53 protein-coding genes, 3 pseudogenes and 1 other annotated feature (1 of these 57 running past the window's edge) are annotated in these 57671 nt (G+C 51.8%); of the genes and pseudogenes, 19 read left to right on the plus strand and 37 right to left on the minus strand.

Annotated features, from left to right (window positions below; translation table 11 throughout):
* The 5 genes from BEA93_RS25795 to caiE form a co-directional block, all read left to right on the plus strand.
* Positions 1-304: hypothetical protein (locus tag BEA93_RS25795; protein WP_236942896.1), on the plus strand; the 304-nt coding region annotated here is incomplete at its 5' end.
* 143 nt (positions 305-447) lie between these two features.
* Positions 448-1665 carry an L-carnitine CoA-transferase gene (caiB, locus tag BEA93_RS18775; RefSeq protein WP_000349948.1) on the plus strand — a complete coding sequence of 406 codons (1218 nt, stop codon included), beginning with the start codon at positions 448-450 and terminating at the stop codon, positions 1663-1665.
* A 72-nt stretch (positions 1666-1737) separates the two neighbouring features.
* Complete coding sequence (gene caiC, locus BEA93_RS18780; RefSeq protein ID WP_001517723.1) at positions 1738-3291, plus strand: crotonobetaine/carnitine-CoA ligase; 1554 nt, start codon at positions 1738-1740, stop codon at positions 3289-3291.
* A 106-nt stretch (positions 3292-3397) separates the two neighbouring features.
* On the plus strand, positions 3398-4183 hold the full coding sequence (caiD, locus tag BEA93_RS18785) for a crotonobetainyl-CoA hydratase (protein WP_016249597.1): 786 nt from the start codon (positions 3398-3400) through the stop codon (positions 4181-4183).
* 5 nt (positions 4184-4188) lie between these two features.
* Entirely contained in the window at positions 4189-4779 is a 591-nt protein-coding gene (gene caiE / locus BEA93_RS18790; RefSeq protein ID WP_105224914.1) for a carnitine operon protein CaiE, read from the plus strand.
* Between the two features lie 118 nt (positions 4780-4897).
* Here the strand turns inward: caiE and caiF are convergent, their stop codons facing one another.
* From caiF to BEA93_RS18850, 11 genes and pseudogenes are all read right to left on the minus strand, one after another.
* Complete coding sequence (gene caiF, locus BEA93_RS18795; protein WP_000333133.1) at positions 4898-5293, minus strand: carnitine metabolism transcriptional regulator CaiF; 396 nt, start codon at positions 5291-5293, stop codon at positions 4898-4900.
* Between the two features lie 259 nt (positions 5294-5552).
* Entirely contained in the window at positions 5553-8771 is a 3219-nt protein-coding gene (carB, locus tag BEA93_RS18805) for a carbamoyl-phosphate synthase large subunit (RefSeq protein ID WP_001126327.1), read from the minus strand.
* Between the two features lie 17 nt (positions 8772-8788).
* The gene (carA, locus tag BEA93_RS18810; RefSeq protein ID WP_001517722.1) at positions 8789-9937 is read right to left on the minus strand and encodes a glutamine-hydrolyzing carbamoyl-phosphate synthase small subunit; all 1149 of its coding nucleotides are present in this window, start codon (positions 9935-9937) and stop codon (positions 8789-8791) included.
* A gap of 456 nt (positions 9938-10393) precedes the next feature.
* The gene (gene dapB, locus BEA93_RS18815; protein ID WP_016249595.1) at positions 10394-11215 is read right to left on the minus strand and encodes a 4-hydroxy-tetrahydrodipicolinate reductase; all 822 of its coding nucleotides are present in this window, start codon (positions 11213-11215) and stop codon (positions 10394-10396) included.
* Between the two features lie 166 nt (positions 11216-11381).
* The gene (gene rihC / locus BEA93_RS18820; RefSeq protein WP_001517721.1) at positions 11382-12296 is read right to left on the minus strand and encodes a ribonucleoside hydrolase RihC; all 915 of its coding nucleotides are present in this window, start codon (positions 12294-12296) and stop codon (positions 11382-11384) included.
* A 65-nt stretch (positions 12297-12361) separates the two neighbouring features.
* On the minus strand, positions 12362-13312 hold the full coding sequence (gene ispH / locus BEA93_RS18825) for a 4-hydroxy-3-methylbut-2-enyl diphosphate reductase (protein ID WP_105224913.1): 951 nt from the start codon (positions 13310-13312) through the stop codon (positions 12362-12364).
* A 1-nt stretch (position 13313) separates the two neighbouring features.
* Positions 13314-13763, minus strand: coding sequence for an FKBP-type peptidyl-prolyl cis-trans isomerase (gene fkpB, locus BEA93_RS18830; RefSeq protein ID WP_000004655.1), 450 nt, complete (start codon positions 13761-13763; stop codon positions 13314-13316).
* 107 nt (positions 13764-13870) lie between these two features.
* Complete coding sequence (lspA, locus tag BEA93_RS18835; protein ID WP_000083379.1) at positions 13871-14365, minus strand: signal peptidase II; 495 nt, start codon at positions 14363-14365, stop codon at positions 13871-13873.
* The gene (gene ileS / locus BEA93_RS18840) at positions 14365-17181 is read right to left on the minus strand and encodes an isoleucine--tRNA ligase (RefSeq protein ID WP_001286811.1); all 2817 of its coding nucleotides are present in this window, start codon (positions 17179-17181) and stop codon (positions 14365-14367) included. The genes lspA and ileS overlap by 1 nt, the downstream gene beginning before the upstream one ends.
* Before the next feature lie 42 nt (positions 17182-17223).
* Positions 17224-18165 carry a bifunctional riboflavin kinase/FAD synthetase gene (gene ribF / locus BEA93_RS18845; protein WP_105224912.1) on the minus strand — a complete coding sequence of 314 codons (942 nt, stop codon included), beginning with the start codon at positions 18163-18165 and terminating at the stop codon, positions 17224-17226.
* Positions 18166-18172: 7 nt separating this feature from the next.
* Positions 18173-18391, minus strand: a pseudogene (locus BEA93_RS18850) (DUF2575 domain-containing protein).
* A gap of 102 nt (positions 18392-18493) precedes the next feature.
* On the opposite strand from BEA93_RS18850, the gene rpsT reads away from it, so the two are divergent.
* Positions 18494-18757 carry a 30S ribosomal protein S20 gene (rpsT, locus tag BEA93_RS18855; RefSeq protein ID WP_001274018.1) on the plus strand — a complete coding sequence of 88 codons (264 nt, stop codon included), beginning with the start codon at positions 18494-18496 and terminating at the stop codon, positions 18755-18757.
* Between the two features lie 102 nt (positions 18758-18859).
* Here rpsT and nhaR read toward each other — a convergent pair whose 3' ends face one another.
* Both nhaR and nhaA read right to left on the minus strand, forming a co-directional pair.
* The gene (nhaR, locus tag BEA93_RS18860; RefSeq protein WP_000062876.1) at positions 18860-19765 is read right to left on the minus strand and encodes a transcriptional activator NhaR; all 906 of its coding nucleotides are present in this window, start codon (positions 19763-19765) and stop codon (positions 18860-18862) included.
* A 59-nt stretch (positions 19766-19824) separates the two neighbouring features.
* Complete coding sequence (nhaA, locus tag BEA93_RS18865; RefSeq protein WP_000681378.1) at positions 19825-20991, minus strand: Na+/H+ antiporter NhaA; 1167 nt, start codon at positions 20989-20991, stop codon at positions 19825-19827.
* Between the two features lie 583 nt (positions 20992-21574).
* On the opposite strand from nhaA, the gene mokC reads away from it, so the two are divergent.
* Entirely contained in the window at positions 21575-21727 is a 153-nt protein-coding gene (mokC, locus tag BEA93_RS18875) for a type I toxin-antitoxin system toxin MokC (RefSeq protein WP_000809168.1), read from the plus strand.
* Between the two features lie 104 nt (positions 21728-21831).
* Here the strand turns inward: mokC and dnaJ are convergent, their stop codons facing one another.
* Both dnaJ and dnaK read right to left on the minus strand, forming a co-directional pair.
* On the minus strand, positions 21832-22962 hold the full coding sequence (dnaJ, locus tag BEA93_RS18880; RefSeq protein ID WP_001118463.1) for a molecular chaperone DnaJ: 1131 nt from the start codon (positions 22960-22962) through the stop codon (positions 21832-21834).
* Between the two features lie 88 nt (positions 22963-23050).
* Complete coding sequence (dnaK, locus tag BEA93_RS18885; RefSeq protein ID WP_000516135.1) at positions 23051-24967, minus strand: molecular chaperone DnaK; 1917 nt, start codon at positions 24965-24967, stop codon at positions 23051-23053.
* A 376-nt stretch (positions 24968-25343) separates the two neighbouring features.
* Between dnaK and BEA93_RS18890 the strand changes: the two are divergent.
* From BEA93_RS18890 to satP, 3 genes and pseudogenes are all read left to right on the plus strand, one after another.
* A pseudogene (locus BEA93_RS18890) lies at positions 25344-25544 on the plus strand (DUF2541 family protein); the annotation flags it as partial.
* A gap of 29 nt (positions 25545-25573) precedes the next feature.
* Positions 25574-25687, plus strand: a pseudogene (locus BEA93_RS25800) (hypothetical protein); the annotation flags it as partial.
* A 148-nt stretch (positions 25688-25835) separates the two neighbouring features.
* A complete protein-coding gene (satP, locus tag BEA93_RS18895) occupies positions 25836-26402 on the plus strand; it encodes an acetate uptake transporter (protein ID WP_000528538.1) in 567 nt (188 codons plus the stop codon).
* A gap of 194 nt (positions 26403-26596) precedes the next feature.
* Here the strand turns inward: satP and mog are convergent, their stop codons facing one another.
* Positions 26597-27184 carry a molybdopterin adenylyltransferase gene (gene mog, locus BEA93_RS18900; protein ID WP_001517716.1) on the minus strand — a complete coding sequence of 196 codons (588 nt, stop codon included), beginning with the start codon at positions 27182-27184 and terminating at the stop codon, positions 26597-26599.
* Between the two features lie 114 nt (positions 27185-27298).
* Positions 27299-28252 carry a transaldolase gene (gene tal, locus BEA93_RS18905; RefSeq protein ID WP_000130186.1) on the minus strand — a complete coding sequence of 318 codons (954 nt, stop codon included), beginning with the start codon at positions 28250-28252 and terminating at the stop codon, positions 27299-27301.
* A gap of 279 nt (positions 28253-28531) precedes the next feature.
* On the opposite strand from tal, the gene BEA93_RS18910 reads away from it, so the two are divergent.
* Positions 28532-29962 (plus strand): alanine/glycine:cation symporter family protein, encoded by a 1431-nt coding sequence (locus BEA93_RS18910; RefSeq protein WP_016249591.1) that lies wholly within the window; start codon positions 28532-28534, stop codon positions 29960-29962.
* A 69-nt stretch (positions 29963-30031) separates the two neighbouring features.
* Complete coding sequence (gene yaaA / locus BEA93_RS18915) at positions 30032-30808, plus strand: peroxide stress protein YaaA (protein WP_000906159.1); 777 nt, start codon at positions 30032-30034, stop codon at positions 30806-30808.
* Between the two features lie 164 nt (positions 30809-30972).
* Here the strand turns inward: yaaA and BEA93_RS18920 are convergent, their stop codons facing one another.
* From BEA93_RS18920 to yjjY, 7 genes are all read right to left on the minus strand, one after another.
* A complete protein-coding gene (locus tag BEA93_RS18920) occupies positions 30973-31299 on the minus strand; it encodes a DUF2502 domain-containing protein (protein ID WP_105224911.1) in 327 nt (108 codons plus the stop codon).
* Positions 31300-31512: 213 nt separating this feature from the next.
* On the minus strand, positions 31513-32799 hold the full coding sequence (thrC, locus tag BEA93_RS18925) for a threonine synthase (protein ID WP_016262848.1): 1287 nt from the start codon (positions 32797-32799) through the stop codon (positions 31513-31515).
* Positions 32800-33732 (minus strand): homoserine kinase, encoded by a 933-nt coding sequence (gene thrB / locus BEA93_RS18930; protein WP_016249590.1) that lies wholly within the window; start codon positions 33730-33732, stop codon positions 32800-32802.
* 1 nt (position 33733) lies between these two features.
* A complete protein-coding gene (gene thrA, locus BEA93_RS18935; RefSeq protein WP_010378218.1) occupies positions 33734-36196 on the minus strand; it encodes a bifunctional aspartate kinase/homoserine dehydrogenase I in 2463 nt (820 codons plus the stop codon).
* 25 nt (positions 36197-36221) lie between these two features.
* Positions 36222-36341, minus strand: a sequence feature (Thr leader region).
* Positions 36277-36342 (minus strand): thr operon leader peptide, encoded by a 66-nt coding sequence (thrL, locus tag BEA93_RS18940; protein WP_001386572.1) that lies wholly within the window; start codon positions 36340-36342, stop codon positions 36277-36279. (Overlaps the previous feature by 65 nt.)
* Positions 36343-36555: 213 nt before the next feature.
* On the minus strand, positions 36556-37242 hold the full coding sequence (locus tag BEA93_RS18945; protein WP_001223170.1) for a tRNA/rRNA methyltransferase: 687 nt from the start codon (positions 37240-37242) through the stop codon (positions 36556-36558).
* A gap of 399 nt (positions 37243-37641) precedes the next feature.
* A complete protein-coding gene (gene yjjY, locus BEA93_RS18950) occupies positions 37642-37782 on the minus strand; it encodes a protein YjjY (RefSeq protein WP_001303782.1) in 141 nt (46 codons plus the stop codon).
* A 95-nt stretch (positions 37783-37877) separates the two neighbouring features.
* Between yjjY and arcA the strand changes: the two genes are divergently transcribed.
* Positions 37878-38594, plus strand: coding sequence for a two-component system response regulator ArcA (arcA, locus tag BEA93_RS18955; RefSeq protein WP_001194358.1), 717 nt, complete (start codon positions 37878-37880; stop codon positions 38592-38594).
* Between the two features lie 58 nt (positions 38595-38652).
* On the opposite strand, the gene creD is transcribed toward arcA, so the two are convergent.
* The 4 genes from creD to creA are packed head-to-tail and all read right to left on the minus strand — an operon-like array spanning position 38653 to position 42662.
* Positions 38653-40005, minus strand: coding sequence for a cell envelope integrity protein CreD (gene creD / locus BEA93_RS18960; protein ID WP_016249589.1), 1353 nt, complete (start codon positions 40003-40005; stop codon positions 38653-38655).
* A 57-nt stretch (positions 40006-40062) separates the two neighbouring features.
* Positions 40063-41487, minus strand: a complete 1425-nt coding sequence (gene creC, locus BEA93_RS18965) for a two-component system sensor histidine kinase CreC (RefSeq protein ID WP_016249588.1) — start codon at positions 41485-41487, stop codon at positions 40063-40065.
* Entirely contained in the window at positions 41487-42176 is a 690-nt protein-coding gene (creB, locus tag BEA93_RS18970) for a two-component system response regulator CreB (RefSeq protein WP_001188652.1), read from the minus strand. Before creB ends, creC begins: the two co-directional genes overlap by 1 nt.
* Before the next feature lie 12 nt (positions 42177-42188).
* The gene (gene creA, locus BEA93_RS18975; protein WP_000875488.1) at positions 42189-42662 is read right to left on the minus strand and encodes a protein CreA; all 474 of its coding nucleotides are present in this window, start codon (positions 42660-42662) and stop codon (positions 42189-42191) included.
* Between the two features lie 211 nt (positions 42663-42873).
* Here creA and robA point away from each other — a divergent pair, with 211 nt between their 5' ends.
* Entirely contained in the window at positions 42874-43743 is an 870-nt protein-coding gene (gene robA, locus BEA93_RS18980; RefSeq protein ID WP_000371670.1) for an MDR efflux pump AcrAB transcriptional activator RobA, read from the plus strand.
* Here the strand turns inward: robA and gpmB are convergent.
* On the minus strand, positions 43740-44387 hold the full coding sequence (gene gpmB, locus BEA93_RS18985) for a 2,3-diphosphoglycerate-dependent phosphoglycerate mutase GpmB (RefSeq protein ID WP_016249587.1): 648 nt from the start codon (positions 44385-44387) through the stop codon (positions 43740-43742). The two genes, robA and gpmB, sit on opposite strands and share 4 nt — an antisense overlap.
* Positions 44388-44438: 51 nt before the next feature.
* On the opposite strand from gpmB, the gene yjjX reads away from it, so the two are divergent.
* Positions 44439-44969: an inosine/xanthosine triphosphatase gene (gene yjjX, locus BEA93_RS18990; protein WP_000546619.1), complete on the plus strand. Its 531-nt coding sequence runs from the start codon at positions 44439-44441 to the stop codon at positions 44967-44969.
* A 75-nt stretch (positions 44970-45044) separates the two neighbouring features.
* Here yjjX and trpR read toward each other — a convergent pair whose 3' ends face one another.
* Both trpR and sltY read right to left on the minus strand, forming a co-directional pair.
* Positions 45045-45371, minus strand: a complete 327-nt coding sequence (trpR, locus tag BEA93_RS18995; RefSeq protein WP_000068671.1) for a trp operon repressor — start codon at positions 45369-45371, stop codon at positions 45045-45047.
* Between the two features lie 94 nt (positions 45372-45465).
* Positions 45466-47403 carry a murein transglycosylase gene (gene sltY, locus BEA93_RS19000; RefSeq protein ID WP_000409422.1) on the minus strand — a complete coding sequence of 646 codons (1938 nt, stop codon included), beginning with the start codon at positions 47401-47403 and terminating at the stop codon, positions 45466-45468.
* 210 nt (positions 47404-47613) lie between these two features.
* On the opposite strand from sltY, the gene ettA reads away from it, so the two are divergent.
* Complete coding sequence (gene ettA, locus BEA93_RS19010) at positions 47614-49281, plus strand: energy-dependent translational throttle protein EttA (RefSeq protein ID WP_000046765.1); 1668 nt, start codon at positions 47614-47616, stop codon at positions 49279-49281.
* 120 nt (positions 49282-49401) lie between these two features.
* Here ettA and nadR read toward each other — a convergent pair whose 3' ends face one another.
* The 3 genes from nadR to serB are packed head-to-tail and all read right to left on the minus strand — an operon-like array spanning position 49402 to position 53054.
* Positions 49402-50634 carry a multifunctional transcriptional regulator/nicotinamide-nucleotide adenylyltransferase/ribosylnicotinamide kinase NadR gene (nadR, locus tag BEA93_RS19015; RefSeq protein WP_000093824.1) on the minus strand — a complete coding sequence of 411 codons (1233 nt, stop codon included), beginning with the start codon at positions 50632-50634 and terminating at the stop codon, positions 49402-49404.
* Between the two features lie 20 nt (positions 50635-50654).
* Positions 50655-52037 carry a DNA repair protein RadA gene (gene radA, locus BEA93_RS19020; RefSeq protein WP_001029699.1) on the minus strand — a complete coding sequence of 461 codons (1383 nt, stop codon included), beginning with the start codon at positions 52035-52037 and terminating at the stop codon, positions 50655-50657.
* A gap of 48 nt (positions 52038-52085) precedes the next feature.
* On the minus strand, positions 52086-53054 hold the full coding sequence (gene serB, locus BEA93_RS19025; RefSeq protein WP_001132950.1) for a phosphoserine phosphatase: 969 nt from the start codon (positions 53052-53054) through the stop codon (positions 52086-52088).
* A gap of 105 nt (positions 53055-53159) precedes the next feature.
* Between serB and BEA93_RS19030 the strand changes: the two genes are divergently transcribed.
* From BEA93_RS19030 to BEA93_RS19040, 3 genes are read left to right on the plus strand one after another with little or no spacing between them, the layout of a single operon-like run.
* Positions 53160-53804 (plus strand): YtjB family periplasmic protein, encoded by a 645-nt coding sequence (locus BEA93_RS19030; protein ID WP_000124620.1) that lies wholly within the window; start codon positions 53160-53162, stop codon positions 53802-53804.
* 27 nt (positions 53805-53831) lie between these two features.
* Positions 53832-54848: a lipoate--protein ligase LplA gene (gene lplA / locus BEA93_RS19035; protein ID WP_001094692.1), complete on the plus strand. Its 1017-nt coding sequence runs from the start codon at positions 53832-53834 to the stop codon at positions 54846-54848.
* Between the two features lie 31 nt (positions 54849-54879).
* The gene (locus BEA93_RS19040; protein WP_000566145.1) at positions 54880-55143 is read left to right on the plus strand and encodes a helix-turn-helix domain-containing protein; all 264 of its coding nucleotides are present in this window, start codon (positions 54880-54882) and stop codon (positions 55141-55143) included.
* Between the two features lie 160 nt (positions 55144-55303).
* Here the strand turns inward: BEA93_RS19040 and deoD are convergent, their stop codons facing one another.
* The 3 genes in view from deoD to deoA are tightly spaced (at most 56 nt apart) and all read right to left on the minus strand, a layout consistent with a single transcriptional unit that may run on beyond the window.
* Positions 55304-56023 (minus strand): purine-nucleoside phosphorylase, encoded by a 720-nt coding sequence (gene deoD, locus BEA93_RS19045; RefSeq protein ID WP_000224878.1) that lies wholly within the window; start codon positions 56021-56023, stop codon positions 55304-55306.
* A gap of 56 nt (positions 56024-56079) precedes the next feature.
* On the minus strand, positions 56080-57303 hold the full coding sequence (gene deoB / locus BEA93_RS19050) for a phosphopentomutase (protein WP_000816460.1): 1224 nt from the start codon (positions 57301-57303) through the stop codon (positions 56080-56082).
* Between the two features lie 51 nt (positions 57304-57354).
* Positions 57355-57671: the end of a thymidine phosphorylase gene (gene deoA / locus BEA93_RS19055; RefSeq protein ID WP_105224910.1), read on the minus strand. Its footprint extends 1006 nt past the window's final position; only the last 317 of its 1323 coding nucleotides appear in the window; the start codon falls outside the window, past its right edge — the gene reads right to left on this strand; its stop codon occupies positions 57355-57357.

Here is a 57671-nt window from a genome sequence, read left to right on the forward strand (position 1 = left end):
TTACGCCGCATCCGGCAACCGTGCGGCGATGCCTGATGCGCTTTGCTTATCAGGCCTACAGGAGCACAAATGCAGGCAGGATAAGGCGGTTACGCCGCATCCGGCAACCGTGCGGCGATGCCTGATGTGCTTCGCTTATCAGGCCTACAAGAGCACAAATTGTAGGCCGGATAAGGCGGTTACGCCGCATCCGGCAACCGTGCGGCGATGCCTGATGCGCTTCGCTTATCAGGCCTACAAGAGCACAAATGCAGGCCGGATAAGGCGGTTACGCCGCATCCGGCAACCGTGCGGCGATGCCTGATGCGCTTTGCTTATCAGGCCTACGGGAGCACAAATGCAGGCCGGATAAGGCGGTTACGCCGCATCCGGCAACCGTGCGGCGATGCCTGATGTGCTTTGCTTATCAGGCTTACAAAGGCTACACACATTTTTCAGGAGCTAATAATGGATCATCTACCGATGCCGAAATTCGGGCCGCTGGCCGGATTACGGGTTGTCTTCTCCGGTATCGAAATCGCCGGGCCGTTCGCCGGACAAATGTTCGCAGAATGGGGCGCAGAAGTTATCTGGATCGAAAACGTCGCCTGGGCCGACACCATCCGCGTTCAACCAAATTACCCGCAGCTTTCCCGCCGCAATTTGCACGCGCTGTCGTTAAATATCTTCAAAGATGAAGGCCGCGAAGCGTTTCTGAAATTAATGGAAACCACCGATATCTTCATCGAAGCCAGTAAAGGCCCGGCCTTTGCTCGCCGTGGCATTACTGATGAAGTGCTATGGCAGCACAACCCGAAACTGGTTATCGCTCACCTGTCCGGTTTTGGTCAGTATGGCACCGAGGAGTACACCAATCTTCCAGCCTATAACACCATTGCACAGGCCTTCAGTGGCTACCTGATTCAGAACGGCGATGTTGACCAGCCAATGCCTGCTTTCCCGTACACCGCTGACTACTTCTCCGGCCTGACCGCCACCACCGCGGCGCTGGCAGCACTGCATAAAGTGCGCGAAACCGGCAAAGGCGAAAGCATCGACATCGCCATGTATGAAGTGATGCTGCGCATGGGTCAGTACTTCATGATGGACTACTTCAACGGCGGCGAAATGTGCCCGCGCATGACCAAAGGGAAAGATCCCTACTACGCCGGTTGCGGTCTGTACAAATGTGCCGATGGCTACATCGTGATGGAACTGGTGGGCATTACCCAGATTGCAGAGTGCTTTAAAGATATTGGCCTCGAGCATCTGCTCGGTACACCGGAAATTCCGCAAGGCACTCAGCTTATCCACCGTATCGAATGCCCTTACGGCCCTCTGGTAGAAGAGAAACTCGATGCCTGGCTGGCGGCACACACGATAGCAGAAGTAAAAGAACGCTTTGCCGAACTGAATATCGCCTGCGCCAAAGTGCTGACCGTGCCGGAGCTGGAAAGCAATCCACAGTACGTTGCCCGCGAATCAATCACCCAGTGGCAAACGATGGATGGCCGTACCTGCAAAGGGCCGAACGTTATGCCGAAATTCAAAAATAACCCTGGCCAAATCTGGCGCGGAATGCCGTCGCACGGCATGGACACCGCTGCCATTTTGAAAACCATCGGCTACAGCGAAAACGACATTCAGGAGTTGGTCAGCAAAGGTCTGGCCAAAGTTGAGGACTAAACGCGTGGTGCTAGTTGGCTTGCCTGACTAGCACCCGCCCAATAACAAACGAACAAAATGGATAGAGGTGCAATGGATATCATTGGCGGACAACATCTACGTCAAATGTGGGACGATCTGGCGGACGTTTACGGTCATAAAACGGCGCTAATTTGTGAATCCAGCGGCGGGAACGTCAACCGGTATAGTTATCTTGAGTTAAATCAAGAAATTAACCGCACGGCAAACCTGTTTTATACGCTGGGAATTCGCAAAGGCGACAAGGTCGCGCTGCATCTCGACAACTGCCCGGAATTTATCTTTTGCTGGTTCGGGTTGGCAAAAATTGGCGCGATTATGGTGCCGATTAATGCCCGACTGCTGCGTGAAGAGAGCGCGTGGATCCTGCAAAACAGCCAGGCGTGTCTGTTGGTGACCAGTGCACAATTTTATCCTATGTATCGGCAGATTCAGCAGGAAGATGCCACGCAACTACGGCATATTTGCCTGACCGATGTGGCGCTTCCCGCTGGTGATGGTGCCAGTTCGTTTGCACAACTGAAAACTCAGCAACCTGCAACCTTGTGCTATGCACCGCCGTTATCGACCGACGATACGGCGGAAATTCTTTTTACCTCCGGTACAACCTCCCGCCCGAAAGGGGTGGTAATTACCCATTACAATCTGCGCTTCGCCGGATATTACTCCGCCTGGCAATGTGCAGTGCGTGACGATGATGTCTACCTGACGGTGATGCCTGCGTTTCATATCGATTGCCAGTGTACTGCGGCGATGGCGGCATTTTCGGCGGGTGCGACCTTTGTGCTGGTGGAAAAATACAGCGCCCGCGCCTTCTGGGGGCAAGTACAAAAGTATCGCGCCACCGTCACCGAATGTATTCCGATGATGATCCGCACCCTGATGGTACAACCACCTTCTGCGAACGATAGGCAACACTGCCTGCGGGAAGTGATGTTTTACCTCAACCTGTCAGAGCAGGAAAAAGACGCGTTTTGTGAACGCTTCGGCGTCCGCTTGCTGACGTCTTACGGGATGACAGAAACCATCGTCGGCATTATCGGCGATCGCCCCGGCGATAAGCGTCGCTGGCCGTCGATTGGTCGTGCAGGATTTTGCTACGAAGCGGAGATCCGCGACGATCACAATCGCCCACTCCCCGCGGGGGAGATTGGCGAAATCTGCATTAAAGGCGAACCAGGGAAAACCATCTTCAAAGAATATTTTCTCAATCCGCAGGCCACCGCCAGAGTCCTGGAAGCCGATGGCTGGTTGCATACCGGCGATACGGGATACCGCGACGAAGAGGGCTTTTTTTACTTCGTCGATCGTCGCTGCAATATGATCAAACGCGGTGGCGAGAATGTCTCTTGTGTAGAGCTGGAAAATATTATCTCCGCGCATCCAAAAATTCAGGACATTGTGGTCGTTGGTATTAAAGATTCTATTCGTGATGAAGCCATCAAAGCGTTTGTAGTGCTGAATGAAGGCGAAACATTGAGCGAAGAAGAATTTTTCTTCTTCTGTGAGCAGAATATGGCGAAATTTAAAGTGCCATCTTATCTGGAAATCAGAAAAGATCTGCCGCGTAACTGTTCGGGGAAAATAATCAGAAAGAATCTTAAATAAATGAAACCGCTGGAATTATCTCGCCAGCTAATAATCACACCATAAAATAATATGCATTTTTTGCAGGGCATTGTCGTCCCTGAAAAAGCAAAAATGGAGAAAAGGAATGAGTGAATCATTACATCTGACCCGCAATGGATCAATTCTGGAAATTACCCTTGACCGTCCAAAAGCTAATGCAATTGATGCTAAAACCAGCTTTGAAATGGGCGAAGCATTTCTTAATTTCCGTGACGATCCGCAATTACGCGTCGCCATTATTACCGGTGCCGGAGAAAAATTCTTTTCCGCTGGCTGGGATTTAAAAGCGGCAGCAGAAGGCGAAGCACCAGATGCTGACTTCGGCCCAGGCGGTTTTGCCGGATTAACTGAAATTTTCAATCTCGATAAACCGGTCATCGCAGCCGTGAACGGCTACGCCTTTGGCGGTGGCTTTGAACTGGCGCTGGCAGCAGATTTTATTGTTTGTGCCAATAACGCCAGTTTTGCCCTACCGGAAGCTAAACTGGGCATCGTTCCGGACAGCGGCGGCGTGCTGCGTCTGCCGAAGATCCTGCCGCCTGCTATCGTCAATGAAATGGTGATGACTGGCAGACGGATGGGCGCAGAAGAGGCGCTGCGTTGGGGGATTGTCAACCGCGTGGTTAGCCAGGCGGAGCTAATGGATAACGCCCGCGAACTGGCACAGCAACTGGTTAATAGCGCCCCGCTGGCGATTGCGGCGCTAAAAGAGATCTACCGCACCACCAGCGAAATGCCGGTCGAAGAGGCGTATCGTTTTATTCGCAGCGGCGTGTTGCAACATTACCCTGCAGTGCTACATTCGGAAGATGCCATTGAAGGGCCACTGGCGTTTGCTGAGAAGCGCGATCCAGTGTGGAAAGGGCGTTAACAACCGTGAGCTATTACGCCTTTGAAGGGGTAATTCCGGTGGTTCACCCGACGGCGTTTGTTCATCCCAGTGCAGTATTGATTGGCGATGTAATTGTGGGAGCCGGCGTTTACATCGGCCCCCTCTCCTCGCTACGCGGTGATTACGGACGGCTGATTGTACAAGCAGGAGCCAATATTCAGGATGGCTGCATCATGCACGGCTACTGCGACACTGACACCATTGTGGGGGAAAACGGTCATATCGGTCATGGTGCTATCCTGCATGGCTGTATGATTGGCCGTGATGCCCTGGTCGGGATGAACAGTGTGATTATGGATAGCGCGGTCATTGGCGAAGAAAGCATTGTTGCCGCCATGAGTTTTGTCAAAGCGGGCTTTAGCGGCGAGAAACGTCAGTTGTTGATGGGCACGCCAGCCCGTGCGGTGCGCAGCGTCAGCGATGAAGAGTTGCACTGGAAGCGGTTGAATACCAAAGAATATCAGGATTTGGTCGGGCGCTGCCATGCATCGTTACGAGAAACACAGCCGTTGAGGCAAATGGAGGAAAATCGCCCCCGTTTACAGGGGACGACGAATGTGACGCCAAAGCGGTAACATCGTCGGACGTGGCGTAAATGCCTTATCCGACCTGGCCGGAGAGCCCCCGTAGGCCAGATAAGATGCACCAGCATCGCATCCGGCAACCAGGTCTCGCGATATCCACAAGATTAAATTAACGACGCATACTCTTTGATAACATCATCTGCCACTTCTGCTCGCGGTTAAGCTCCGTGAGCGGAACGGTCGGAATACGCGGCGTCTTTCTTACGCCGACTAATTTTTCCCGGCTATTATTCCGCAGACGCGCATAAATTTGTGCATCAATCTCAACCACTTTTACTAACCGCTGACACTGACATCCCCGCCCTTCCAGCTTATTAGGGATCATCTTAACTTCGCAGCTTATTTCTGCGACCTCCGACAGAATATAAGTCAGGGTATTAATCGCCTTGCTGTGTTCAATATCGAAATGAATAGAGATCTCTCTTGCCGTCACCCACCGGTTTTCAACCATCATCCATTCGGCAATTAACAAATAGAGTGGTTTTTCAACATATCCTTCACACATACAAACTCCAGTTTCACAAATTAAAAATCTGGCTATGACTCGTTTTAAGCAATTAAACAAGGCCATATTAAAATTGTAGTTATATCGATAATATGCAACTTCACTGTTGATAAGTGTGAGCTAAATCCTGCTTACATCATCAAAAATATAGATTTCAGGAAAGATTTTCCTTATTGGTAAAAAAAACGGTTCTCATCAGAGAACCGTATTAGATATTTGATCAAAATGGCGGATAAAACATATCCGCCATGACACTCCATTATTTGATCTGCGCGTGCATTTCTTGTACCGAAATCACTTTTTCGGTCGCATCGGCATTCAGCGCCATTGCGGTAGCGAAACCGCCATTCAGGGTGGTGTCGTAATGCACTTTATATTGCAGCGCACTGCGACGAATCACGCGGGAGTCTTCAATCGCGCGACGGCCTGAAGTGGTGTTGATGATATAGGTATATTCGCCATTCTTAATACGATCCTGAATGTGCGGACGACCTTCATGCACCTTGTTAACCAGACGCGGGTTGATGCCCGCTTCACCCAGCACAATCGCTGTACCGTGGGTTGCATCCAGCTCGAAGCCCTGCTTCAGCAGTTTTGCTGCCAGGTCCACTACACGCTCTTTGTCGCCTTCGCGCACGGAGAGCAGCGCACGGCCCTGTTTCTTCATCGTGGAGTTGCTGCCCAACTGTGCTTTAGCAAACGCTTCAGCGAAGGTGCGACCAACACCCATCACTTCCCCGGTAGAGCGCATTTCTGGCCCTAACAGCGGGTCAACGCCCGGGAATTTGTTGAACGGCAGTACCACTTCTTTCACCGAGTAGTACGGCGGGATAACTTCTTTAGTCACGCCCTGCTCAGCCAGCGATTTACCTGCCATCACGCGTGCCGCCACTTTCGCCAACGGAACACCGGTGGCTTTGGAGACGAACGGAACGGTACGCGCCGCACGCGGGTTAACTTCAATCAGGTAGACTTCGTTGTTTTTCACTGCAAACTGCACGTTCATCAGGCCGCGCACCTGCAATTCGAAGGCCAGTTTCTGCACCTGCTGGCGCATTACATCCTGAATTTCCTGACTTAACGTGTATGCAGGCAGAGAACACGCTGAGTCACCGGAGTGCACACCAGCCTGCTCAATATGTTCCATAATGCCGCCAATCAGCACCATTTCGCCGTCGCAGATAGCGTCCACATCGACTTCTACCGCATCATCGAGGAAGTGATCCAGCAGCACGGGGGCATCATTGGACACGCTCACCGCGGTCTGGAAGTAACGACGCAGGTCGGCTTCGTCGTAGACGATCTCCATCGCCCGACCGCCAAGAACATAAGACGGACGCACCACCAGCGGGTAACCAATCTCTTTCGCCTTCTCAACAGCCATCTCAATAGCAGTAACGGTGGCGTTCGCCGGTTGCTTCAGTTTCAGACGGTCAACCGCGTGCTGGAAGCGTTCACGGTCTTCCGCACGGTCGATGGCATCCGGACTGGTGCCAATAACCGGTACACCAGCGGCTTCCAGCGCGCGCGCCAGTTTCAGCGGAGTCTGACCGCCGTACTGGACGATAACGCCTTTCGGTTTCTCGATGCGCACAATTTCCAGCACATCTTCCAGGGTTACCGGCTCAAAATAGAGACGGTCGGAAGTGTCGTAGTCGGTGGAGACGGTTTCCGGGTTACAGTTAACCATAATGGTCTCAAAACCGTCTTCGCGTAGCGCCAGCGAGGCGTGTACGCAGCAGTAGTCAAACTCGATACCCTGGCCGATACGGTTCGGGCCGCCGCCGAGCACCATGATTTTGTCACGCGTGGACGGATTCGCTTCGCACTCATCTTCATAGGTGGAGTACATGTACGCAGTGTCAGTCGCAAATTCTGCGGCACAGGTATCAACGCGTTTGTAGACCGGGTGCAGGTTGTACTGGTCGCGCAGTTTGCGGATTTCCGCTTCGCGCACACCTGCCAGTTTAGCCAGACGCGCATCGGCAAAACCTTTGCGTTTCAACTGGCGCAGGAAGTCAGCGTTCAGGCCAGTGATACCCACTTCTGCCACTTTCTCTTCCAGACGCACCAGCTCTTCAATTTGTACCAGGAACCAGCGGTCAATGTTGGTCAGGTTAAAGACGCCGTCTACAGACAGGCCCGCACGGAAGGCATCTGCGATGTACCAGATACGCTCTGCGCCTGCATCTTTCAGTTCACGGCGGATTTTAGTCAGGGCTTCCGGATCATCGAGGCTCACTTTCGGATCGAAACCGGTCGCGCCCACTTCCAGGCCGCGCAGGGCTTTTTGCAGCGATTCCTGCTGCGTGCGACCAATCGCCATCACTTCACCAACCGATTTCATCTGGGTGGTCAGACGGTCGTTAGCCCCGGCAAATTTCTCGAAGTTAAAGCGAGGAATTTTGGTGACCACGTAGTCAATGGACGGCTCGAAAGAGGCCGGAGTACGACCGCCGGTGATGTCGTTCATCAGTTCGTCGAGGGTGTAACCGACCGCCAGTTTCGCCGCCACTTTGGCAATCGGGAAGCCAGTGGCTTTCGACGCCAGCGCCGAAGAGCGGGATACACGCGGGTTCATTTCGATAACAATCAGACGACCGTTTTTCGGGTTAACCGCAAACTGGACGTTGGAACCGCCCGTTTCAACACCGATTTCACGCAGTACCGCCATCGAGGCGTTACGCATGATTTGATATTCTTTGTCGGTCAGCGTCTGGGCTGGCGCTACGGTAATGGAGTCACCGGTGTGGATGCCCATCGCATCGAAGTTTTCGATAGAGCAGACGATGATGCAGTTGTCGTTTTTATCACGCACCACTTCCATCTCGTACTCTTTCCAGCCAATCAGCGACTCGTCAATCAGCAGCTCTTTGGTTGGGGAGAGATCCAGACCGCGAGCGCAAATTTCTTCAAACTCTTCGCGGTTATAAGCGATACCGCCACCACTACCGCCCATAGTGAAGCTGGGGCGAATGATGCACGGGAAGCCCACGTCAGCAGCAACCGCCAGTGCTTCTTCCATTGAGTGCGCGATACCGGAACGCGCGGTTTCCAGACCGATTTTCTTCATCGCCACGTCGAAACGGCGACGGTCTTCTGCTTTATCAATCGCGTCGGCGGTGGCACCAATCATGGTTACGCCGAACTCTTCCAGTACGCCCTGGCGCTCCAGTTCCAGTGCACAGTTCAGCGCTGTCTGGCCGCCCATCGTTGGCAGAACTGCATCCGGGCGCTCTTTTTCGATAATTTTGCGTACTACTTCCCAGTGAATCGGCTCAATGTAGGTCGCATCGGCCATTTCCGGATCGGTCATAATGGTCGCCGGGTTGGAGTTCACCAGAATGACGCGGTAACCCTCTTCACGCAGGGCTTTACATGCTTGCGCGCCAGAGTAGTCAAACTCACACGCCTGGCCGATAACAATCGGGCCAGCACCCAGAATCAGGATACTTTTTATATCTGTACGTTTTGGCATGGCTCTTTTACTCCTGATTACTTAGCGGTTTTACGGTACTGCTCAATTAACTCGATAAAGTGGTCGAACAACATAGCTGCGTCGTGCGGCCCCGGGCTGGCTTCAGGGTGCCCCTGGAAGCTGAATGCCGGTTTATCGGTGCGATGAATGCCCTGTAACGTACCGTCGAACAGGGATTTATGCGTCACGCGCAGATTTGCAGGTAATGTTGCTTCGTCCACCGCAAAACCGTGGTTCTGGGCGGTAATCATCACCACATTTTTCTCAATATCTTTAACCGGATGGTTGCCGCCATGATGACCAAATTTCATTTTGACCGTCTTCGCGCCACTGGCCAGCGCCAGCAACTGATGACCGAGGCAGATGCCAAATACCGGGATGTCAGTTTCGAGGAATTTCTGGATGGCGGTAATCGCGTAATCGCATGGAGCCGGGTCGCCAGGACCGTTCGAGAGGAAGATGCCGTCCGGATTCATTTTCAGCACGTCTTCAGCAGACGTTTGCGCCGGAACGATAGTCAGGCGGCAGCCTCTGTCCACCAGCATCCGCAGGATGTTGCGCTTAGCACCGAAATCGTAGGCCACCACATGGAACGGCAGCTCGTCTTCTTTTTTCGCTTCCGGCAGGCCGCCAGCCAACGTCCAGCTCCCTTGTGTCCAGCTATAGGCTTCAGCAGTAGTCACTTCTTTTGCCAGATCCATGCCGTTCAGCCCAGGGAACGCGCGGGCTTTTTCTAACGCCAGCGCCGCATCCGGGTTATCGCCCGCGATGATGCAACCATTCTGTGCGCCTTTCTCACGCAGTAAACGCGTCAGCTTACGGGTATCGATATCGGCAATCGCCACAATGTTATGGCGTTTCAGGTAAGAAGAGAGGTCTTCGGTATTACGAAAGTTGCTGGCAATCAGCGGCAGATCGCGAATCACCAGACCTTGTGCATGTACCTGGGAGGATTCTTCATCGGCGTCATTAGTGCCGACATTACCAATATGGGGATAAGTAAGAGTAACGATTTGGCGAGAATAGGAAGGATCAGTGAGGATTTCTTGATAACCGGTCATTGAAGTATTGAAAACGACTTCCCCAACCGCCGAACCTGTTGCCCCTATGGCCCGACCGTGAAACTGGGTTCCGTCTTCCAGAACCAATAGCGCTGACTTAATCAAAACACCCTCCAGAGAATATTCACTCACTTTATTTGCATATTAATTCACAATGATGACATGAATCAATGCAAATCTGCTTACCGACGAATTTCTGGCAAACGGCGGCATTCTGGAGATATGGAAGCTAAAAGTCAACTCAATCGCGGTATTTATTATATGATTTTATGCATCACACATATTTTGATGGCATTAAGCGGCAAAAATATCATCTAACATAGTCTGGAAAACGCTTGCGCAGAGAGAAGAATGTATAAAACCAATTTCGTCAGATAAAAAGTGGACCAAACGGTCAAAATTTACATTAAAACAACAAAAATCACCAACAAAACATGATATTTTTAGCAACTCACACCAATTAACAATAATAACAATCAAAATAAAAGGGCTAAAATTTAAAGCCCTTTATAATTATAAAGTTAGATGTGTTATTTTTGCATCAACACTAATGTTTTGTTGTTATAACGCATTGAGGTTAAGCACATCTCGCATGTCAAAAATCCCACTTTCTTTGCCATTCAGCCACAAAGCCGATCTTACCGCGCCGTTAGCAAAGGTCATGCGGCTGGAAGCCTTATGCGTAATCTCCAGACGTTCGCCAATATCGGCAAACATGGCGGTATGTTCGCCAACGATGTCGCCGGCACGGACGGTGGCAAAACCAATGGTGCCTGGCACTCGTTCACCGGTATGACCTTCACGGCTGTAAACTGCGCAATCTTTCAGATCTTTGTTCAGTGCATGGGCAATCGCCTCTCCCATCGCCAGCGCAGTGCCCGACGGCGCATCCACTTTATGCCTGTGATGTGCTTCAATAATCTCGATATCCGTGTAGTCACCCATTACCTGAGCGGCTTTCTCCAGCAGCTTAAGCATCACATTAACGCCGACACTAAAGTTGGCGGCAAAGACAATCGCAATATCCCCGGCGGCATCACGAATCGCCTGCTTGCCTGCGTCATCAAAACCCGTCGTGCCAATCACCATCCCTTTGCCATGCTGGCGACAAAATGCCAGATGGTTCAGCGTGCCTTCCGGACGGGTAAAATCAATAAACACATCAAAATCATCTTTTACCGCATCCAGGCTGCTTTGTACGGTAACGCCGGTTTTTCCGGCTCCAGCCAGTTCACCGGCGTCACTGCCCAGTAAAGAAGATCCTTCACGCTCCAGCGCCGCGCCAAGCTGCACGCCCTCTAACGCCAGCGCCGCCTGAATCAACTGGCGGCCCATACGCCCACCGGCTCCCGCGATGGCAACGCGGATGTTTGCATCATGCATAGCTATTCTCTTTTGTTAATTTGCATAGACCGTTTTCAGAGTAACCAGCGCATCGCTACGCCGCCAGCCAAAAACGCCGATAATTAGAAATTAATGATAAACAGGGAGGGATATCAGTGAAAGGCATGAGTCAGTAAATGACTACATGCCGATAATATGTGACAGGTTATGGTGCCAGGGCCAGCACCTCAGCCACCCACTGTTGGAAACCTTTCACATCCAGATCCAGCGCCACCTGTACATTGGCAGGTTTACCCAGGCAACCGTCAATATCAACGACCGTAGTGCCCGAAGTAAATTCCCCCTGAGTTTCCACCGCCACAAAACAGGGTTTGAGGGTGAACAAATCCGGACGCACCAGCCAGGCGATAGCGCAGAGATCGTGCATACGCAGACCACTTTGCATACTGCCGCTGCGATAGTGGCTAAACAGGGCGTGAAGCATTTTCCCGGTACGATTCAACTCCGGCAACGTGGCGAGATAGTCTGGGGTTAATATCGCCTGATTGGTGACATCCAGACCACACATGACAATTTCAATGTCACTACGGAAGACACATGCCGCTGCTTCCGGATCGGCTGCGATATTAAACTCGGCGTTTGGCGTACAGTTGCCGCGTCCGGCGGAACCGCCCATGATCACCAGACGGCGAATATGCGGTTTGCATTCCGGACATTGTGAAAGTAACAGCGCGATATTGGTCAACGGGCCGATAGCCACCAGAGTAACGGGTTCTGGCGCACGTATCAGAGCATCACGAATAGCCAGAAATGCCGGTTTATCCAGCGGGCTTCTGTTGTGTTCAACAAAGTCGTAGCCAGCCATTCCCGATTCGCCGTGCACAGATGCCGCATTACGCGGCGCGCGTACCAGCGGTACAGCAGCGCCCTGGGCGAGCGGAATATCCACATTCCAGAAATGCAGCAGTTGCAGGGCGTTACGCGTGGTTTTCTCAACTGAGACATTACCCGCAACGGTGGTCATCAGTTGCAGGTCGAGTTCGGGAGCAAAAATCGCGGCGGCAATGGCAACGGCATCATCGATGCCGGGATCAGTATCGAGGAAAATAGGTAATCGCATGTTTTCTCCATAAAAAATGCCGGTAACAAGACCGGCATTTTCGCATAACTTAGGCTGCTAATGACTTAATCAACTTCACGAATATCCACACGCAACTCTTTCGGCACTTCGAAAACAATGTTTTCTTCGCGGCCTTCCAGCGGAATGGCTTCGCCGCCGCCAAGCTGCTGTAAACGTGCAACCACATTCTGCACCAAAATATCCGGAGCCGATGCCCCCGCAGTCACGCCGACACATTTAACGTCTTTCACCCACTCTTCCTGGATATCTGTCGCATCATCAATCAAAAACGCGCGTTTGCCCATACGCTGTGCCAGTTCCGCCAGACGATTGGAGTTTGATGAGTTTTTCGAACCAACGACCAGTACCACTTCCGCCTGCTCTGCCAGAGCGCGTACCGCTTCCTGGCGGTTGGTGGTGGCGTAACAGATGTCATCTTTGCGCGGCCCGACAATCTTCGGAAAACGTTTACGCAGCGCATCGATAACATCCGAAGTGTCATCCACCGACAGCGTGGTCTGGGTCATAAAGGAGAGTTTATCTTCGTTTTTGACCGTCAGTTTCCACACGTCGTCCGGTGACTCGACCAGATACATTCCCCCTTCCGGGTTACTGTACTGCCCCATCGTACCTTCCACTTCCGGGTGCCCGGCATGGCCAATGAGAATAGATTCTTCGCCACGACGGCTGGCGCGGGCGACTTCCATATGCACTTTGGTCACCAGCGGACAAGTTGCGTCGAATACCGTCAGATCGCGGCTTTTCGCTTCGTTGCGTACAGTCTGGGAAACACCGTGCGCGGAGAAAATCAGGATTGCGCCATCCGGCACTTCGCTGATCTGCTCAATAAAGATAGCGCCACGCTCGCGCAGGCTATCGACCACGTAGCGGTTATGCACCACTTCGTGGCGGACATAAATCGGTGCGCCGTAAATGGCCAGCGCGTTTTCAACAATGCTGATAGCGCGGTCTACCCCGGCACAAAAACCACGTGGGTTGGCCAACAGGATCTGCATGTTACGCCTCCAGTGCCGGATCGATTTCCAACACTTCAATATCAAAATGAACGGTCTGCCCGGCCAGCGGATGGTTGAAATCAACGGTAATAGAGTCGCCGTTAATCTCGCGGATCACGCCAGGCATCTCACTGCCATCCATTGCGGTAAAAAGCATTATTGCGCCAATTTCTGGCTCGCCTGCATCCATAAACTCACGGCGGGAGAAGTACTGAATCAGGTCCGGTGACGGTACGCCAAACGCCGCATCAGGCTCCAGCGAGAAGGTGGTTTTATCGCCCACTTTCAGCCCCAGCAGGTGTTGCTCCAGCCCTTCGGAAAGAGAAGCGTCGCCAAGGCGGAACAGCGCCGGTTTACCGTTGTTGCGGGTAGACTCAGCGGTGGTGCCATCGTCGAGTTTTAGCGTGAAGTGCACCAGGACGGCGCTATTGCTCTGTACAGATTCAGACATGCAGGTTTGCTCTTGTATTTTGAGGATGTTTGCCGGATGCGGCCTACGATTTCGCAGCAATCTGTAGGCCGGATAAGATGCGTCAGCATCGCATCCGGCAGGGTTTATTATTGTTTTTTCGCTTTCGAAGGCAAAAAACCTTCCAGCACAATCAGTGCCGCGCCGACACAGATGGCAGTATCAGCGAGGTTGAAGGTGGCGAAGTGCCAGTCGCCAACGTAGAAGTCGATCATATCGACCACAAAGCCGTGCCACAGGCGGTCGAACAGGTTGCCCAGCGCACCGCCAATAATCAGCGCGTAAGCAATGTTGTTCAGTTTCTGCGTGGCCTTCGAGCGATACATCATCACCGTCAGGATCACGCTAATACCAATTGCAATACCGGCAAAGAACCAACGCTGCCAGCCGCCGCTATCGGCAAGGAAACTAAACGCCGCGCCATAGTTACGCGCATAATGCAGATTAAGCGACGGGAACAGCGGAACCGTATCCCCCAGAGCAAAATTCTGGAGGATAAGGTATTTGCTGCCCAGATCGATAATCAGCACGACTACTACCAGCCACAGCCAGCGTAGCCCTGTTGAACAGATCGATTGACTCATCAGGCAAACTTACGTTTTTCACCGTCACCGGCGACGTTGCTGACACAGCGGCCGCAGATTTCTGCATGCTCCGCCACCTTGCCGACATCCTGGGTGTAGTGCCAGCAGCGTGGGCACTTCTCACCTTCGGCTTTACTCAACGCGACTTTCAGCCCTTTGAGTACTTCGCTCTGCTGAGCATCAGCAGGTGCGTTGTTATAGTCTGCAACGGTAGCGCCGGAGGTCAACAGGACAAATCGTAATTCATCGCCCAACGCGTTCAGTTTCGCTGCCAGTTCCGGTTCTGCGTACAAGGTTACTGCCGCTTCCAGCGAGCCACCCACTTTCTTGTCAGCACGCGCTTGCTCAATGACTTTGTTCACTTCGCCACGCACTTGCAGCAACTCGTCCCAGAACGCATCGTTCATCGCTTCGCTGTCAGCCAGACCAAACAGACCTTCGTACCACTCACCGGTAAAGACGTATTTTTCACGTTCGCCCGGCAGGTAACCCCACACTTCATCCGCGGTGAAGGAGAGGATCGGTGCCATCCAGCGAACCAGCGCTTCTGCGATGTGATACAGCGCAGTCTGGCAGCTACGACGCGCCACGCTATCTGCTTTGGCGGTGTACTGACGGTCTTTGATGATGTCGAGGTAGAAAGAGCCCATCTCAACGGAGCAGAAGCGCATCAGACGCTGCACCACTTCGTGGAAATCGTATGCTTCGTAAGCCTTGATGATGTCTTCCTGAGCCGCTTTCGCACAACCCACGGCCCATCTGTCCAGTACCACCATCTCTTCCGGTTTCACCATATCTTTTGCCGGATCGAAACCATTGAGGTTTGCCAGCAGGAAGCGTGCGGTGTTACGGATACGACGATAGCTGTCAGCAGCACGTTTCAGGATCTCGTCAGAAACGGCCATTTCGCCGGTGTAGTCAGTTGATGCCACCCACAGACGCAGAATATCCGCGCCAAGCTTGTTCATCACATCCTGCGGCGAAACGGTGTTGCCGATGGATTTAGACATCTTGCGACCCTGACCATCCACGGTAAAGCCGTGAGTCAGTACCTGACGATATGGCGCTTTGCCTTTCATCGCAGTGGAGATCATCAGGGAAGACATGAACCAACCACGGTGTTGGTCAGAACCTTCCAGATACATGTCCGCAGCGTGACCGGCAAATTCCGGACGCACGTCAACAACGGAAGAGTGCGTAGATCCGGAGTCAAACCATACGTCCAGCGTATCCGGCACTTTCACGTACTGGTCAGCGTCGTCACCGAGGATCTCTTTTGCATCGAGATCCCACCACGCCTGGATGCCGTCAACCTCAACGCGTTTTGCCACTTCTTCCATCAGTTCAAGGGTACGCGGATGCAGCTCTTCAGTGTCTTTGTGCACGAACAGTGACATCGGTACGCCCCAGGTACGCTGACGGGAGATACACCAGTCAGGACGGTTAGCGACCATCGACTCAATACGCGCCTGGCCCCAGTCCGGGATCCACTGCACGCCTTTGATCTCTTTCAGTGACTGCGCACGCAGACCTTTCTGATCCATGCTGACGAACCACTGTGGCGTCGCACGGAAGATGATTGGGGTTTTGTGACGCCAGCAGCACGGATAGCTGTGCTGCAGCTTCTCAACATGCAGCAGAGCGCCTTTTTCCTGCAACAGTGCAACGACAATATCGTTCGCTTTGAAGACGTTCACACCGTCTAACGTCGGGTAAGTTCCCGGCAGATAAGTACCGTCCGGGCCAACCGGGTTAGCGGTTTCCAGACCGTATTTCTGACCGATAACATAGTCGTCAGGGCCGTGGCCAGGCGCGGTGTGAACAGCACCAGTACCGGCATCCAGCGTGACGTGATCGCCAAGAATTGCCGGAACATCGAAGCCCATAAACGGATGGGTAAAGCGCAGCAGTTCCAGCTCCGCACCTTTCACCGTGCCGAGGATGGTGTATTCGGTAACGCCGATACGCTGCATCACACTTTCAACCAAATCTTTCGCAAGGATCACGGCCTGACCGTCGATCTGCACCAGCGCATAGTCGAAATCCGGTGCAATAGAGATTGCGCGGTTCGCAGGCAGGGTCCACGGCGTTGTGGTCCAGATAACCAGAGAGATCGGACCATTAACGTCAGAAACGCCAAATTTCGCTTTCAGCGCATCCTGATCGGCGGCGTGGAACGCGACGTCGATGGACGGGGAGGTTTTGTCGTAATACTCAACTTCCGCTTCCGCCAGCGCGGAACGGCAGTCTACGCACCAGTGCACCGGTTTAGCACCTTTGTGCAGATGGCCGTTGCCGATAATTTTGCCCAGCGCACGGATGATGTTGGCTTCGGTTTTGAAGTCCATAGTCAGGTACGGATGTGACCAGTCGCCCAGCACCCCCAGACGGATAAAGTCTTTGCGCTGACCATCAACCTGGGTCGCTGCATATTCGCGACACTTGGCGCGAAACTCGGCTGCGGTGAATTTCTCACCCGGCTTACCGAACTCTTGCTCTACTTTCAGCTCGATCGGCAGACCGTGACAGTCCCAACCAGGCACATACGGCGAGTCATATCCAGAAAGCCCTTTGGACTTGATGATTATGTCTTTCAGAATCTTGTTAACCGAGTGACCAATATGAATGCTGCCATTCGCATAAGGAGGGCCATCATGCAGAATGAAGGTTTTTTTGCCTTTTTTAGCCGCACGGATGATGCCGTACAGATCATCATCAGTCCAACGCGCCAGCATTCCCGGTTCGCGCTTGGCGAGGTCGCCACGCATCGGGAACCCTGTTTCCGGCAAATTCAGGGTTGATTTATAGTCACTCATCAGATTCTCGGTTCCGTATTTCGGTTTGATTACATAACAGGCTTAAGCCGGTTTTGTTAGCCCAAAAAATTCGCGGGCGGTTAATTCATCACGCGCAATCTGCGCTTTCAGTTCGTCCAGCGACGCAAATCGCTGCTCACTGCGTATTTTTTTACGCAGCACTACTTGTATATGGCGACCGTAAAGGTCCATTGCAACATCCAGAACATGCACTTCCAGTTGCTGGCGAATGCCTGCTACCGTTGGGCGCGTGCCGATGTTCGCGACGCCAGGCAACGGTTTTTCACCGAGGCCCAGCACTTCCACCGCATAAACCCCTTTCACCGGGGAAACCTGACGACGCAGCGGTACATTCGCCGTCGGGAAACCAATAGTGCGCCCTAACTCATCACCGTGGACAACACGCCCGGAGATGGCAAACGGGTGCCCCAGTAAACTTTCAGCCAGAGCCAGGTTGTCATCCGCCAGGGCCTGACGCACGGCAGTACTACTGATACGCACGCCACCTTCACAGAAAGTTTGCGTACTGGTGATGTCGAAGCCGTATTCTGCGCCAGCTTTCTGTAATAACAAGAAATCGCCTTCACGACCAGCGCCAAAGCGGAAATCATCACCCACAGCAAGAAATTTTACCCGCAACTGCTTCACCAGTAGATCGCTGATAAAATTTTGCGCCGTCAGCGCCGCAAAGCGCCTGTCAAAACGCACGCACAGCACGTAATCTACGCCACACTCGGCAAGATAACGCAGTTTTTCCCGCAGCCGGGTCAGGCGTGCCGGGGCTTTGTCGGTGGCAAACAGTTCCAGTGGTTGAGGCTCAAAAATCATCACCATCACCGGTAAGTTGCGCCTGTGCCCTTCTTCCTGCAAGCCCTGCAACAGCGCGCGATGACCGCGATGCACGCCGTCGAAATTACCAATAGTCAGCACACACCCTTCTTGCGGGGCCTGGCTGAGATTATGTATGCCGCGTATCAGCTTCATGTCTGGCTCAAAACAGTGAAAATCGTCCGAGTATACCTTGTACAGCGGTCAAGGTTAACCGGCGATTGAGTACTGAAATTAGAAAGAAGTGGCTTTTCATTGCCATGGCGCAAATCACGGTAAGAAACTAACGGCCTGCTGCAATTTTTCTCGCGGAAAAGCTGTATTCACACCCTGCAAGCTGGTAGAATCCTGCGCCATCACTACGCAACGAGCGCTGCCATATTAACGGCGCTTATTTGCACAAATCCATTGACAAAAGAAGGCTAAAAGGGCATATTCCTCGGCCTTTGAATTGTCCATATAGAACACATTTGGGAGTTGGACCTTGGCTAATATCAAATCAGCTAAGAAGCGCGCCATTCAGTCTGAAAAGGCTCGTAAGCACAACGCAAGCCGTCGCTCTATGATGCGTACTTTCATCAAGAAAGTATACGCAGCTATCGAAGCTGGCGACAAAGCTGCTGCACTGAAAGCATTTAACGAAATGCAACCGATCGTGGACCGTCAGGCTGCTAAAGGTCTGATCCACAAAAACAAAGCTGCACGTCATAAGGCTAACCTGGCTGCACAGATCAACAAACTGGCTTAATCGCCTTTTGTTGTCAGCTTTGTAAAAAAACCCGCGCAAGCGGGTTTTTTTATGCCAACGAGCAAAAGCAGGCCAACACTGTAGCCTGCAAAGTACGAATGGCTATTTCGCGGCTGAAGTAAACAGCGCAGAGTAATCTGTATTGCAAATACGCTGTACCGCAGGGTGCTGGATCATCCTTTCGGCAAAAATCGCATGGTACTCTTCCATGACGTTCTCAACGCGACCAATCTCCACAACCGAGTTATCGGTATAAAAATCATTGGCGTAAAGTGAAGGTGCAACAAAAATAGCATTGTGCGTCGCACCAAAGGCTTTCATCAACGCCGCATCATCAAACTCCCCCAGAATTTCAACATTCAATCCCTGGGAGTTAAACCAGTTTAATAGTTTGCGTCCCAACATTGAGCGCCGCCCCGGTATAAGTAAGCGACGTTGCTCCAGACAGGCTGGAAACGGTTTTTCTGGCAGCGGGTTAGTGCACCAGAAACTGACACCACACTCGCCAATTTTTATGGAAAATAGCCCCTCCTGCTGGGTGGAGTCGATCGGACAGTCAGAGATGATCATATCCAACTTATGCTGACTCAGTTGCTCCAACAGCATCTCGTGCGTCGATTCAAAGCAGCGTAGATGGATCTGCTCGTCTTCTACAACTGCGGCATCCAGAACACTGCTGACCAGGCGTTTCGAAAGTGCATCTGCAACGCCAACATCAAACAATAAGTTAGACTCTTTGCGATAGTTGACGATATCCAGCATTTCCTGGCTTAACGTGAACATTTTATCGGCATAGCGATAAACCAGTTCCCCCAGTTCACTGGGTTCCAGGCCACGTCCTTTGCGCTTAAATAGTTTCCCTTGCAGACGCTCTTCCAGCGCCCTGATCTGCCCGGTAATCGTTTGTGGTGTTAAATAAAGCGCCTCCGCTGCGCCAACCACAGAACCTTCTTTGTAGACATGCCAGAAGTAATACAAGTGGTTGTAATTGATATGAGACATGCTCATTTCTCTCCCTGATAACAATGAAAAGGGAGCCATTTATGGCTCCCCGGTACATCGCCCGATCAAACAGATGGACGTAGACGAATGCGTAGCCAGCTATATCCAATTACCGCCGAAGAGATTGAACCGACCAGAATGCCTAATTTCGCCCAGTTAATCAGTTCTGGATCTACGCTACCAAAGGCCAGGCTGGCGATAAAAATAGACATAGTAAAACCGATACCGCACAGGATCCCAACAGCCATAATTTGCTGATAAGTCGTTCCCTCTGGCAGATGTGCCAGCTTCAAACGCAGCGCCAGCCAGCAGAACAGACTAATACCCAGCGGCTTGCCAATCAGCAAACCGGCGATGATCCCTAATGGCAGAATGGAGGTCAGGCCATCCAGCGTCACGCCTTGCAGAGAAACACCAGCATTGGCAAAAGCAAATAGCGGCAAGATCAGATAAGCCACCCACGGATGCAATACATGCTCCAGGCGCTTCGCCGGAGAACGCCCATGTTTCTCTTTTAACGGAATAAAGAAGCCAACAATAACCCCAGCCAGCGTTGCGTGGACGCCTGATTTCAGCACGGCCGTCCACAGCACCACACCAACCAGAATATAAACCCCTGTACGGCGCACGCCACACATGTTCAACACAGCGAGTACAGCAATCGCCACTGCAGCAACGCCAAGAGAAGCCATCGACAAGTCATTGGTGTAAAACAAGGCGATGATAATGATGGCACCAAGATCATCGATAATAGCCAGCGCCATCAAAAAGATCTTCAGCGCTAACGGCACACGGCTTCCCAATAACGCCAGTACACCAAGCGCAAAGGCAATGTCAGTAGCCGCCGGGATCGCCCACCCTTCACGAGTGATAGGATCAGCATAGTTAAAAGCCAGATAGAGCAATGCCGGGACAATCATCCCGCCGATAGCGGCAATGACCGGAAACGCAGCCTGCCGCAGGCTGGCCAGAGATCCTTGCATCAGTTCGCGTTTAACTTCCAGACCAACTAACAGGAAAAATATCGCCATCAGTGCGTCATTTATCCATAACAGCATGTTTTTGTTGATCTCAAGTGAACCAACCCGAAGCTGAACCGGCGTTTCAAGAAAGTCGTGATACCATCCACTGGTTGCGCCGCTGTTGGCCATAATCATCGCCAGAACAGCGGCAATAATGAGAATAATGCCTCCCGAGGCATCACTACTAAAGAATCGATGCAGATGTTTCACTTTTTATTTCTCTTTCAGGTGAATAGATCGTTTTTACTATTTTACCCCGCAAGAATCATCGTTAAAATCAGATTATAATGTAGGAATAGTTCGCTTTTTACGATCTATAAAGGAGGTTGCGTCACCAGCGGAGGAAGATTTTTTGACGCCCGAAAGCGGTGGCTGATGACCTCAAAACTCAATAATCATAGCTTAAGGTCACGATTTCTGAAGGATTTATTCGGAAAAGTAATAATTAATTTGTGGTAAGCCAGAGCTGTTTGTTAGGGCGATATTTCAAATATATCCAACTTGTCCTCAATAATTGCAATAAAGGGACAAATCAACGTTAACTAATTGAATCCTTAAAAAATTACGCCATAAAAATGCGAGGCGTCTTCAGGATTGGGGTTGATATAATCAAATGGATTAAAGTGAATAGTATAATAGCGGCGGGTGCTTGAGGCTGTCTGTCTCAGGCATTAGCTGGATGGCAGATAGAGAAAAGCCCCGAGTGATATTTTACCATCAACCCGAGGCCCCCTATATGCTGAACACATGTAGAGTGCCTCTTACTGACCGTAAGGTCAAGGAGAAGAGAGCAATGAAGCAGCATAAGGCGATGATTGTCGCCCTGATCGTCATCTGTATCACCGCCGTAGTGGCGGCGCTGGTAACGAGAAAAGACCTCTGTGAGGTTCACATCCGAACTGGCCAGACGGAGGTTGCTGTTTTCACGGCTTACGAATCCGAGTAAGAGCAACGGCGGGGAGTGATCCCCGCCACTTTACAGGTGCTCGCATATCTTCAACGCACCCTTGTTTTTACCCAAGCCTGCCCACGGGTAGGCTTTTCAGGAAATTAGCGAGTCAGGTCGTCAAAAAACTTCTTCACGCCGTCGAAGAAACTCTTCGAACGCGGGCTGTTGTGCTCGCCGGTTGGGCCTCCGAAGCTTTCTTGCAGATCTTGCAGCAGTTGTTTCTGCTTCTCGTTCAGACCTACCGGTGTTTCGACCACGACGCGGCACAGTAAATCCCCCTGCGCACCGCCGCGGACAGACTTCACGCCTTTACCACGCATGCGGAACAGCTTACCTGTCTGGGTTTCTCCAGGCACTTTCAGTTTGACGCGACCATCGAGGGTCGGCACTTCGATTTCACCACCAAGTGCGGCCATCGCGAAGTTGATCGGCACTTCGCAATACAGGTTGTTACCTTCACGTTCGAAAATCGGGTGCTGTTTAACCTGAACCTGAACGTACAGATCGCCTGCTGGTGCGCCGTGCTCACCCGCTTCACCTTCGCCCGCAAGACGGATGCGGTCTCCAGTGTCCACCCCTGCCGGGATTTTAACGGACAGCGTTTTGCTACGCTCAACACGACCATGACCATGACATTTGTTGCACGGATCTTTGATCAGCGTACCTCGGCCCTGACAGTGTGGACAGGTCTGCTGCACGGCAAAGAACCCCTGGCGCATCTGCACTTGACCAGAACCATGACAGGTCGGACAGGTCTGCGGTTGCGTACCCGGTTTTGCACCGCTACCGTGGCAAACGTCACACTCTTCCAGAGTCGGAATGCGGATCTCTTTGGTCACGCCACGTACAGCTTCTTCGAGGGTGAGCTCCATGTTATAGCGTAAATCAGCACCACGCGCCGCACGTTGACGACCACGTCCGCCGCCAAAAATATCGCCAAAAACGTCACCAAAAATATCGCTGAAGTCTGCGCCGCCGCCAAAACCGCCGCCGCCCATGCCGCCTTGCTCAAACGCCGCATGACCATACTGATCGTATGCCGCGCGTTTTTGCGAATCGGTCAGAACTTCATAAGCTTCCTTGATCTCTTTAAATTTCGCCTCGGCCTCTTTGTCACCCTGGTTACGGTCCGGGTGATATTTCATGGCCAGGCGTTTATAGGCCTTTTTGATTTCACGCTCTTCCGCAGTTTTGGAAACGCCTAAAATCTCGTAATAATCTTGCTTAGCCATCTTTTTTAATTTGCCCCTAGATGAATGCACGGGCGGAGAGGAAAATCCCCTTCGCCCGTGTCAGTATAATTACCCGTTTATAGGGCGATTATTTTTTGTCTTTGACTTCTTCGAATTCAGCGTCGACAACATCGTCATCTTTCGCGTTGTTTGCAGAAGCATCAGCACCGGCAGTCTGCTGCTGGGCATGTTGCTGCTGGGCGATTTCCATCAGTTTCTGGGAAACCTGTGCCAGTTCCTGCATTTTCGCTTCGATAGCGGCTTTGTCTTCACCTTTCAGAGCAGTTTCCAGCGCAGTCAGCGCAGACTCGATGGCAGTTTTGTCGTCAGCCGGCAGTTTGTCGCCTGCTTCTTCAACCTGCTTACGGGTGCTGTGCAGCAGATGGTCGCCCTGGTTGCGAGTCTGTACCAGCTCTTCAAACTTACGGTCTGCTTCGGCGTTAGCTTCAGCGTCGCGTACCATTTTCTGGATTTCATCTTCGTTCAGACCAGAAGAAGCCTTAATGGTGATCTTCTGCTCTTTACCGCTGTTTTTGTCTTTCGCAGAAACGTGCAGGATACCGTCAGCATCGATATCGAAGGTAACTTCGATCTGCGGCATACCGCGCGGTGCCGGGTTGATACCATCCAGGTTGAACTGACCCAGAGATTTGTTATCAGCCGCACGTTTACGTTCACCCTGCAGCACGTGGATGGTTACTGCAGACTGGTTGTCTTCAGCGGTAGAGAACACCTGGCTGTGCTTGGTCGGGATAGTGGTGTTTTTCGCGATCAGCGTCGTCATCACACCGCCCATGGTTTCGATACCCAGAGACAGCGGGGTAACGTCCAGCAGCAGTACGTCTTTCACGTCGCCAGTCAGTACACCACCCTGAACGGCAGCACCGATTGCCACAGCTTCGTCCGGGTTAACGTCTTTACGCGGCTCTTTACCAAAGAACTCAGCAACTTTCTTCTGAACCATTGGCATACGAGTCTGACCACCAACGAGGATAACATCGTCGATATCAGATACGGACAGGCCAGCGTCCTGCAGAGCAACTTTCAGCGGCTCGATGGAACGGTTCACCAGGTCTTCTACCAGGCTTTCCAGTTTTGCACGAGTCACTTTGATGTTCATGTGTTTCGGACCGGTCGCGTCTGCAGTGATGTACGGCAGGTTAACGTCGGTCTGCTGAGCAGAAGACAGCTCGATTTTCGCTTTTTCTGCCGCTTCTTTCAGACGCTGCATTGCCAGCGGATCGTTACGCAGGTCAATGCCCTGATCTTTCTTGAATTCTTCAACCAGGTAGTTGATCAGGCGGCTGTCGAAGTCTTCACCACCCAGGTGGGTATCACCGTTGGTTGCCAGAACTTCGAAGGTTTTTTCACCGTCAACTTCGTCGATTTCGATAATGGAAATATCGAAAGTACCACCACCAAGGTCATAAACAGCGATAGTACGGTTGCCTGTACCTTTGTCCAGACCGTAAGCCAGTGCAGCGGCGGTCGGTTCGTTGATGATACGTTTTACTTCCAGACCAGCGATACGGCCTGCGTCTTTCGTTGCCTGACGCTGAGCATCGTTAAAGTATGCCGGTACGGTGATAACTGCTTCAGTTACCGGTTCACCCAGGTAATCTTCTGCAGTTTTCTTCATTTTTTTCAGCACTTCGGCAGAAATCTGCGGCGGTGCCATTTTCTGGCCTTTAACTTCGACCCATGCGTCGCCGTTATCAGCAGCAATAATTTTGAACGGCATGATGGAAACATCACGCTGTACTTCTTCGTCTTGGAAGCGGCGGCCAATCAGGCGTTTAATCGCAAACAGGGTGTTTTGCGGGTTCGTCACTGCCTGACGTTTAGCCGGCTGACCAACCAGAGTTTCACCATCCTGGGTATAGGCAATGATAGAAGGCGTGGTGCGATCGCCTTCGGCGTTCTCCAGCACACGAGGAGTGGTGCCATCCATAATCGCTACACAAGAGTTGGTAGTACCCAGGTCGATACCAATTATTTTACCCATCTAAACGTCTCCACTATATATTCGGTCATCATGTGGTTGTGAGTCTGTAATAGGGGCGAAACGTCTGGTTTCAACTGCCCAATTTCATTTTTTTGCAGACTCACTCACTGCGGTTGACTACTAAATGGGGTCGTAACCCACGTCATCAAGGGGGAGATGCAAAAATTTTTTGTGCTTTTGCGCAGAAATTTCGCGATATGGCGGAAGAAGACGAGAAACGGACTGGAATTTAATTCCTATAAAGGATGAATTCAACACAAAATTATCACCAAAAAATTGTAATAAAAATAACATATTACGTTCATGCGTCATGTTTTCTCTGCCAACAAACCAGTCGCTATTTGTCCTCCTGGTGCTCCCCACAAGGAGAATCCTTATGAAATCTGTTTTTACGATTTCTGTCAGCCTGGCTATTGGCCTTATGTTGTGCTGTGCCGCGCAGGCTAACGACCATAAAATCCTCGACGTCATTGCCATGACGCGTAATGAAACTAACGATCCCGCACTGCAATGCCCCGTTTGCCGCGTTGTAAAACACATACAACTCACCGCCGATCATGGCGATTTACAGTTAAGCGACTTTTAAAGCGAGTCAGGGAGGCCTGTGGCGCAGCATTAAATGGGGTTAAAGCCGTCAGCGGTAGCGTCCTTCGCGTCACGATCCCGGCACTACTACAAATCGCCTTCCTGCGGCGAATAGTTAACACCACTCAAGTGTGATACCTGATACCGGGGAAAATTTTCATTTTCCCATCAAAAGATCATAGACACTGCCCCACTGGCTGATTATTATGCCGCGCCCCGAAAACACTACAGTTATTCAGGGAAATTATTTCACCATTCATTCGATGATGATTTTTGAGGAATTATGGGCAACACTAAGTTGGCTAACCCGGCACCGCTGGGCCTGATGGGCTTCGGCATGACCACCATTCTGCTTAACCTGCACAACGTGGGTTATTTCGCTCTGGACGGTATTATTCTCGCCATGGGCATCTTCTACGGCGGTATCGCGCAAATTTTTGCCGGTCTGCTGGAGTATAAAAAAGGCAACACTTTCGGCTTAACTGCCTTCACTTCTTACGGCTCTTTTTGGCTGACGCTGGTTGCGATTCTGCTGATGCCGAAACTGGGTCTGACCGACGCGCCGAATGCGCAGTTCCTCGGTGTTTATCTGGGGCTGTGGGGCGTGTTTACGCTGTTTATGTTCTTCGGCACGCTGAAAGGTGCACGCGTTCTGCAATTCGTTTTCTTCAGCCTGACCGTGCTGTTTGCCCTACTGGCTATCGGTAACATTGCCGGTAACGCTGCGATCATCCACTTCGCAGGCTGGATAGGTCTGATCTGCGGTGCCAGCGCGATCTACCTGGCAATGGGTGAAGTGCTGAACGAGCAGTTTGGTCGCACCGTTCTGCCAATTGGTGAATCCCACTAATTGCTTGATATCCCCCGCACGGGGGATATCAGCGTGCGCTTTATTCATGCCGGATGCGGCGTGAACGCCTTATCCGGCCTACATAATCATGCAAATTCAATATATTGCAGGAAGATCGTAGGCCTGATAAGCGTAGCGCATCAGGCAGTTTTGCGTTTGTCATCAGTCTGATCCCCCCGCCTGGGGGGATTTTTTTATTCGCTAACTTCACGTCTTGCACTCTTCGGTCTGAATGCCGCTACCACTTCAGGTGCCGTTTCAACGTATGGTCCTTCCAGCAACTGAATGCAGTACGGCACACTGGCAAAAATACCGTGCACCACGACATTGCCCTCGCCATCCTTCACGCCTTCCAGCGTCTCTTTGATGGACTTCGGCTGACCAGGCAAATTAAGAATCAATGCCTGTTTACGAATCACGCCCACCTGCCGCGAAAGGATCGCGGTTGGAACAAAATGCAGGCTAATCTGGCGCATCTGTTCGCCAAAACCCGGCATCTCGCGATCGGCTACTGCCAACGTTGCATCGGGTGTCACGTCACGGCGCGCGGGGCCAGTACCGCCGGTTGTCAGCACCAGATGGCAACTCATTTCGTCCACCAGCTCACACAAGGTTTGCTCAATGATCGCCTGCTCATCAGGGATTAAACGGGTTTCCAGCTCAAATGGCGTCGTCAGCGCCGATGCCAGCCACTCTTCCAGTGCAGGAATGCCTTTATCCTGATAAACGCCGCTGGACGCGCGATCAGAAATGGAAACTAAGCCGATACGTAAAGTATTCATCAAGATTTTTCCGTTTAAACAGTCTCGTTAAACAGAATGATACACTGCGAAGGGAGTGACAGACAGGCTTCAGAAGAGGTAGCGTGACCGACTTCCCGGCCACGCTAAGAATGATTACAGCAGAGCGCCGATCATTTTTTCCAGTTTTTCCTGGTCAACAGCAAACTTACGGATACCTTCCGCCAGTTTATCTACAGCCATTGGATCCTGGTTGTGCTGCCACAGGAACTCGGACTCAGTGATACGTGCCGGACGCGCTTTCACTTCGCCAGTGTAGGACAGTTTACGTTCAATAGCCCCTTCGCTCTCTGCCAGTTCTTTCAGCAGCGCCGGAGCAATGGTCAGACGGTCGCAACCTGCCAGTTCCAGAATTTCACCGATGTTGCGGAAGCTTGCGCCCATAACCACGGTTTCATAACCATGCTCTTTGTAGTACTGGTAGATTTCCGATACAGAAACCACGCCAGGATCTTCTGCCGGAGCGTACTCTTTCTTGTCGGTATTGGCTTTGTACCAGTCAAGAATACGGCCAACAAACGGAGAGATCAGGAATACGCCAGCTTCTGCACAAGCACGCGCCTGGGCGAAGGAAAACAGCAGAGTCAGGTTACAGTTGATACCTTCTTTTTCTAGCTGTTCAGCAGCACGGATACCCTGCCAGGTAGACGCCAGTTTGATCAGAATACGATCGTTGCTGATACCCGCATCGTTGTAGAGCTTGATCAGACGTTTTGCTTTTGCAATTGACGCTTCGGTGTCATAGGAAAGACGCGCATCAACTTCAGTTGAGATACGGCCAGGAACCAGTTTCAGGATTTCCAGACCAATGTTTACTGCCAGTTTGTCAGTCGCGTCCACGATTTGCTGTGCGCGATCGTTGCTCTGCTGTTTCGCCCATGCGACAGCATCATCAATCAACTTGCGGTATTCCGGAATCTGCGCTGCGTTAAGAATGAGAGAAGGGTTGGTTGTGGCATCCTGCGGTTGATACAGCTTCATTGCCGCGATGTCCCCAGTGTCGGCCACTACAGTGGTGTACTGACGAAGGGAGGTCAATTTGTCCGTCATGATAGTATTTCTCTTTAAACAGCTTGTTAGGGGGATGTAACCGGTCTGCCCTGATGATATCACGACGCAACGACAGCGCAACCGCAGACGAGAGGGTTATCGCCAGGCGAGACTGTTTAGGTTTTCTGACACTGCGTTGATATCGCTCGCCATTTTTAAGCAAAAACTCAAGTATGCTACACAAGCGTTATCTACCAATGCACATCGTATATAATTCTTAATCAATTGGTAACGTTTACACAGGAATGTAACCGCGTGCCGGCGACAAGAGGGATACGAATGCCTGACTTTTTCTCTTTTATTAACAGTGTTCTATGGGGATCAGTGATGATCTACCTGCTCTTCGGCGCAGGTTGCTGGTTCACTTTTCGCACCAGATTCGTTCAGTTTCGCTACATTCGCCAGTTTGGCAAAAGTCTCAAAAATAGCGTTCATCCACAACCGGGGGGCTTAACGTCTTTTCAGTCACTGTGTACCAGTCTTGCCGCGCGCGTCGGCAGCGGTAACCTCGCCGGTGTTGCGCTGGCCATTACTGCCGGTGGACCCGGTGCCATCTTCTGGATGTGGATTGCCGCGTTTATCGGCATGGCGACCTCTTTTGCCGAATGTTCCCTTGCCCAACTTTATAAAGAACGTGACGCTAATGGGCAGTTTCGCGGTGGTCCGGCATGGTATATGGCGCGTGGATTGGGGATGCGCTGGATGGGCGTGCTATTCGCTATCTTTTTGCTCATCGCCTACGGATTGATTTTCAGCGGTGTTCAGGCAAACGCCGTCGCCCGCGCGATGCATTTTGCGTTTGATGTCCCACCATTAGTAACCGGCATCATACTCGCTGTCTTTGCCCTGTTGGCGATAACCCACGGTATTTATGGTGTCGCCCGACTGATGCAATGGTTTGTCCCTGTAATGGCATTAATTTGGGTACTCGCCAGTCTGATTATTTGTGCGATGAATATCGAGCAACTTCCTCACATCATTTGGTCTATTTTTGACAGCGCCTTTGGCTGGCAGGAAGCGGCAGGCGGCACCGCGGGTTACACCCTGAGCCAGGCAGTTACGAACGGCTTTCAGCGCAGTATGTTTTCTAATGAGGCGGGAATGGGGTCGACACCAAATGCAGCGGCGGCGGCAGCATCCTGGCCGCCGCATCCGGCAGCACAAGGTATTGTTCAGATGATCGGCATTTTTATCGACACCCTGGTCATCTGCACGGCAAGCGCCATGCTAATATTGCTGGCCGGAAACGGTACAACCTATATGCCGCTGGAGGGTATTCAGCTTCTCCAGAAAGCGATGCGAGCACTAATGGGTTCCTGGGGGGCAGAGTTTGTCACAATAGTGGTGATTCTGTTTGCCTTCAGCTCTATCGTCGCCAATTACATTTATGCGGAAAATAACCTTTTCTTTTTACGTATGAACAACACTAAAGCGATCTGGTGTCTGCGTATCTGCATCTTTGCCACCGTGATTGGTGGCACGCTACTTAGCCTCCCCATGATGTGGCAACTGGCTGATATTATTATGGCGTGTATGGCGATCACTAATCTGACCGCTATTTTGCTGCTCTCTCCGGTAGTGCATACCATTGCCAGTGATTATCTGCGCCAGCGTAAACTCGGCATACGCCCGATGTTTGATCCGCTGCGCTACCCGGACATCGGCCAGCAACTCGCACCTGATACGTGGGATGATGTTTCGCAGGACTAATCACAACTATCGATCAATTCATCCGCATTTTTTGCTACAGTCGCTGTAAATTTCCTGCAAGGACTGGATATGCTGATTCTGATTTCACCTGCGAAAACGCTTGATTATCAAAGCCCGTTGGCTACCACGCGCTATACGTTGCCGGAGCTGTTAGATCACTCACAGCAGCTTATTCACGAAGCGCGGAAGCTGACACCCCCGCAGATTAGCACGCTGATGCATATCAGCGACAAACTGGCGGGTATCAACGCCGCTCGCTTTCATGACTGGCAGCCAGATTTCACGCCGGAGAATGCCCGGCAGGCGATTCTGGCGTTCAAAGGCGATGTCTATACCGGTTTGCAGGCCGAAACCTTCAGCGAAGAAGATTTCGCTTTTGCCCAGCAGCATCTGCGTATGCTTTCCGGTTTGTATGGCGTACTGCGTCCACTCGATTTAATGCAGCCATACCGTCTGGAAATGGGGATCCGTCTTGAGAACGCCCGGGGCAAAGATCTGTACCAATTCTGGGGTGATGTGATCACCAACAAGCTGAACGAGGCGCTCGAAGCGCAAGGCGATCAGGTAGTAATTAACCTGGCGTCAGATGAGTATTTTAAATCAGTGAAACCGAAGAAACTGAATGCTGAGATTATCAAGCCGGTGTTCCTCGATGAGAAGAACGGCAAGTTTAAGGTTATTAGTTTCTACGCTAAGAAAGCGCGCGGCCTGATGAGTCGTTTTATTATTGAGAATCGCCTGACCAAACCAGAACAACTGACTGGCTTTAATCGTGAAGGTTACTTCTTTGATGAAGCCACCTCCAGCAATAGCGAACTGGTGTTTAAACGCTACGAGCTGCGTTAAGTTTGCGGTAAATGCCGGATACGGCGTAAACGCCTTATCCGGCCTACAAAAGCATGCAGATTCAATATATTGTAGAGATCACGTAGGCCTGATAAGTGTAGCGCATCAGGCAATTTTGCGTTTGCCATCAGGCTCAAATGCCGGAGGTCATCCGGCAGTTATGTTTACCGATGGTGTCTGTCCGGACCTGGACGATGCTCGCCGCCGTGATCGTTTCGATGATCTCCGCGGTGATCATTTCGATGATCATTATACCAATTATGGTGCGGCTGCGATCCGTGTGGGTGCCAGCGATTATCTCGCCATTCGTAATTTCTATACCACCAGTTATGGTCACGCCAGTAACCGCCATCCCAGTAGTAACCGCGATGATCGCGATCGCCAATCTGTAATTTCACTGATGGTACTAGCATTATTTCCTCTGCCTGCGCTGCCATAGGAGCGACCAGAATCAGGGAAAGTGCGAGCAGGATAGATTGCATCTTTTTCACAGGTGACTCCTTTTATCATTGCCAGTTATGGGCCGATATCCGGAGCTTACGGTAAAAGAATCCCCGTTGTCATTCTCTACAATTAAAAGAGCTAAGTTACCGCATTTATTGAAAATTTCTCCTTTTTTTCTGTCGATTTTTCTCATATTTTCTCCACAAAAAAGCCGAACTGCATAAACGCAAGCCCGGCCATTTTCAGGAAATTAATGGATACTACTTATGATTCATCATCAGCTTGCGCAGCGCGGCAAAATCAGCGGGCAGATTATGAGAAAGCAGCGGTAAATCAGCACGTTCTGCCAGCTCTTTTGGCAGCTCCAGCGTTTCACCAAGAATTACCTCCACGCTCTCTTTAAATTTCGCCGGATGCGCGGTGCCGAGGAACAGACCATATTCGCCTGGGTGAAGCTGGTCACGCAGCGCACGGTAAGCCACGGCAGCATGCGGTTCTGAGGTATATCCCAGATCTTTTAATTCGCGCATCGTCTGCCGGGTCGATTCATCATCCACCGCCGCATAGCCCAACTCCTTCAATTGCCAAATTTTGCGGCGGAACAACTCTTCCACACGCGGCCAGTTATTCGGCTGGCTAACATCCATCGCATTGGATAATGTCGCCTGGGTGGCTTTTGGCGACCACTGCCCGTCGTGCAGGAAACGCGGCACTGTATCGTTAACGTTAGTGGCAGCGATAAAACGCTTCACCGGCAGACCGAGAGATTTTGCCAGCAGGCCTGCAGTCAAATCACCGAAGTTACCGCTTGGCACCGAGACAACCAACTGGTTCCGCGCCTCCTGCGGCAACTGCGCCACAGCCTCAAAGTAGTAGCAAATCTGCGCCAGCAACCGGCTGATATTAATGGAGTTAGCTGAGTTCAGCCCAAGCGCCACTTTCAGCTCTTCATCATCAAACGCCTGCTTCACCAGTGCCTGACAGGCATCGAAATCGCCGTCGATAGCGACAGTTTCAATGTTGCCGCCTAATGTACAGAACAGTTTTTCTTGCAGTGGACTGATTTTGCCGCGCGGATAGAGGATAACCACTTTTACATTTGGTAAACCATAGAACGCGTGAGCCACTGCCGCCCCGGTATCGCCGGAGGTCGCGGTCAGAATAGTCACCGGTTTATCGCCCGCAATATGAGTCAGCATTTGCGCCATAAAGCGACCGCCAAAATCTTTAAATGCCAGCGTTGGCCCGTGGAACAGTTCCAGGCAACCGACATCGCTTGTAACTTTGGCAACCGGAGCCGGGAATGCAAACGCTGCACACACGCGCTCTTCCAGTGCGTCCTGCGGGATCTCATCGCCAATAAACGCTGAGAGGATCTTCGCGCTGCGGGTAACGAAATCCAGCTTCAGCATCTCATCAATTTCGGTCAGACTAAATTCCGGTAGATCGTGCGGAAAAAATAGCCCCTGATTTTTACCCAACCCCTGCGTTACGGCTTGCGCAAAGCTGACCTGTTCGTTGTGATCTTTCAGATTGTAGAGTTTCATTTAGTTTTCCAGTACTCGTGCGCCCGCCGTATCCAGCCGGCAAATATGAACAAAACCTTCCTGATTTTGCAGGTAGTTCTTACCCAACCAGTCAGCAACGCGTTGGGCGGTATCCGGCTTGTCACACAGAGCGAACAAGGTCGGGCCAGAGCCGGAGATACCGCTCGCTACTGCGCCGATTTCCGCTACCGCCTGCCGTGCCTGCCTGAAGCCCGGCAGTAAACGTTCACGGTAGGGTTCAGCGATAACATCTTTCATCAGCTTCGCGGCAAGCTCAGGCTGACGGGAATAGCAGGCGTGAATGAAGCCCGCCAGATGCCGCCCGTGAGCAATGCAATCCTGACGGCGGTACTGCGCCGGTAAAATAGCCCGAGCTTCTGCCGTCGAGACTTTAATCCCCGGATACGCCAGCACCCACAACCACTCATCAAACCCCGGCACCTGCTGGCTGATGATGCCGTTTTCTTCGATCATCAACTGCATACCGCCAAGAAAGCACGGAGCCACATTGTCGTAATGAATGCTGCCAGAAATACGCCCTTCCAGCTCGCCCATCAAGGCCAACAGGCGGGTATCGTTGAGCGGCTTGCCACAGTGCTCATTCATCGCGACCAGTGCCGCGACCACTGAACAGGCGCTGGAACCTAAGCCAGAACCGATCGGCATATTCTTTTCCAGGGTCATCGCCACTGGAATTTGCTTGCCCAGTTCCTGGCAAAAACGCTCCCAGCACTGATAAACGATATTTTCTCGCGGTTCTGACGGTAGTTTGTCGGCAAACTGTCCGAGGTTGTTGAGACTGAATGCCTCTGCCGCCTCAACCGTCACCACATCCCCAAGCAATTCGCCATCAACAGGCGTTACCGCCGCGCCGAGCACATCAAACCCGACGCTCATATTGGCACTGGAAGCCGGAGCATAAACTTTAACCATTTCAGACTCCTAACTTCCATGAGAGGGTGCGTAGCAGATCGGCAAAGACACCGGCAGCCGTAACATCATTGCCCGCGCCGTAACCGCGCAAAACCAGCGGCAGCGGCTGATAATAGTGGCTATAGAAGGCTAATGCGTTTTCGCCGTTTTTCACTTTGAACAGCGGATCGTTACCATCCACTTCAGCAATCTTCACGCGGCAGACACCATCTTCATCAATGTTGCCAACATAGCGCAAAACTTTGCCTTCATCACGAGCCTTCGCCACGCGTGCGGCAAAGAGATCGTCAAGCTGTGACAGGTTCGCCATAAAAGCCGCAACATCACCCTCAGCGTTAAACCCGGCTGGCAGCACAGGTTCGATTTCAATATCCGCCAGTTCCAGTTCACGCCCGGTTTCACGGGCGAGAATCAACAGCTTACGCGCCACATCCATACCGGACAGGTCATCTCGCGGATCCGGTTCGGTATAACCCATTTCCCGCGCCAGCGTGGTCGCTTCAGAGAAGCTCATACCTTCATCTAACTTGCCGAAGATAAACGAGAGCGAGCCAGAAAGAATGCCGGAGAATTTCATCAATTCATCGCCAGCGCTGAGCAAGTTTTGCAAGTTCTCAATAACCGGCAATCCCGCACCGACATTGGTGTCGTAGAGGAATTTACGCCGTGATTTTTCCGCCGCGTAACGCAACTGATGGTAGTAATCCATCGACGAGGTGTTGGCCTTTTTATTCGGCGTCACCACGTGGAAACCTTCACGCAGGAAGTCGGCATATTGATCCGCCACCGCCTGGCTGGAGGTGCAGTCGACAATCACCGGGTTCAACAGATGATATTCTTTCACCAGGCGAATTAAACGCCCGAGATTAAACGGCTCTTTGGCTTGCGCCAGTTCTTCCTGCCAGTTTTCCAGGTTAAGGCCATGCACATTGGTCAGCAACGCCTTCGAGTTGGCAACGCCGCAGACACGTAAGTCGATATGTTTGTTCTTCAGCCAGCTTTGCTGACGCTTCAGTTGCTCCAGCAGCGCACCGCCAACGCCACCGACGCCAATCACAAAGACTTCGATAACCTGATCGGTATTGAACAGCATCTGGTGGGTTACACGCACCCCCGTCGTCGCGTCATCGTTATTTACCACCACGGAGATTGAGCGTTCAGAAGACCCTTGGGCAATGGCGACAATATTGATATTGGCGCGAGCCAGCGCGGCAAAGAATTTCGCTGAGATCCCGCGCAAAGTGCGCATACCATCACCCACCACCGAAATTATTGCCAGTCGTTCAGTGACCGCCAGCGGCTCCAGTAAACCTTCTTTTAGTTCAAGGTAGAACTCTTCCTGCATCGCCCGTTCAGCGCGTGCACAGTCGCTTTGTGGAACGCAGAAACTGATACTGTATTCGGAAGACGATTGGGTAATCAGCACCACCGAAATTCTGGCACGTGACATTGCAGCAAACACACGCGCCGCCATGCCAACCATCCCCTTCATTCCTGGACCGGAAACGCTGAACATCGCCATATTATTCAGATTGGAAATCCCTTTTACCGGTAGTTCGTCTTCGTCACGGCTGGCGCCAATAAGCGTACCGGGCGCTTGTGGGTTTCCGGTGTTTTTAATCAGGCAAGGGATCTGGAACTGGGCGATAGGGGTAATGGTGCGAGGATGAAGAACTTTAGCGCCGAAGTAAGAAAGCTCCATCGCTTCCTGATAGGACATCGACTTCAACAACCTCGCATCGGGCACCTGACGCGGGTCGCAGGTATAAACACCGTCAACGTCCGTCCAGATCTCGCAGCAATCGGCGCGTAAACAAGCAGCCAGTACCGCAGCGGAGTAGTCGGAACCATTGCGCCCCAGCACCACCAGTTCGCCTTTTTCATTACCGGCGGTGAAACCAGCCATCAGCACCATGTGGTCAGCCGGAATGCGGCTTGCAGCAATACGGCGGGTAGATTCGGCAATATCGACGGTAGATTCGAGGTAATGACCGACTGCCAGCAGTTTTTCGACCGGATCGATAACGGTAACGTTGTGACCGCGCGCTTCCAGTACACCGGCCATAATAGCGATCGACATTTTTTCGCCACGACAGATCAGCGCAGCGTTGATGCTGTCCGGACATTGTCCCAGCAGGCTAATACCGTGCAGGACATGCTTAATTTGGGCAAATTCTTGATCGACAAACGTTTTCAGTTGCGCCAGCGGGAATCCCGGCTGGGCGGCGGCGAGTCCAGTCAGAAGTTCGGCAAAAATACGTTCGGCATCGCTGATATTGGGTAAAGCATCCTGGCCGCTAATGGTTTTTTCAATCATCGCCACCAGATGGTTGGTAATTTTGGCGGGGGCAGAGAGGACGGTAGCCACCTGCCCCTGCCTGGCATTGCTCTCCAGAATATCGGCAACCCGCAGAAAACGTTCTGCATTTGCCACTGATGTACCGCCGAACTTCAACACTCGCATGGTTGTTACCTCGTTACCTTTGGTCGAAAAAAAAGCCCGCACTGTCAGGTGCGGGCTTTTTTCTGTGTTTCCTGTACGCGTCAGCCCGCACCGTTACCTGTGGTAATGGTGATGGTGGTGGTAATGGTGGTGCTGATGCGTTTCATGGATGTTGTGTACTCTGTAATTTTTATCTGTCTGTGCGCTATGCCTATATTGGTTAAAGTATTTAGTGACCTAAGTCAATAAAATTTTAATTTACTCACGGAAGGCTACCCGTCCATAAGCTGCTGGCAAGTGCTCTTTTTTTAATCCACACTGAGACATATTTCCCGTTGCAGTCAGAATTAAAACCTAAAGATAACATTCCCTACAGTTTTTTATTTGGTGATATTTTTTTCAATATCATGCAGCAAACGGTGCAACATTGCGGTGTCTCGTTGCTCTAAAAGTCCCAGGCGTTGTTGTAACCAGTCGATCAGTTTTGTGTCATCTGCCACCGCTAACGTCGTTAACAATGACATGACTCGTTCGCGTAAAGCACGCAGTTGATGTTGGTCTGCAGTTGCGTCACTTTTCGTCGGTTGTTGTATTAATGTTGCTAATTGATAGCAATAAACCATCACCGCCTGCCCCAGATTAAGCGAAGGGTAATCTGCCACCATCGGCACGCCAGTAAGAATATCAGCCAGCGCCAGTTCTTCGTTTGTCAGACCGGAATCTTCCCGGCCAAATACCAACGCCACATGATTCATCCACGTCGATTTTTCCTCCAACAACGGCACCAGTTCCACCGGCGTCGCATAGTAATGATATTTCGCCCGGCTACGCGCAGTGGTGGCGACAGTAAAGTCGACATCGTGTAAAGATTCAGCCAGTGTTGGAAAAACTTTAATATTATCAATAATATCACCGGAGCCATGTGCAACCCAGCGGGTGGCGGGCTCCAGATGGGCCTGGCTATCGACAATGCGCAGTTCGCTAAATCCCATTGTTTTCATTGCCCGCGCCGCTGCACCTATATTTTCTGCTCTGGCGGGTGCGACCAGAATAATCGTTATACGCATGTTGCTACTCTTCTTGACCAAATAACCGCGAACAGGGTGATGAATGTCAACTTACTGCGCGGAGAGAATTTACAAAATATTAACGCAAGTCGCAGAAAAAGCCCTTTACTTAGCTTAAAAAAAGCTAAACTATTTCCTGACTGTACTAACCGTTTAATTGTTAAAAAACGCTACATATCTTTCTGTTTACTTAGGATAATTTTATAAAAAATAAATCTCGACAATTGGATTCACCACGTTTATTAGTTGTATGATGCAACTAGTTGGATTATTAAAATAATGTGACGAAAGCTAGCATTTGGATACGATGATTTCATCAAACTGTTAACGTGCTACAATTGAACTTGATATATGTCAACGAAGCGTAGTTTTATTGGGTGTCCGGCACGTCTTAGCCTGTTATGTCGCTGTTAAAATGGTTAGGATGACAGCCGTTTTTGACACTGTCGGGTCCTGAGGGAAAGTACCCACGACCAAGCTAATGATGTTGTTGACGTTGATGGAAAGTGCATCAAGAACGCAATTACGTACTTTAGTCATGTTACGCCGATCATGTTAATTTGCAGCATGTATCAGGCAGGTCAGGGACTTTTGTACTTCCTGTTTCGATTTAGTTGGCAATTTAGGTAGCAAACATGCAGACCCCGCACATTCTTATCGTTGAAGACGAGTTGGTAACACGCAACACGTTGAAAAGTATTTTCGAAGCGGAAGGCTATGATGTTTTCGAAGCGACAGATGGCGCGGAAATGCATCAGATCCTCTCTGAATATGACATCAACCTGGTGATCATGGATATCAATCTGCCGGGTAAGAACGGTCTTCTGTTAGCGCGTGAACTGCGCGAGCAGGCGAATGTTGCGTTGATGTTCCTGACTGGCCGTGACAACGAAGTCGATAAAATTCTCGGCCTCGAAATCGGTGCAGATGACTACATCACCAAACCGTTTAACCCGCGTGAACTGACTATCCGTGCACGCAACCTGCTGTCTCGTACCATGAATCTGGGTACTGTCAGCGAAGAACGCCGTAGCGTTGAAAGCTACAAGTTCAATGGTTGGGAACTGGACATCAACAGCCGTTCGTTGATCGGCCCTGATGGCGAGCAGTACAAACTGCCGCGCAGCGAGTTCCGCGCCATGCTTCACTTCTGTGAAAACCCTGGCAAAATTCAGTCCCGTGCTGAACTGCTGAAGAAAATGACCGGCCGTGAGCTGAAACCACACGACCGTACTGTAGACGTGACGATCCGTCGTATTCGTAAACATTTCGAATCTACGCCGGATACGCCGGAAATCATCGCCACCATTCACGGTGAAGGTTATCGCTTCTGCGGTGATCTGGAAGATTAATCGGCTTTACCACCGTCAAAAAAACGGCGCTTTTTAGCGCCGTTTTTATTAGCCAATATTATTTCCAGATACGTAACTCATCGTCCGTTGTGACTTCTTTACTGATTTTCATTTTCGGCATTGAAAACGCATACCAGTCGATATTGCGAGTCACAAACATCATACCTGCCAGCGCCACCACCAGCACACTCGTCCCCAACAACAGCGCGCTATCGGCAGAATTCAGCAGTCCCCACATCACGCCATCCAGCAACAACAAAGCCAGGGTAAACAACATGCTGTTGCGCCAACCTTTTAATACCGCCTGCAAGTAAACACCGTTCATTAACGCCCCTATCAGGCTGGCGATTATCCAGGCCACGGTAAAACCGGTATGTTCAGAAAACGCCAGCAAGAGTAAATAAAACATCACCAATGACAGCCCCACCAGCAAATATTGCATTGGGTGTAAACGTTGTGCGGTTAGCATTTCAAAAACAAAGAAGGCCATAAAAGTCAGCGCAATGAGCAAAATGGCATATTTGGTCGCCCGGTCCGTTAATTGATACTGATCGGCTGGCGTAGTGACTGCGACGCTAAACGCCGGGAAATTGTCCCAACGGGTATTATTGCCTGAAGCAAAACGCTCACCGAGGTTATTGGCAAACCAACTACTTTGCCATTGCGCCTGAAAACCGGTCTCGCTGACCTCCCGTTTTGCGGGCAAAAAATCACCTAAAAAACTGGGGTGCGGCCAGTTACTGGTTAAGGTCAATTCGCTATTACGCCCCGTCGGCACCACGGAAAGGCTCCCTGTCCCGCTTAAATTCAGCGCCATATTCAGCTTCAGGTTCTGCTTCAGCCAGTTCCCTTCGGTTAAAGGAATATGCACGCCCTGCCCGCCTTGCTCTAACCCTGTTCCGGGTTCAATGGTCAGCGTCGTTCCGTTAAGTTCAGGTGCTTTCACCACCCCAATACCACGCGCATCACCTACACTAATCACAATAAACGGCTTGCCTAAGGTGATATTGGGCGCGTTGAGTTCGCTAAGACGCGAAACGTCAAAATCGGCTTTTAGCGTTAAATCACTGTGCCAGACCTGACCGGTATAAATGCCTATCTTCCGTTCTTCCACGTTCTGATTGCCATCAACCATCAACGACTCAGGTAACCAGAAATGGATAAAACTTCGTTTCCGCTCCACGGTTTTTTCTTCTTCTTGCACCGTATAAAGCTCAGTTACAGGGATAGCGATGAGCGGCCCGACCAACTTTTGCGACCCACTGGTGCTTTGACGAATCGCATCCTCAACATCACTACGGTAATCGGCACGTTCGACAATCACCTGCCGAATCAACATTAATGGAATTAACAGCAGCAACACGGCACCAAACAAAGTGGCCATTTTCCAGAACAGGGGGGATTTCAACATAGTCTTCTCCTTTGCGATGGCTGCAGTGTATGAAGACTATGTGGGAAGAATTTGAAGTTATGTGAAGTGCAGGTGAAGTCGGAGCGAGGCCAGCACGCCGCCTTGCGGCACGTTGCGCAGTGTGACTTCACCATTAAGCAAACGGGCAACTTCGCTGACAAACGCCAGTCCCAACCCACTGCTTTTTTGTCCATTCTCGCGCGGCAAAGAGTAAAAGCGTTCAAAAATACGCGACAGCGCGTAGTCAGGAATGCCGCTACCGGTATCCTGCACGTTAAGCGTAACTTGCTCCTGATCCACCTCAGCACTAAGCGTTATACAGCCATGCTCGGGGGTAAAATCGATGGCGTTATCCAGTAAATTCCCCAGCGCCTGTTCCAGCAACGCCGGTTCAGCAACAACGTTAACCTCGATGGGCATAACATTCAGAGTGATATTTTTTTCTGCCAACTGTACGGTGCGCGCTTCGCTGACGCGGAGAAATAATGCCGCCACATCAACCGCAGAAAGAACGACCTCCTGACGATTTTCCAGTCTTGCCTGGCGTAGTAGCGTTTCAACCAGCGCCTGCATTCTCGCGTTTTGTGTCAAAATATTGTCGGTAAAACGGGCTACCACTTCCGGTGGCGGTCCTTCGCGTAAGATTTCCGCCGCGCCACGAATTGCTGCCAACGGACTTTTCAGCTCATGGGTTAACGCGTAGACATACTGCTCAATATAGTTTTTCCCTTCCAGCTTCACGCGCATACTTTCCAACGCCTGCGCTAACTTACGCAACTCGCTGCTGCCAAGATCAGGGAGCGGAACGGGTTTATTATCGGTGACGGAATCAGCATAACGGGTGAGTCGGGCAATGGAGCGGTTGATCCACCAAACCATTCCGGCACCAATCACCAGTGCAATTCCCAGCAAAATGCCGCTCGCCCATAATATTCGCCGCTCGCTGCGTTTAATCACCGGCGCCATCGCCGCGTTCGGTTTGCCTACGCTCAAAACACCAATAAGCCGCGAGCCGTCCATAATGGGGGCAGCAACATACATCACAGAACTTTCGGGATCGGCGGGATTTTGCAACGTACTGCGCGCGCCATACTGACCGCGCAACGTTAGCCAGACATCATTCCAGCGTGAGTAATCCTGCCCAACGGCTTTATTTGCCGAGTCGAACAAAACTTTGCCCTGTGCATCAGTCATATAAACATGGTATTCGTTGCGCACTTTGTGAATGCCGCCGATATTGGCGCGAAACGGGCGATTTTGTAGTTGGTCAAACGCCTGTGCCAATTGCCCATGCGCAGGATCGCCAGAGAGCAAATCAGGGCGCGCCAGCTCCGCCAGCAACGTTGCGGTGTCGATCAACGTCCCTTCCGTCGCCCTTCGCACGCCCGGTTTAACTTCTTTGACAAAAATAGCCAGCACGAACCAGGCAGCCACTGCTACCAGTAAAAAATAGCCCAGCAACAGTCGCATGCCGATGCGCATTACAGACTCCTCAGGCTGTATCCCATGCCGCGGTGGGTATTAATCGGTGAAAGCTCGGGATTGATGCAGCGCAGCTTGGCACGCAGCGTTTTAATGTGGGTATCGACGGTGCGATCGTAAGTGTCCTGCGCGTCTTCCCAGACACTATCCATCAATTGCTGGCGTGACCAGACACGGCCTGGCGACTTGAGTAACGTTTTCAGCAATAAAAACTCGTATCGCGTCAGCGTTAATGGCGTGTCAAACCAGCTTATCTGCGCCGCAGGTTCATTCAGTTCAAAATGACCAATACGGATGACGGGAGGCGGCGTAGAAAATTTCTTCACCCGACGCAGCAAGGTGCGCACTCTGGCGCACACTTCGCGAGGTGAAAACGGTTTAGCCACGTAGTCGTCAGCACCAATTTCTAGCCCAAGCAGACGATCGACCTCTTCACTACGGGCCGTCAGGAACAGCACAGGCAACGCCGGATGGATCGCCAGCAACTGGCGGCATAATTCAAAGCCGCTGATATCAGGCAGACCAACATCGAGAATAATAACGTCGGGAACCCGCTGGCGCGCTTTATCGAGCACCGGCAAGCCCCGCTCAAAAACGTCGACGGCAAAACCTTCCTGCTGCAACATGTAGACCAGCGTGTCGGCTATCCCTTGCTCGTCTTCTACTAACCAGACCGTTTCCCGTTGCATAAATCGCCTCTGTTATTGTCGCCACGGCATGACAGGGACGGCGCTGATGGCATTTTTCGGTGAACCATCGACAACTTTGTCGGAGTAAGCCAGATAGGCGAGCGCATTGCGTTTGGCATCATAGAAGCGCACGACCTGTAACGACTTAAAGACCAGCGATGTACGTTTCTTGAATACCACTTCGCCCTGGGCTTTGCCGTTTTTAATGCGTTCTGACAGTTCAATCGGTCCGACTTGCTGGCAGGAAATAGCCGCGTCGGAAGTATCTTCCGCCAGCCCCAATCCGCCTTTAATACCGCCCGTTTTCGCCCGGCTCACATAGCAGGTGACATTTTTTACATCGGGATCGTCGAAGGCTTCTACGACAATTTTGTGATCCGGGCCGATCATTTTAAATACGGTATCAACCGAACCAATTTCTTCCGCATGTGCCAACGGCCCCAGCATTATCAGGCTTAAAGATAGGATCAAATGCTTGTATTTCATATTGTTACCATTTTTATAAGTTACATTAAGCAATTAGTTCGTCACGGTAAATAACATATTGATTAAGAACAAAATCTCAATACTTTTATTCCCGTAAAGACCTGAAACATACTCTACTAAGAAAAAAACACTGAATGCTAAAACAACAAAAAATGCTATTATCCAATTACCTGATGTCAGGTGCTCGTTGTTGAAAGGATGAGGAAATTTTATGGATCAGGCCGGCATTATTCGCGACCTTTTAATCTGGCTGGAAGGTCATCTGGATCAGCCCCTGTCGCTCGACAATGTAGCGGCGAAAGCAGGTTATTCCAAGTGGCACTTACAGAGAATGTTTAAAGATGTCACTGGCCATGCTATTGGCGCGTATATTCGTGCTCGTCGTTTGTCGAAATCAGCGGTAGCACTACGCCTGACCGCGCGCCCGATTCTGGATATTGCGCTGCAGTACCGCTTCGACTCTCAACAGACATTTACCCGCGCATTTAAAAAGCAATTTGCTCAAACACCTGCGCTGTACCGTCGTTCCCCGGAATGGAGTGCTTTTGGCATTCGCCCACCGCTACGTCTGGGTGAATTCACTATGCCAGAACACAAATTTGTCACCCTGGAAGATACGCCGCTGATTGGTGTTACCCAGAGCTACTCCTGCTCGCTGGAGCAAATCTCTGATTTCCGCCACGAAATGCGCTACCAGTTCTGGCATGATTTTCTCGGCAACTCGCCTTCTATTCCGCCAGTACTTTACGGTCTGAATGAAACGCGCCCAAGCCAGGATAAAGACGACGAACAAGAGGTGTTCTACACCACTGCGTTAGCCCAGGATCAGGCTGACGGCTATGTATTAACCGGGCATCCAGTGATGTTGCAAGGCGGCGAATATGTGATGTTTACCTACGAAGGTCTGGGAACAGGCGTGCAGGAGTTTATCCTGACGGTATACGGAACATGCATGCCAATGCTCAACCTGACACGCCGTAAAGGTCAGGATATTGAGCGATACTACCCGGCAGAAGATGCCAAAGCGGGAGATCGCCCAATTAATCTGCGCTGCGAACTGCTGATTCCAGTGCGTCGTTAACGCTGTAACTCATCTAATGCAGGGGCGTCCAGATGCGAGATGTCCCCTGCAGTTTCAACAACCCAGCCAGACGCCAGCCACAGGCTTTCCTGATAATCCACGCGCGAAATAGAACAGTTACGCAGGCGTAAACGGCGTTCTGCCCACGCCGGTAAGCCCAGAATGGTACTCACCAGACACCCCAGCGCAATACCGTGACTCACCAGCAGCGGTCGACTTCCCTGCGGTAAATCCCGACAAGATTCCAGTGCGGCATTGACGCGATCGCTCAGTTCCTGCATTGACTCGCCTTCAGGAATACGCCCGTCAACGGTGCCATTCACTAACTGGCGACGCCAGTTCTCTTCTTCTTCGGTCAGAGAATCAATATGTCTTTTTTCCAGCACCCCCATATTTAACTCACGCAGGCGGGGATCAAGGATGATGTCACAACCGCAAGCCTGGGCGATGATTTCCGCTGTACGCCGGGTGCGACCTAAATCGCTACTGATAATGTGGGTGATGCCAAGTTCTTTGGCACGGTTCGCCACCTGCATTGCCTGTTGCTCACCTTTTGCGGTTAGCGGGCTGTCAGACTGGCCCTGAATACGCCGCTCGGCGTTCCACTGCGTTTCGCCGTGGCGGACAAGGTATACCTGTAACATGCTTTTTTTCCGTATACTGCTTTAACGTTAATTTTTTGAGTAATCCTGATTATGCACCATGTTGTCTGTGCGACCACTAACCCCGCTAAGATTCAGGCCATTCTGCAGGCATTTCACGAGATCTTCGACGAAGGATCCTGCCATATTGAATCCGTTGTCGTCGAGAGCGGCGTACCGGAACAGCCTTTTGGTAGTGAGGAAACGCGCGCTGGCGCACGAAATCGGGTAGCAAATGCCCGCCGTTTACGTCCAGAGGCTGATTTTTGGGTGGCCATTGAAGCGGGTATAGATGGTGACAGCACCTTCAGTTGGGTGGTAATTGAAAACGCCAGCCAGCGTGGTGAAGCACGTTCGGCAACCTTGCCGTTGCCTGAGGTGATTCTGGAAAAAGTGCGTGAGGGCGAGGCGCTTGGGCCAGTAATGTCGCGCTATACCGGCATTGATGAGATTGGTCGTAAAGAAGGGGCGATCGGCGTGTTTACCGCCGGGAAACTCACCCGCGCCAGTGTCTATCACCAGGCGGTGATCCTGGCGCTAAGTCCGTTTCATAATGCCGTGTATCAGCCATTGCAGGACGGATAAGGCGTTCACGCCGCATCCGGCATTCGGTGCACGATGCCTGATGCGACGCTGATGCGTCTTATCAGGCCTACAAAATCAATCGCTTTTCAGCAACACGCCTTCCAGCCACTGACGTAGCTCGACGGGTGCCGCTTTCAGGCTGTTAGATCCACGCGTAATCGTCGCGATGCCCGCACCGAGTTCATTTTTTAACTCGCGCTGACTCATTTCACCGCGCAATAACTCTTCGACAATACGCACACGAGTTCCTAACGCTTCGCGCTCATCCGGCGTCAGCATCAGGTTTAACAACGGTAAATGGAGATCGTTTTCGTAGGCATTCTTAAGCAGGTCGACAAAACGTAACCACTCCTGGTGACGCTGTTCTGCCATCGCTGCTGAATAGGGTGATTGTTGGGCCATAGTGTGTCGCCATTGTTAGCGGGGGAAGCCTGATGCCTCCCCCGGTTGTACTCGCTAAAGAGTACGATAGCATATCATAAACGTGCAGATCAGTTCAGTAACGACGCCCCCATTCCGTGGCGCTCATCAACGTCGGTTTATCGCCCATGAAATAGCGATAGTACGCGTCATAAGCCAATACGTTCTTCACATAACCACGCGTCTCGGAGAATGGGATACTCTCGACAAATGCCACCGCATCGATACGCCCGGCGCTGTTACCAAGCCAGGTGCGCACCCGCCCCGGCCCGGCGTTGTATGCTGCGGATGAGAAAATACGGTTATTGCCGAACTGTTGATAAACATATTGCAGATAGCTGGTGCCAATGTTGATGTTCGTTTCCGGATCAAGCAATTGTGCCGGGCTGCTGTAACCAGGAATAGAGAACATCTTCACCGTATGAGTCGCCGTACCAGGCATAATCTGCATCAGCCCGCTGGCCCCTACCGGTGATTTCACTTTCGGATTCCAGGCGCTCTCCTGACGGGCAATCGCCATTGCATAGCTTTGCGGGATATCTTTGTCGTTAGTGTAACGTGCGAAGAGATCGTTATAGGCCAGTGGGAATCGTTCTTCCAGATGATCCCAAAGTTTCCCGGCAATCGTCGCCTGAACGCTGAGATCCCACCAGTGGTTGTTAAAAGCATAACGCGCCAGTTGCGCTTGCTCTGCTTTCGACTTGCTCTTCACCAGATTGGCCCACTCGCTACGGGCGGTATTATCGAGGTTCCAGTACATCAACTCGCGCACGCGCGCCATTTCCGCCCCCTGAGTCAGGGCGCTATCGACGTTCTGCGGCACTTTATCAATCTTCAGTTGATACTCTTCGCCTATGCGCTGCGCAGCAACCATTGGGTAGAAGCCACGCTGTTGCATGAGTTGATGCAAAATCTCTTTTGCTTCAGCTTCACGCCCACGTTCCAGCAGCAAATCCGCCTGCCAGTAGCGCCATTCATCTTTCTCTTTCGCTTCCATCGGCAAGCGCGCCAGCCATGTATTCAGCCCCGAACGGTCGCCGGTGCCAAGCGCCATCCTTATACGGCGTTCAATCAACGACGTGGATTGCGAACGCATAATTGCATCATCACGCCACTTCGCCTGTTCGTCGGTGACATCGTTGCCCATCAAACGCCAGGCAACGATATCACGTAGCTCCTGAATCTGATCTTCATTAAGCTGTTGTGCCTGGGCAAGTGAAGGGATCATCAGTCGTGCGTTTTCTACATCCTGCCGCGCCACACTGGCAAACGCCACCGCGGCCATCTGACGGGTAAAATCAGTCGCGCCGGTCGTTCGTGCAAAAGTCAGCACCGTATTGGGATTGTTTGCCAGTGAAATAATTGCCGTAGAAATAGTCTGGTAATCGGCGGGCATCTGCCCTGCCAGCACCGTCACCAGGCCGGTATTACCCGCCTTCATCGCCAGGCGGATACGCTCTAAATACGCCCGCGGATCTTGTTTGCCGGACGCGCGCCAGACGCTAAATAACTTGTCACAAGCGTTAGGCTGGCTCTTTCCTGTCAGCCACAGCTCTTTCGCCCCTTGCCAGGCTTCTTCGCTCTGCCCGGTATTCCATTTTGCATAGTAGTAATTACATTGCGCTTCGGTTGTGCCTGGCTTTTCCGGACTAAAAGCTAACAGGCCGCGCCAGTCTTCACGTCGCGCCAGTTCATTGACGAAACGAGATTGCAGCGTGCGAGCCGGAGGAAGCGTGGGGTTAGCGCGAACAAAGTTAGTGACCGTGACCGCCGGTTGATTCATCAGGTCATCGGTAATCTGGCGGTATTCCAGGTAGGGATAAAGAGGATAATCCTTCAGGGATGGCATCATCTGCTCAACCACATCCATTTGTCGATTATCCCAGGCCTGCTTGATTTGCGCGTAGCGGCTACGCTGCTCATCCAGTGAGTCGGCTCGCGCCACGCTGCTGACCGTCAGCAGACAGACACCGGCAGCCAACAGCCGCCAGGTAACGTGTTTGGCTTTTTCCACAAGCGCTTCCTCTAAGTGTAAATACATCAATGCAGCGTCATGCCGCGTAATAGATTTATGCTAACCAGTCATTGCCGTTTCCGCCACGTTATGGACACTTTTTTACTTTTACTGCGAGGGTGATCGACCGGCTGGGATTAGGCAGGGAAACAGGCTACACTTCGCCTTTGAAAACTCATCATCACGATAAACATAGAGGCGAAGTCCAACGTGGCTCAATTCGTTTATACCATGCATCGTGTCGGCAAAGTTGTTCCGCCGAAACGTCATATTTTGAAAAACATCTCTCTGAGTTTCTTCCCCGGGGCAAAAATCGGCGTTCTGGGTCTGAACGGCGCGGGTAAGTCTACCCTGCTACGCATTATGGCGGGCATTGATAAAGACATCGAAGGTGAAGCGCGTCCACAACCAGATATCAAGATTGGCTATCTGCCGCAGGAACCGCAGCTAAACCCGGAACACACTGTACGTGAGTCCGTTGAAGAAGCGGTTTCCGAAGTAGTTAATGCCCTGAAACGTCTGGACGAAGTGTATGCGCTGTACGCCGATCCAGATGCAGACTTTGACAAGCTGGCCGCAGAGCAAGGCCGTCTGGAAGAGATCATCCAGGCTCACGACGGTCACAACCTGAATGTTCAGTTGGAGCGTGCGGCGGATGCGCTGCGTCTGCCGGACTGGGACGCGAAAATTGCTAACCTCTCCGGTGGTGAGCGTCGTCGCGTAGCGTTGTGCCGCCTGCTACTGGAAAAACCAGACATGCTGCTGCTCGACGAACCGACCAACCACCTGGATGCGGAATCCGTAGCGTGGCTGGAACGCTTCCTGCATGACTTCGAAGGGACCGTTGTGGCGATTACCCACGACCGTTACTTCCTCGATAACGTCGCGGGCTGGATCCTCGAACTTGACCGCGGTGAAGGTATTCCGTGGGAAGGTAACTACTCCTCCTGGCTGGAGCAAAAAGATCAGCGTCTGGCGCAGGAAGCTTCGCAAGAAGCGGCGCGTCGTAAGTCAATTGAAAAAGAGCTGGAGTGGGTACGTCAGGGCACGAAAGGCCGTCAGTCGAAAGGTAAAGCACGTCTGGCACGCTTTGAAGAGCTGAACAGCACCGAATACCAGAAACGTAACGAAACCAACGAACTGTTTATTCCACCTGGACCACGTCTGGGCGATAAAGTGTTGGAAGTCAGCAATCTGCGTAAATCCTACGGCGATCGCCTGCTGATTGATGATCTGACCTTCTCGATCCCGAAAGGGGCGATCGTCGGGATCATCGGGCCGAACGGTGCGGGTAAATCGACCCTGTTCCGCATGATCTCCGGTCAGGAACAGCCGGACAGCGGCACCATCACTTTAGGTGAAACGGTGAAACTGGCGTCGGTTGATCAGTTCCGTGACTCAATGGATAACAGCAAAACCGTTTGGGAAGAAGTTTCCGGCGGGCTGGATATCATGAAGATCGGTAACACCGAGATGCCAAGCCGCGCCTACGTTGGCCGCTTTAACTTTAAAGGGGTTGATCAGGGTAAACGTGTTGGCGAACTCTCCGGCGGTGAGCGTGGTCGTCTGCATCTGGCGAAGCTGCTGCAGGTTGGCGGCAATATGTTGCTGCTCGACGAACCGACCAACGATCTGGATATCGAAACCCTGCGCGCGCTGGAAAACGCCCTGCTGGAGTTCCCTGGCTGCGCGATGGTTATCTCGCACGACCGTTGGTTCCTCGACCGTATTGCCACGCACATTCTGGATTACCAGGATGAAGGTAAGGTTGAGTTCTTCGAAGGTAACTTTACCGAGTACGAAGAGTACAAGAAACGCACGCTGGGCGCAGACGCGCTGGAGCCGAAGCGTATCAAGTACAAGCGTATTGCGAAGTAATGCGTAAAATGCCGGGTGCGGCGTGAACGCCTTATCCGGCCTACAAACACAGCGATTTCAATACGTTGTGAAACTCCAGGCCTGATAAGACGCGGTAAGCGTCTCATCAGGCATTGGGTCTTATCCCTGCTCCCCCATCATCTCCCGCACCAGCTCCACACAGCGCAGGAAACGGCTGTCGTAATCGTCCTCTTCGACCCGCACGAATTCGATATTGTTCTCTTCGAGCATCTCCACCAGCAGGTTCTGGAACTCTTTGCGATCCACCGAACTGCCAAGGCTACGTAAACCATCCGCCACCCACGGGGTGTTATTCTCAAGCAGGATCACCAGATCAAAACGGTATTCATCAATCAGCGCCTGCACGAACGGATGCTCACGCCCTTCGTACTTTTTGCAGAACGCCTGAGTAGTGACAAAATCGGTGTCGATAAACGCCACTTTATTGGCGTATTTTACTGCAAAATCAATATATTGTGCGTGTCCAAGCGCGATTTTATCGTAGTCAGAATACTGTAACGCAATCTCGTCACCGCCAAGATGCGAAAAAACATAATCACGACCAAACTCCCACGCACTGGTGGTGTTGAAAATGTTAGCGAGTTTATTTACCAGAGTGGATTTACCGCTCGACTCGCCACCGAGGATCGCTACAGTACGCACAAAGAACGGCTTCACTTCGGTAGGAATATATTCCCAGTAGCGGAACGGGTTTTCGCGGATCTGCGCACCACTGATACTCATAAAGGTGCGTTTCGGATCGATCAGCACCGTTTCGATCCCCAGATGTTCCATATACTGCGGCGCGTCGGCTTCTTCCGAGGTGTAGATCAGATCCGGCTGAATGCCCTTTTCGGCCATAAACTTTTTGATGCCGTTGCTCCACACATCCCATCCGTGCGGATACGGTTCCATGCCCTCTTCATTGAAGGAATGAATGCGGATATTTTTCTGATATTTAAAAGTCTGCAATAACCAGCGCAGACGATCCGGCACCGTTGGTTGCTGCGACATGGCGCTATCTTCAAACAACGCGCGGTCACGGGTGTCGTCAAACCCCATAATGATATGCAGCTCATCAACCTGACTACAGGCACGCTGGATAAGATAGATATGTCCGGTATGTAGCGGATAAAATTTACCGAATACGACACCGATGGTTTTCTTCTGCCGGGGAAATTCCAACCCGAGGAAACGGTGCAACGCCTCCAGCTTTTGCGCGCTGGGGCTTTTAATTTTGGCATTCAGTAACTGGCTTAAATACCCTTTGGTCATACCGCTGGCATCGGCCACCTGCTGTAGCGTGCAGCCCTGTTGCTTGATGGCAGTTTTCAGGTAATCAAATGACGACATATCTCCCTCCGTATCTCTCATTATAAGTCGTCGAACACGCTAAGCGCGTCGGAGAGTTTTTTAACGCCAAAAATCTGCATCCCTTCCGGCACTTTTTTCGGTACGTTGGCCGCCGGTACAATCGCCCGCCGAAAGCCGTGTTTCGCCGCTTCTGAAATTCGCTCCTGACCGCTGGGCACCGGGCGGATCTCTCCTGCCAGCCCAACTTCACCAAACACAACCAGATCCTGCGGCAGCGGTCTGTCACGCAGGCTGGAAACCATCGCCAGCAGTAACGCTAAGTCGGCGCTGGTTTCAGTCACCTTCACGCCGCCGACCACGTTTACAAACACATCCTGATCGGCCATTTGCAGACCACCGTGACGGTGCAGCACCGCCAGCAGGATTGCCAGACGGTTTTGTTCCAGCCCCACCGCCACGCGGCGTGGATTCGCCATCATCGAGTGATCGACCAGCGCCTGAATCTCCACCAGCAGCGGACGCGTTCCTTCCCACACAACCATCACTGAACTGCCGGACGTCACTTCATCGCCACGACTTAAGAAGATTGCTGAAGGGTTGCTGACTTCGCGTAGCCCCTGTTCAGTCATCGCGAATACGCCCAGCTCATTTACCGCGCCGAAGCGGTTTTTATGGCTGCGTAAGGTGCGAAAACGGGAATCAGCATCGCCGTCCAGCAGCACCGAACAGTCAATACAGTGTTCCAGCACTTTAGGGCCAGCCAGCGAACCATCTTTGGTTACGTGACCAACCATGACGATTGCCACCCCGCGCGTTTTGGCGAAGCGCGTCAGGTAAGCTGCCGTTTCACGCACCTGCGCCACGCTGCCAGGCGATGACTGTACATCCGCCATATGCATCACCTGGATGGAGTCAATTACCATCAGCTTCGGTTGCTCTTCTTCGGCAATCAGGCAGATCTGCTCGATGCTGGTTTCCGACAACATATTGAGATTGTCAGTCGGCAGGCCAAGGCGATGAGCGCGCATTGCCACCTGTTGCAGCGACTCTTCGCCGGTGACATACAGCGTTTTCATCTGCTGGGCCAGTTTGCACAGCGTTTGCAGCAACAGCGTGGATTTCCCGGCACCTGGGTTACCGCCAATCAGAATGGCGCTTCCCGGCACCACGCCGCCGCCTAATACGCGGTCAAACTCTTTAAATCCGGTTGAAAAACGCGGCAGCTCTTCAAGGCTGATATCGGAGAGTTTCTGGACCTTTGCCACCCCGGCGCTACCGGCATAGCCACTGAGACGCTCGTTACGCGCCACCGTTGGCGACGCAGCAAGACGCACCTCGGTGATGGTGTTCCAGGCATGACAGGCACTGCACTGCCCCTGCCAGCGCGGATAATCGGCCCCGCATTCATTACAAACAAAGGCGCGTTTTGGAGCTTTTGCCACGGTGTACCTCGTTAATGCTGTGCCGCCCGCAGGATGACGGGCGGGCAATTACTTCTGATTCAGGCTGCCAGAGAGGATGCAGAACACTCCCATCAGATCAGCGTGACGGATGGTGACTTCCGTCTTTTCATTCACTTTTGGTTTGGCATGGTAGGCAATCCCCAGCCCTGCCGCTTTGATCATCGGCAGGTCGTTGGCACCATCGCCAATCGCCACGGTCTGCGCCAGTGGGATTTCATACTCCTGCGCCAGACGGGTCAGGGTTTTCGCTTTGTACTGTGCATCGACGATGTCACCGATCACATTGCCGGTAAATTTACCGTCCATGATCTCCAGTTCATTGGCTACCACGGCAGTGAGTCGCAGTTTGTCACGCAGATATTCGGCAAAGAAGGTAAAGCCACCGGAGGCAATTGCCACTTTCCAGCCCAGCGTTTCCAGCTTCAGCACCAGTTGCGTTAAGCCTGGCATCAACGGCAGATTTTCCCGTACCTGAAGCAAAATGTTCGCATCAGCGCCTTTCAGCGTCGCCACGCGGCTACGCAGGCTGGCGGTAAAATCGAGTTCTCCGCGCATCGCCCGTTCGGTCACTTCCGCCACCATCTCACCTGTCCCGGCCAGTTTGGCGATCTCATCAATACATTCAATCTGGATGGCTGTAGAGTCCATGTCCATTACCAGCAGCCCCGGCGTACGCAAATGTGGAATTTTCCCCAGTGGCGCGACATCCAGTTGTGCTTCATGGGCCAGGCGCGTAGCACGCGCGGTGAGCGAACCTGCCAGACGAATCACCTGATAATCTTCCACGCACCAGGCGGCAACAATCACCATCGCCGCGCCCAGTTTGCTCTGATACTGGGTCAGTCGTTGTTTATCCAGCCCACGACCATACAGCAGCCAGCCGCTACGACCTGCGTGGTAATCCAGTGGCATCACTTCATCACCACTTAATGAAAGAGGCAGACCTGGCCATAAAGAGACATCTTCAGGCAGGTCGCACCAGGTAATGTTAGGCATTAAGGCTCCTGTAAAATCGTTCGAAGCAGGGAAAATAACGCATGAGGCTACCTTGTATCCATTGCTTCTGGCAACATTAAGTCTCAAATTTTCAACGGGTGGAATATGGCTCGCACAAAACTAAAATTCCGGCTGCATCGGGCAGTGATTGTCCTGTTCTGTCTCGCTTTGTTGGTCGCGTTGATGCAAGGTGCTTCCTGGTTCAGTCAAAACCACCAGCGCCAGCGTAATCCGCAGCTTGAAGAGCTGGCCCGCACCCTGGCACGTCAGGTGACGCTGAACGTTGCGCCGCTGATGCGTACCGACTCGCCGGATGAAAAGCGCATTCAGTCAATACTCAACCAGTTAACAGATGAAAGCCGCATCCTTGACGCAGGCGTATATGACGAACAAGGCGATCTTATTGCCCGCGCAGGCGAAAGCGTAGAAGTACGCGACCGTCTGGCACTCGACGGTAAAAAAGCAGGTGGCTATTTTAACCAGCAAATTGTCGAACCCATTGCGGGGAAAAATGGTCCGCTCGGCTATCTGCGCCTGACGCTCGACACCCACACACTCGCCACCGAAGCCAAACAGGTGGATAACACCACCAACATTTTACGCCTGATGCTGCTGCTCTCGCTGGCAATCGGCGTGGTGCTGACCCGCACGCTATTACAGGGTAAACGCACCCGCTGGCAACAATCGCCCTTCCTGCTAACCGCCAGCAAACCGGTGCCGGAAGAGGAAGAAGGCGAGAAAAAAGAGTGACCCATTACAACAAGAAAGGAAATCGTTATGAATACATTACGCCTGCTTATCTCTGACTCTTACGACCCATGGTTTAACCTGGCGGTGGAAGAGTGTATTTTTCGCCAGATGCCCGCCACGCAGCGCGTTCTGTTTCTCTGGCGTAACGCCGACACGGTAGTGATTGGCCGCGCACAAAACCCGTGGAAAGAGTGTAATACCCGGCGGATGGAAGAAGATAATGTCCGCCTGGCGCGGCGCAGTAGTGGCGGCGGCGCGGTGTTCCACGATCTCGGTAATACCTGCTTTACCTTTATGGCTGGCAAGCCGGAGTACGATAAAACCATCTCTACGTCAATTGTACTCAATGCACTGAACGCGCTCGGCGTCAGCGCCGAAGCCTCCGGACGTAACGATCTGGTGGTGAAAACAACCGAGGGAGACCGTAAAGTCTCTGGCTCGGCCTATCGCGAAACCAAAGATCGCGGCTTCCACCACGGCACTTTGCTGCTCAATGCCGACCTGAGTCGCCTGGCAAACTACCTCAACCCGGATAAAAAGAAACTGGCGGCGAAAGGCATCACATCGGTACGTTCCCGCGTGACCAATCTGACCGAATTGCTACCGGGAATTACCCATGAGCATGTTTGCGAGGCCATAACCGAGGCCTTTTTCGCCCATTATGGCGAGCGCGTAGCAGCGGAAATCATCTCCCCGGACAAAACGCCAGACTTGCCAAACTTCATCGAAACCTTTGCCCGCCAGAGTAGCTGGGAGTGGAACTTCGGTCAGGCTCCGGCGTTTTCGCATCTGCTGGATGAACGCTTTACCTGGGGCGGCGTGGAACTGCATTTCGACGTTGAAAAAGGCCATATCACCCGCGCCCAGGTGTTTACCGACAGCCTCAACCCCGCGCCGCTGGAAGCCCTCGCCGGGCGACTGCAAGGCTGTCTGTACCGCGCGGATATGCTGCAACAGGAGTGCGAAGCGCTGCTGGTTGACTTCCCGGAACAGGAAAAAGAGCTACGGGAGTTGTCAGCGTGGATGGCAGGGGCGGTAAGGTAACTCGCTGATTAAAATATCCAGGGAAGGAAATATGATCGATCTGGAAAACCAGGAACGGGAGATTATCAATTTAATGTTCAGCCAGGGTATATCCTGGCTAACCGCCGTGCGTATCAGGCATAAACTATCACTTGCTGAAGTAAGTAAAATGTTAGGTATCTCCATTAATTCTCTAAAACAGATCGAAAAGACGGAACGGCTTAGTTCAAACATCAAAAGCAAAATGGCAGGAATTTATGGTTGTCCGCCAGAGTTGCTGATATGCCCTTCCTGGATGACGGCTGAACATAAATGAATAGATTCGTGAATAGATACTTGAATGGATTTTATTTTCTATCCATATGAAAAATAATAGTAAATCTATAAATCAGTTGCTATTGATGAATAGATACTAAAAAACCGGAGCGGTCTCCCGTTCCGGCTTAACATGACAATCGCCTTTCAGCGAAACACAATTACTCTTTATCGCCCAGCAGAACAGATTCCAGTGCGATTTTGATCATGTCGTTGAAGGTGGTCTGACGCTCTTCGGCAGTGGTCTGCTCGTGAGTGCGGATGTGGTCAGACACGGTGCAGATAGCCAGTGCTTTCGCACCAAATTCTGCAGCCACACCGTAGATACCTGCCGCTTCCATTTCCACGCCGAGGATGCCGTATTTTTCCATCACATCGAACATTTCGCCGTCCGGAGAGTAGAACAGGTCAGCGGAGAACAGGTTACCAACACGTGCATCAACGCCCAGTGCTTTAGCTGCGTCTACTGCGTTACGCACCATGTCGAAATCAGCGATAGCTGCAAAATCATGGTCTTTAAAACGGATGCGGTTAACTTTGGAATCGGTGCAGGCACCCATACCGATAACTACATCACGCAGTTTTACGTGCGGCAGAACTGCACCACAGGAACCTACGCGGATAATTTTCTTCACGCCGAAATCGGTGATCAGTTCTTTGGTGTAGATGGAGCAGGACGGGATACCCATACCGTGTCCCATTACGGAAATTTTGCGGCCTTTGTAAGTACCGGTGAAGCCCAGCATACCGCGAACGTTGTTCACTTCACGGGCATCTTCAAGGAAAGTTTCAGCAATATACTTCGCACGCAGCGGGTCGCCTGGCATCAAAACTACGTCAGCAAAATCGCCCATTTCTGCATTAATGTGTGGAGTAGCCATCGTTTTATCCTTTTTGTGACATATTAAAGGCGGAGTCACTGCTCCGCCCAAATCCATCAGAACATGGCTTTGCCATATTCCATATCAGAAGTACCAAAATATTTTGCCAGAGTCTGGCCGATATCCGCGAAGGTTTCACGGTGACCCAGCGAACCTGGTTTCACTTTCGGGCCGTAAACCAGTACCGGAATGTGTTCACGCGTGTGGTCAGTACCGGTCCAGGTCGGGTCACAACCGTGGTCGGCGGTGAGGATCAGGATGTCGTCGTCGCGCAGCAGAGACATCAGTTCCGGCAGACGGCGGTCGAACAGTTCCAGACCCGCGGCATAGCCTGCGACGTCGCGACGGTGGCCCCAGGAAGAGTCAAAGTCAACAAAGTTGGTGAAGACGATGGTGTTATCACCCGCTTCCTTCATCTCTTTGATGGTGGCGTCAAACAGCGCATCCAGGCCGGTCGCTTTCACTTTCTTGGTGATACCGCAGTTAGCGTAGATGTCAGCAATTTTACCCACAGAAACAACCTGGCCGTGTTTTTCATCAACCAGTTTTTGCAGCACGGTCGGTGCTGGCGGTTCAACTGCCAGGTCGTGGCGGTTGCCAGTACGCTGGAAGTTACCGGCTTTGTCACCGATAAACGGACGGGCAATAACGCGACCGATGTTGTAGCCGCCGTTGGTCAGCTCTTCACGGGCGATTTCGCACAGTTCGTAGAGTTTATCCAGACCAAACGTTTCTTCGTGGCAGGCAATCTGGAACACTGAGTCAGCGGAGGTATAGAAAATCGGCTTGCCGGTTTTCATGTGCTCTTCGCCCAGTTGATCCAGAATGACCGTACCAGAAGAGTGGCAGTTACCGAGGTAACCCGGCAGGTTAGCGCGTTCAACCAGTTTATCCAGCAGTTCTTGCGGGAAGCTGTTTTCGTGATCGGAGAAGTATCCCCACTCAAACAGAACCGGTACACCGGCGATTTCCCAGTGCCCCGACGGGGTATCTTTACCGGATGACATTTCGTGCGCCCATGCATACGCGCCAATAACTTCAGCGTTGCCGTCCATTCCTGCCGGAATGAAACCGGTAGAACCTTCGTGTGCTTTCGCCAGCCCCAGACGGGTCAGATTTGGCAGATTGAGCGGACCTTTACGACCGTGGTCAGCTTCGCCTTTGGCACAAGCTTCTGCGATATGACCCAGGGTGTCAGCCCCGACGTCACCAAAGCGTTCTGCATCTTCTGTAGCGCCGATGCCGAATGAGTCCAGCACCATAATAAATGCACGTTTCATATGTTCTCCGTACTCAGTGCTTCAAATTTAAATGATCAGATCAGTATACCGTTATTCACTGATACGACGATAGACAGTTGGAGTGCTTTCCGGGGCTTTATCGGCAAGTTTAATTGCCGCTTTCACCGCTTTCGCCGCTTCCTGCCAGGTGGTTTCGTCTTTCGCGTGGATCACCGCCAGTGGGCGCTGACCGTCAACCTGGTCGCCCAGACGCGCCATATCAGTAAAGCCGACGCTGTAATCAATGGTGTCAGATGCCTGACGGCGACCACCGCCCATCGAAACCACTGCCATCCCCAGCGCACGGGTATCCATTTCACTGACAAAACCTTCGGTATCAGCATAGACTGCTTTCGTCAGCATCGCTG

This window comes from Escherichia sp. MOD1-EC5950, assembly GCF_002965345.1.
Taxonomy (GTDB): Bacteria; Pseudomonadota; Gammaproteobacteria; order Enterobacterales; family Enterobacteriaceae; genus Escherichia; species Escherichia marmotae.

What these genes read in the sequence shown, in the direction of transcription:
- caiB (WP_000349948.1), top strand. Translation starts at nt 448, where the DNA reads ATGGATCATCTACCGATGCCGAAATTCGGGCCGCTGGCCGGATTACGG.
- caiC (WP_001517723.1), top strand. Translation starts at nt 1,738, where the DNA reads ATGGATATCATTGGCGGACAACATCTACGTCAAATGTGGGACGATCTG.
- caiD (WP_016249597.1), top strand. Translation starts at nt 3,398, where the DNA reads ATGAGTGAATCATTACATCTGACCCGCAATGGATCAATTCTGGAAATT.
- caiF (WP_000333133.1), bottom strand. Translation starts at nt 5,293, where the DNA reads ATGTGTGAAGGATATGTTGAAAAACCACTCTATTTGTTAATTGCCGAA.
- carB (WP_001126327.1), bottom strand. Translation starts at nt 8,771, where the DNA reads ATGCCAAAACGTACAGATATAAAAAGTATCCTGATTCTGGGTGCTGGC.
- dapB (WP_016249595.1), bottom strand. Translation starts at nt 11,215, where the DNA reads ATGCATGATGCAAACATCCGCGTTGCCATCGCGGGAGCCGGTGGGCGT.
- rihC (WP_001517721.1), bottom strand. Translation starts at nt 12,296, where the DNA reads ATGCGATTACCTATTTTCCTCGATACTGATCCCGGCATCGATGATGCC.
- ispH (WP_105224913.1), bottom strand. Translation starts at nt 13,312, where the DNA reads ATGCAGATCCTGTTGGCCAACCCACGTGGTTTTTGTGCCGGGGTAGAC.
- fkpB (WP_000004655.1), bottom strand. Translation starts at nt 13,763, where the DNA reads ATGTCTGAATCTGTACAGAGCAATAGCGCCGTCCTGGTGCACTTCACG.
- lspA (WP_000083379.1), bottom strand. Translation starts at nt 14,365, where the DNA reads ATGAGTCAATCGATCTGTTCAACAGGGCTACGCTGGCTGTGGCTGGTA.
- ileS (WP_001286811.1), bottom strand. Translation starts at nt 17,181, where the DNA reads ATGAGTGACTATAAATCAACCCTGAATTTGCCGGAAACAGGGTTCCCG.
- ribF (WP_105224912.1), bottom strand. Translation starts at nt 18,165, where the DNA reads ATGAAGCTGATACGCGGCATACATAATCTCAGCCAGGCCCCGCAAGAA.
- nhaR (WP_000062876.1), bottom strand. Translation starts at nt 19,765, where the DNA reads ATGAGCATGTCTCATATCAATTACAACCACTTGTATTACTTCTGGCAT.
- mokC (WP_000809168.1), top strand. Translation starts at nt 21,575, where the DNA reads ATGAAGCAGCATAAGGCGATGATTGTCGCCCTGATCGTCATCTGTATC.
- dnaJ (WP_001118463.1), bottom strand. Translation starts at nt 22,962, where the DNA reads ATGGCTAAGCAAGATTATTACGAGATTTTAGGCGTTTCCAAAACTGCG.
- dnaK (WP_000516135.1), bottom strand. Translation starts at nt 24,967, where the DNA reads ATGGGTAAAATAATTGGTATCGACCTGGGTACTACCAACTCTTGTGTA.
- satP (WP_000528538.1), top strand. Translation starts at nt 25,836, where the DNA reads ATGGGCAACACTAAGTTGGCTAACCCGGCACCGCTGGGCCTGATGGGC.
- mog (WP_001517716.1), bottom strand. Translation starts at nt 27,184, where the DNA reads ATGAATACTTTACGTATCGGCTTAGTTTCCATTTCTGATCGCGCGTCC.
- tal (WP_000130186.1), bottom strand. Translation starts at nt 28,252, where the DNA reads ATGACGGACAAATTGACCTCCCTTCGTCAGTACACCACTGTAGTGGCC.
- BEA93_RS18910 (WP_016249591.1), top strand. Translation starts at nt 28,532, where the DNA reads ATGCCTGACTTTTTCTCTTTTATTAACAGTGTTCTATGGGGATCAGTG.
- yaaA (WP_000906159.1), top strand. Translation starts at nt 30,032, where the DNA reads ATGCTGATTCTGATTTCACCTGCGAAAACGCTTGATTATCAAAGCCCG.
- thrC (WP_016262848.1), bottom strand. Translation starts at nt 32,799, where the DNA reads ATGAAACTCTACAATCTGAAAGATCACAACGAACAGGTCAGCTTTGCG.
- thrB (WP_016249590.1), bottom strand. Translation starts at nt 33,732, where the DNA reads ATGGTTAAAGTTTATGCTCCGGCTTCCAGTGCCAATATGAGCGTCGGG.
- thrA (WP_010378218.1), bottom strand. Translation starts at nt 36,196, where the DNA reads ATGCGAGTGTTGAAGTTCGGCGGTACATCAGTGGCAAATGCAGAACGT.
- BEA93_RS18945 (WP_001223170.1), bottom strand. Translation starts at nt 37,242, where the DNA reads ATGCGTATAACGATTATTCTGGTCGCACCCGCCAGAGCAGAAAATATA.
- yjjY (WP_001303782.1), bottom strand. Translation starts at nt 37,782, where the DNA reads ATGACTAAAGTACGTAATTGCGTTCTTGATGCACTTTCCATCAACGTC.
- arcA (WP_001194358.1), top strand. Translation starts at nt 37,878, where the DNA reads ATGCAGACCCCGCACATTCTTATCGTTGAAGACGAGTTGGTAACACGC.
- creD (WP_016249589.1), bottom strand. Translation starts at nt 40,005, where the DNA reads ATGTTGAAATCCCCCCTGTTCTGGAAAATGGCCACTTTGTTTGGTGCC.
- creC (WP_016249588.1), bottom strand. Translation starts at nt 41,487, where the DNA reads ATGCGCATCGGCATGCGACTGTTGCTGGGCTATTTTTTACTGGTAGCA.
- creB (WP_001188652.1), bottom strand. Translation starts at nt 42,176, where the DNA reads ATGCAACGGGAAACGGTCTGGTTAGTAGAAGACGAGCAAGGGATAGCC.
- creA (WP_000875488.1), bottom strand. Translation starts at nt 42,662, where the DNA reads ATGAAATACAAGCATTTGATCCTATCTTTAAGCCTGATAATGCTGGGG.
- robA (WP_000371670.1), top strand. Translation starts at nt 42,874, where the DNA reads ATGGATCAGGCCGGCATTATTCGCGACCTTTTAATCTGGCTGGAAGGT.
- gpmB (WP_016249587.1), bottom strand. Translation starts at nt 44,387, where the DNA reads ATGTTACAGGTATACCTTGTCCGCCACGGCGAAACGCAGTGGAACGCC.
- yjjX (WP_000546619.1), top strand. Translation starts at nt 44,439, where the DNA reads ATGCACCATGTTGTCTGTGCGACCACTAACCCCGCTAAGATTCAGGCC.
- trpR (WP_000068671.1), bottom strand. Translation starts at nt 45,371, where the DNA reads ATGGCCCAACAATCACCCTATTCAGCAGCGATGGCAGAACAGCGTCAC.
- nadR (WP_000093824.1), bottom strand. Translation starts at nt 50,634, where the DNA reads ATGTCGTCATTTGATTACCTGAAAACTGCCATCAAGCAACAGGGCTGC.
- serB (WP_001132950.1), bottom strand. Translation starts at nt 53,054, where the DNA reads ATGCCTAACATTACCTGGTGCGACCTGCCTGAAGATGTCTCTTTATGG.
- BEA93_RS19030 (WP_000124620.1), top strand. Translation starts at nt 53,160, where the DNA reads ATGGCTCGCACAAAACTAAAATTCCGGCTGCATCGGGCAGTGATTGTC.
- lplA (WP_001094692.1), top strand. Translation starts at nt 53,832, where the DNA reads ATGAATACATTACGCCTGCTTATCTCTGACTCTTACGACCCATGGTTT.
- BEA93_RS19040 (WP_000566145.1), top strand. Translation starts at nt 54,880, where the DNA reads ATGATCGATCTGGAAAACCAGGAACGGGAGATTATCAATTTAATGTTC.
- deoD (WP_000224878.1), bottom strand. Translation starts at nt 56,023, where the DNA reads ATGGCTACTCCACACATTAATGCAGAAATGGGCGATTTTGCTGACGTA.
- deoB (WP_000816460.1), bottom strand. Translation starts at nt 57,303, where the DNA reads ATGAAACGTGCATTTATTATGGTGCTGGACTCATTCGGCATCGGCGCT.